The organism is Massilia sp. Root335, assembly GCF_001425685.1.
In the GTDB taxonomy this organism is placed as follows: Bacteria; Pseudomonadota; Gammaproteobacteria; order Burkholderiales; family Burkholderiaceae_D; genus Telluria; species Telluria luteola.
This window is the reverse complement of record NZ_LMCY01000002.1, coordinates 19141-76811: the sequence shown is the minus strand read 5'-3', so window position 1 is coordinate 76811 and position 57671 is coordinate 19141. Positions and strand designations below refer to the sequence as shown.

Below are 57671 nucleotides of genomic sequence, written 5' to 3'. Positions count from 1 at the left end.
CAAGCCGCAGGGCAGGTCGGTTTCGCCCCGCAATTCGCTTTCGAATCTGTCCAGCTCTTCGGACATGATGCGGGAATATTCGTAATAGCGGCGGCCGGCTTCGGACAGGCTGATGCCGCGCGTGTTGCGGTTGAGTAACTTGATGCCCAGATGTGCCTCCAGCATGCGGAGTTGGCGGCTGACCGTCGGCTGGCTGGTATTGAGCTGTTGCGCGGCACGGGAAAAACTGCCCGCGGAGACGATCTGGACGAAGGTGTTTATCAAGGCGAGTTGATTAGCTGATGTTTTGGTCATGTAATCTCATTCCCTGTCAAAGGGTGGTCATATTTCGAACACGGCCGCAGCAATCTTATGCGACATTCTCGGAATCGTAGTACGCCACCACTGTCGCGTTAGATAGTATTGCCACGAGATGGCGCCAACTGCAAAGTCGCGTGTGCGGACTGCAGCCGGGGAAATGATGCAGTCCTTTTGGTATCCCGCGTCGTGATACCGCGCCAACCTTCGAGATATGGAAATGCGTTCTCAAGGAGGATGGCGGTGCCGTAGGTGCTTGTCATTGCGTCATCCAATTCGCGCTCCTGAATTTCCCTTTATATCATATGATTCGCCGGTGAACCGGCATCAATATTATGTCTGATGCTGACTAAAAAAACTCTCGAAGTTTCACAATTTGTAAAATATTTATTTGAGTCTGTTGGTTTATTTCCTTTGCAAAATTAATATTTCTCGATATTTAATTTTTCTATTGACGAAAGAAATATTCGCACTTGTCTGCGGGGTTTGGTTGTTAGCGCTATAAATTCGGAATACCAAAAGGCGCCGGGTGGATAATGCCTGTTTTCGTAATATCGGTCATTTACTAACGCTTCATAGGCGAACCAGTTTTGATCAATGTCAATGATTGTGGTGAATTGCCATCGGCTTTTTTCTTGCGCGGGTGATTCGTCCGTCCGAGGGGGAGATCTATTACAGCTCAATTACAGTTGCGCGTAGCGGGCGCCGCGCCCCCGAGGGCAGCGGCTTCATGTGCGAACCAGGGAATCCTTGCGCTGGACCGGCTTGTTCCGCAGCGCATGGAACCGGTATGCGAATCATGGGCGTGGGCTCGAAGCCGACATGTTTTTATCGTAGTGTGCCGGTCGGGAGTGGTTCGCCATTTCGGTGAATCCTGCCCCCGGCGTTTAAATGCGCATGCACGTATCTCGATAGGACGAATGCCGCAGGCCATCGGTGAACAGATTACGCATCGATGCCGAACCCGGGCCCGGCCGAAGTATGTGTTGGTGTAATCGAGGAGCGCGGAATGCCGCGATCGAGTGGTTGGACCGCTCGATGGACTTTCAATGGTCTTTTGATTGCTGGCTTAGGCGATAAATCTTCCGTGAAGCATTCGTCTAGCGCCGCGTTGAAATCCGTTCATCGGCATTGCCGACGACATCGCCCGCTGACGCGGGGCAGGGGTATCACATACGCGATTGCCTGGCGATGTCGACTGCACTCGTCCGCCGGCAGGACGTTCTTCCCGTGAACACCGGCGTCCATATGCTTGAAACGGTACGGCGCCGATCAGCGTCGAACGTCTGTCAACCCGCCGCTTATTCGCGCTCTTCGGTGCGCGGCGCCATGGTCGCGTTCTCGTCGAACGGCCAGCCGCTGGGTGGCGGTACGTGGCGCTGGAATTCGTGCGGCATCACGATCGGCACTTGCAGGCAGACGCTCTGCGTCGGCAGCACTTCCATCCAGGCACGCACGAGTTCCTTGTAGGCGATGCCGACGGGCCGGATCTTGCGATCGAGGTCGAACAAGCCCAGTGCGTTGACGTTGCCGTTGTTCTCGCGCAAGGCCGTATCCCAGTCGACCTGGTCCGTCAGCGAATACCACGTGAAGCCGACGAGCGGCACGCCATTGTTGCGCACGCGCAGGACGTTGGCCCATTCCTTGCGCAGCCAGTGCACGGCCTCGTCGCCACGCGGTCCTTCGCACAGATTCGTTTCGGTGTGCATCACGGGGAGCCGGTATCGGTTGTAGTACTGGTGCGTGATGACGGCATAGCCGAAGATCTCACCCGCCGCGCGCGTCAATCCATCCGCCGACACGTAATGCTCGTTGGTCTGGTAATAATCGTTGCCCATGATGCAGTGGTGCTTCAGATTATTATTCAGGAAAAAGTGATACTCCTCGCGCGTCATCCCGTTGTCCATCATGTATTCATACATTTCGGAATCCACGCGACGGCCGTAATTCAAGTCCAGGGACAGGAAGCGGCGCGCGTTGTACAACTCGGCGGGGCCGATGGCGGACGGGCTTTCGGCATGAAAGTATTCGGTCGATTCGCTCTGGATGAACAAGGCATCCGGCCGCACCTGGAGGATCGCATGCATGGCCAGGATATTCGCCTTGACGAGGTTCTTTGTCGCGGTGACGTAGGCGCGGTCCGTCGTCATCTGCTCGTTCCACCAGCCGTACAAGGCGGAAAAAAGGGCGCAGATCGACATCTCGTTGATCGGCGTGTACAACTGCAGCCACGGATAGCGCCGCGCGAACGTGCCTGCATAATCGGCGAACAGTTCGGGAAAATCCGGATTCTGGAAGTTTCCGATCCAGTCGGGCACGCCGAAGTGGCACAGGTCGATGATCGAGGCGATGTTACGCTGGCGGAGGTCGTTGAGCGACAGGTCAGCGAATTCCCAATCATAGCGCTTGGGACCGAGCCAGGTCTTGTGCAGCGGCGGTCCGTAGCGCAGGACTTTCAGTCCGAGCTCCTGCACCAGATCGAAGTCCGTGCGCCAATGCGTGTAATGGCCGCACTTCTCCATCTCGTCCATTCGTACCCGACCGTTATCGATTGTCGGAATGCTGTTTTCGATACCCGTAGCGAAAATAAATCCTGGTGACATGCGAACCCCTGGCTGCTGACCCGTCGAAATCATTGTAGCCGGGATTACAAACAGCGTTCCGAACCGTGCGCGCCCCCATTTGTGCGCGCCCCCTTTACTGTCGCGTGTAAGCTGTGCTATCAATCAGGCAACATTCCGCCTTTATTCCCGACCCACACGACCCGCATGCCCAACGCCACCGCGGTACGATCCGCCTCGACCCTGGACGCATCCGCGCGCCGGCTGGCGATGGGCGTGCTGGTCTCCCTGCTGCTGCACGGCCTCGTATTGTCCTTGCAGTTCGGCATTCCCGGATTGCGGCCAGGGCCGGGCGGGCCGATCGCGATCCGGTTGACGCCTGCACCTGTCGTCGCCGCCGTGCCGTCCGCGCCGCCGCCCGTAATGCCGCCGGCACCGGTTGCGGCCGTGCCGGCACCGCAAGGGGGGCCGACGCCGTTGCCGTTGCCGCAGCCGCGGCCGGACGCGCTCCGGCGCGGATTCAGGCTGGTCGATCCGGTCGCGCCGGCGCCATCGCCAGCGGCGCCGGCGCCCACACCCGCGCCCCCGCCGCGGCGGGTCGCACAGCGCCGCCGCAAACCGCCGGCGACGCGCCTGGCCGACGGCCTGCACGCGCGCGTGATCGCGCTGGAAACGCATCAGGACAACACATTCGACGTGCCGCTGCCGGCCGTGGAACCCGATCCGATGCCGGACCCGCTGGCTCGCACCGAGCCGACGGCCGAGGCCGACAAGCCCGCGCTGGCCGATGCACAGGACGAGGACACCGCGCGGGCCGAGCGCGCCCGCCTGGCCGATGAACGCGAGCGCGAACGGGAGCGCCGGCGCGAAGCGGACGAAGCCCGTCTGCGCACCGAAGCCGAGGACAAGCTGCGCGCCGAGGCCGAGCTGCAGCGGCAGCGACTTGCGGACCAGTCCGCTCAATATGAAGCGGCGCTGGCCGATCAGCACGCGGCCGAGGCAGCGCAGGCCCGCGCACGGCAGGAGGAAGAACGGCGCCTGGCCGAGCAGCAACGCGCCGAGCAGGCGGAACAGGAACGTGCGCAACAGCTGGCCGAGCAACGCCGCGTCGAGCAGGCCGAGCAGGAGCGCGCGCAGCAGCTCGCTGAACAGCAACGGATGCGACAGGAGGAACAGGCGCGTGCGCAGCAGCTGGCCGAGCAGCGGCGTATCCGGCAGGCCGAGCAGGAACGGGCGCAGCAGTTGGCGGAGCAGATGCGCACGCAGCAGGCCGAGCAGGCGCGTGCGCAGCAGTTGGCCGATCAGCAGCGCGCGCAGGAAGCGGCCCGCCAGCAACTGGCGGAACAGGAGCGCGCCAGCCAGCTTGCGGACGAGCGGTTGCGCCAGGAGCGTGCGCAGCAAGCGGATCAGGCCGCACGCCGCCAAGCCGAAGAAAACGCCCGGCTCGCGCAGGAGCAGGCGCGCCGTGACCCTGCGCATGATCTGTCCGATGCCGGGGGCGCTGCCGCGTCGCCCGTGCCCGCTCCGGCACGCGCGGGCGCGGACGGCAGCGACGGCGCGGGGCGGGGCAACGGCACGCTCCCGCGCGCCGCACTGGGCAGCGACCTGGCCTCGCGTGCACGCGAAATGATGCGCGGCATCGATATATTGAAACCCGTGCCGCAGGCCGTGCGGCCGGCCGAGGATGCGGCGCGCACGGCGCGGCGCGCGCTCGCGGAGGCCGCGCGCCACGACATTCCGCTGCGCATGTACATCGACAGCGTGCGCCAGAAGATCGAGCGCAACGCGGTCCTGAGCGAAGCCCAGCTGTCGGCCGACGTGGTGCGCACCGACCCCATCGTCAGCGTGGCGATCCGCAGCGACGGCAGCGTCGAGGACGTGATCATCCTGCGCTCGAGCGGCCGCGCGGACATCGACGAATTCGTGCGCCGCGTCGTGCGGCTGAACGCGCGCTATTCGGCGTTTCCACCGAACGTCGCCGCGAACTACGACGTGATCGAACTGCGGCGCGTGTGGCGCTTCGCCGGCATCCTGCGGCTGCTGGAAGAGATGCGCTGACGGCCACACGCGCCCGCGGTTGACCTATGCGTGGTGCTTGACGTGCGCCAAAGTCCTGTCGGTTGAGCGGCTTACCCTGACTCTGATTGCCAGAGGTTGGCAGCTCATTTCGACAGGCAACCATGCATGCTTCCATTACGCAATTTCTAAGACGGGCCGCGGGCTTGCTTTCCGCCGTGGCCCTGCCATGGCTGTACGCCGGCCTGCTCGCCGGCTGCGCGTCGGGCATCCAGTTCCGCTCGCAGGACCATGCCGGCGCGGACGAGCCGGCGCCGCCCACCGAGATGATCACCGAACGGCTGATCTCGGCGGAACACCAGCAGCACCAGGTCCGGGCCAACGAAGACCTCGAACGCCTGCTGGTGCCGAACCCGCCGCCCTATGCGATCGGCAGCGGCGACATCCTGGCCATCGTCGTGTGGGACCACCCCGAGCTGACCGGCGGTCTCGTCACGGCGGCCAACGCCGATCCGGCCGCGACCGCCGCCGCGGCCGCGAACGCGAATGCGGCGCCGCAGGGCTTCGTCGTCGATCACCAGGGCCGCATCCAGTTTCCGCTGGCCGGCCTGTTGACCGTCCAGGGCCTCACCGAGGAACAGGCGCGCGCGCTGCTGACGACGCGCCTCGCCAAATACCTCGCCAATCCGAACGTGACGCTGCGCGTGCAGGCCTACCGCAGCAAGCGCGTGTACATCGACGGCGAGGTCAAGTCGCCCGGCCTGCAGGCCATCAACGACATCCCGATGACGCTCGTCGAAGCCATCAACCGCGCGGGCGGCCTGCTGCCCACGGCCGACCAGAGCCGCATCGAGCTGGAGCGCGGCAAGACGCATTACGCCATCAACCTGCGCGACCTGGTCCAGAAGAACATCAATCCGGGCCTGGTCATGCTCGCGCCGGGCGATGTGGTGCGGGTGCACTCGCGCGACGAAAGCAAGGTGTTCGTCTCGGGCGAAGTCGTGACGCCCAAGGCGCTGACCATGCACGACGGCCGGCTGACCCTCAACGAAGCGCTGGGCGAGAGCGGCGGCATCAGTCCCCTGAGCGGCGATGCGCGCCAGGTCTACGTGGTGCGCAAGACGCCGCAGCGCACGCGCGTGTTCCAGCTCGACGCACGCGTGGCCGGATCGCTGGCGATGGCCGAAGCCTTCGAACTGCAGCCGAAGGACATCGTGTACGTCGCCGCGACGCCGCTGGCCAACTGGAACCGCAACCTGAGCCTCCTGTTCCCGGGCGCGCTGAGCTCGGCGGTGAATGCGGCCAACCGGCCCTGATTCCGCATGCGCCCGCATATGCCGATCTACGGAGCAATCCCATGAGTACCACTGGTGAGTCGCATGCCCTGTCGCCCCTCGTTCCCCGTCCGCCGATCATCAGCGTGCCGTTCGATCCGCGTGCCGTCGACGCGCCGCGCGAGGACCCTGCGTTCGATCTCAAGGGTTACCTGAACACGCTGTACGACAGCCGCTGGCTGATCGGCGGCATCACCGCGTTCATCACCCTGATGGCCGTGTTGTACGCGCTCGTCGCCAAGCCCGTGTTCGAGGCCAACCTCATGATCCACGTCGAGGAAGAGAGCCCGAACGCGTCGAAGAACATCCTCTCCGAAGCGTCCTCGCTGTTCGAAACCAAGAAGGCGGCGATCGCCGAGATGGAGCTGCTGCGGTCGCGCATGGTCGTGTCGCGCGCGGTTGACAACCTGCAGCTGTACATCGACGTGCGGCCCAAGTACTTCCCCATCGCCGGGTTCTGGTTCGCCAACCAGAACGGCAACGCATTGTCGAAGCCGGGCCTGTTCGGCTACGGCGGCTATGTCTGGGGCAGCGAACGGGCCGAGGTGTCGCTGTTCGAAGTGCCGGAAGCCTGGCTGGGGCGCGAGTTCACGCTGACGGCGCTCGGCCAGGACCGCTACCGGTTTTCCGGCGGCGGCCAGCGCATCGTGTTCGAAGGCGAAGTCGGACTGCGCTACCGCGTGCCGACGCCGGAGGGCCTGATCGAGCTGAAGGTCGACCGCCTGTCGGCGGATCCCGGCGGCCGGTTTCGCCTGCGCCGCATGTCGCGCTTCGCGATGATCGAGGCGATCCAGAACGCGCTCGTGATCACCGAGCAGGGCAAGCAGTCGGGCATCATCGAGGTCAAGCTGCAGGGCGAGAATGCGCGCCGCACGTATGCCGTGCTGAGCGAGATCGGGCGCGAGTATATGCGGCAGAACCTCGCGCGCAAGACCGAGGAAGCGGAAAAGTCGCTGGCCTTCCTCAATCAGCAACTGCCCATCCTCAAGCGTCAGCTGGAGCAGGCGGAAGACCGCTACAACCAGTTCCGCAATGCCCACAGCACGGTCGACCTGCAGGAGGAAGCGCGCATGAGCCTTGCCCAGGCCGCCGCGGCCCGGGGGCGGCGCATGGACCTCATCCAGAAGAAGACGGAGCTGATGGCACGCTTCACGGAAGACCACCCGATCGTCGCCGCGATCAACCGCCAGCTCAAGGAAGTCGACACGGAGATCGACCAGGTCAATGCCCGCATCAAGGACTTGCCCGTGCTCGAACAGGATGAAGCGCGCCTGACGCGCGACATCAAGGTCAACACCGATCTCTACACGGCCCTGTCGAACACGGCTCAGCAGCTGCGCCTGATCTCCGTGGGGCGGGTCAGCAACGTGCGCATGGTCGATGCGCCGATCGCACCCGAAAAGCCGATCAAGCCGAACCGTCCGCTGATCGTGGCGCTGGCCGTCGTCACGGGGCTGTTCCTCGGCACCCTGATCGCATTTACGCGCAAGGCCATGATGGGCGGGATCGACGATCCGCAAGCCATCGAGCGCCTGCTGCGCGCGCGCGTCGTCTATGCGACGATCCCACACAGCAATAATCAGGACAAGCTGATGCGCAAGGCGAGGAGCGACGGCGGCGCGCTGCCGCTGCTGGCCCAGATCATTCCCGAAGATGCCGCCATCGAAAGCCTGCGCAGCTTCCGCGCCGCGCTGCAGTTTTCCATGCCTCACTTCCAGAGCAATATCGTGATGTTCGCCGGGCCCACGCGGGGCCTCGGCAAGTCGTTCGTGTCCGCGAACTTCGCCGCCGTGATGGCGGCCAGCGGCAAGCGCGTGCTGTTGATCGACTCCGACCTGCGCAACGGCCAGCTCCACCGTTATTTCGGCATGAGCCGCGAGCGCGGCCTCTCTCGCGCCATCCTGGGCCAGTCGTCGATCGACGAGGTGATCCACCACGACGTCGTCGAAAACCTCGACTTCATCCCGACGGGCGAACTGCCGCCGAATCGCTCCGAATTCCTGCTGCACCTGAATTTCGGCGGCCTGCTGCAACAGGTCGCGACCCACTACGACCTCGTTCTGCTCGACCCGCCGCCGCTGCTCGACGTGGCCGACGCCCTGATCATCGGCGGTCACGCCGGCGCCGTCTTCATCGTGGCCCGCTCGGGCCGTACGAACGAGTCCGAGATCAACGAATCGATCAAGCGCCTGAACCACGCGGGGATATCACCCCAGGGCGTGCTGTTCAACGACATGGCGCCGCGCCTGGGTGCTTACGGCGCCTATACCAAATTCACGGCGACGGGGCAGATCGGCTTCGCCGCAGGGTGAATGGAAGTGCCGCTTCTGCCTCGGCGTCTTCGCGATACGTTTGCCCGGCGCCGGGCGCCGGGCGCCGGGGCCGGACGACGCGGCGGAGAACACGTCCGCTGAACCTCTTGGCGTTGCGCACGCCGGCATCGACATACCGGCATCGACATACCGGCATCGACATACCGGCGCAGATGCACCGACATCGAGTCTGGTGAAGGCTTATCCCGTTAGCACGTCATAGCCCGGAGCCCGTCCGTTGAGGCGACCGTGTGCCGGCATTCCACGTCACGGACGGTGCGGCAGATCGCGCGCCACGGTCGGCATGTCGATCAAGGACAGATACAGCGGCCAGATGCCGGCCCCCCGGCGCGATCGCGGCGGGGCCCGATACGGCGTGTCACTTCATCGACGAGGACGCCATCGACGTGCGCTGTGGACGCGGCCGCAGGACATTCCTGACGGCGCGGCGCACGCGGAACGTATGGGATTCGAACAGGCGATACGACAGCCATGCCGTGGCCAGCAGGGTCAGGAGCATGCCCGCATAGACGGCGTACGCCAGCGGCGCGTCAGGGACGAGGCGATCGCGCCCGAACGTTTTCTGGCCGGCATACCGCAGCAATTTGATGACGGGGATGTGCGTCACGTACAGCGTGAACGAAAACTCGGACAAGGTGTGCGCGAGCCGTGCGACGGCCCGCATCGGGGACGACGTCGTGGCGAACGGCGCATGCAGCGTGGACAGGAAGGTCAGCAACGGCAGGCTGTACACGAGATCTTGCAGGAACGATTCAGGGTTGAGATCGTCGTTGCTGCCGCGCAGGCGGAAATAAATCGAACTGGCCACGACGATGGCGGCGAGACCCGCGCGCGCGCCGGTGCCGCAGTCGATGCGGATGCGCGAAAACGCGGCACCCAGCAGCCACAGCGCGAAATACAGGGTGATGGACAAGGGCAGCGACGTGCCCAGCACCAGGAGCACGGCCGCGGCGCAGCCCTGGCGCATCCGGCTGCGGCTCGTGAACATGATCAGCAGCAGGGGAAACTGGATGTAGTACCAGGTCTCGTTGGCCAGGCTCCACAGGGCGTAATTGCCCCCGAAATTGTCGACATCCACCGTCTGCAGGCCGACCAGGTTGCCGGCAAATGCCGCGGCCGAGTATGCATTGGCGGTGGAAAAATCGGCGCGGGCCGGGTCGACGACGTCCGTCATGACGCCGACGAGCAGCATGAGGCACAGGGCCGGAATCAGGACCGTCCACAAGCGGGTCAGGCGATCGATCGCATAGGCCCGCCACGGCGAGGCGCCGTCGGCGGCGCCGGTCGACGTATTCGCGCGCTCCAGTTTGTTGAGCAGGCTGCCGCCGACCAGCCAGCCGCTGATCAGGAAGAAGACGACGACCGCCTGGTGCGCAAAGCCGGTGCCGAAGGCCAGCAGTTGGTAATAGACGGATGGACTGGCGATGTCGCGCAGTCCAGGGAACATTTCGGCGCGCAGGTGCGCTGCCGCGACTTGCAGCGCTGCCAGGCCACGCATCAGGGAAATCAGGAGGGAACAGCCGGTTGTACTGTCGAGCTGACTCTTTCGCTGCCAATGGATAGCTGGAATATGCGTGCCGGACATGGTGCCTCCTGATAAAAAGTCTCGGGACGCTAGCTGCAGTTGTCCCAAGGGTAGGGATAGGGATTGCCGGACAGGGCCAGCGCGAGCCGGATCATCCAGTAACCTACGGAAACCGAATGCAGCGCCCATGCCGTCGCGCAGAATGCGGGCACGGCGCAGGCGATCGCCCGGCCCGGCGGGGGCGCAGATACGCCGCACGCCAGGTGGACGGTGCAGAGGAAGGCCGCGAGCCCGACGATCCAGCCGGCGATGGCTTCGACTGGCGTGTGTTCGCCGGCGTGGACGAGGGCCGCGGCGACCGCCACGCCGAGGCCGAGCGCGAGCAGCGCGACACCACGGCGCACCGGCGGCGCGCAGCGCTGCGACAGCAGCCAGCACAGCGTCGGGAAGGCTGCGGTGAAGCCGGCGGCGTGGCCGCTGACGGCCTTGTAGCCGAGCGTCGGCAGGCCCGTTTCCCAGCCCATGAAGGCGACCTTGGTCGCCGCGACGAGCGCCAGCGCCAGTCCGAACACGAGACTCCAGCCGAGGGCTGCACGCCAGGCCCGCGCAGCGAGGAGCCAGCCCGCGATCGCGCTGCCGGCCGGGAGCGTGAGGGACAGGTCGCCCAGGTGGAACAGCTTGGACCAGAGCATGGCGGTATCCGGCTCGTCAGCTGAGGATCGCGGCCAGCGTCCGGAAGATGATGCGCACATCGAGCCAGAACGACCGCTCGCGCACGTAGCGCTGGTAATACTCGAGCTTGACGGGCAGGATCGTCTCGATATACGCCCGCTCGGGATCCTGCGCGCGTCCGAGGATGTCGTTTTCGTCCTTGTAGAGGATGGCCGCGAGGTCAGTGATGCCCGGCGCCACCGAAAGAACGGTCTCGCGCACCGCGGGCGGATAACGGTCGACGTAGCGCGGCACTTCCGGACGCGGTCCGACGAGGCTCATCGTGCCCGCCAGCACGTTCAGCAACTGGGGCAGTTCGTCCAGCTTCGTGCGCCGCAGGAAGCGGCCCGCGCGGGTGATCCGCGGGTCCTGGCCGACCGTCAGCTGGCGGCCCCCGTCGGGACGGTCGGCCATGGTGCGGAATTTGTAGATGGCGAAGTGGCGGCCGTATCGTCCTACGCGGCGTTGGCGGAACAGCGCCGGTCCGGGCGAGTCGAGCCGGATCCACAGCGCGAGCGCGAGCAGCGCCGGCGCCAGCAGGACCAGGCCGCAACCGGCCGCCACCACGTCGAACAGGCGCTTGCTCATGCCAGCAGCTCGGCCAGGTGCCCGATGACGCGGTCCTGGTCGGCGTCGCTCATCTTCGTGTACAGCGGCAGCGTGAGCATGCCGTGGTAGCACGCTTCGGCCACGGGGAAGCGGGCGGGCGATAGGTCATAGGCGTCGCGCCAGTAGGGCTGGCGGTGCAGCGGGATGAAGTGCACGCTCGTGCCGATGCCGCGCCGGGCGAGCTCGGTTATCAACGCGTCGCGTCCGAGCCGCGCTTCCCCGGTCAGCCGGACCACGTACAAATGCCAGGCGTGCGTACTGTCGTCGTCCGGCAGGGCGGGGAGCCGCAGCGGCAGGCCCGCCAGGCCGTCGTGGTAGCGCCGTGCCAGGCAGGCCCGGCGCGCGGCGAAGCGGTCGATCTTGCGCAGCTGCTGGATGCCGATGGCCGAGGCGATGTCGGTCAGGTTGTACTTGAAGCCGGCCGCGACGACCTCGTAATACCAGGCCGGCTTGTGCGACACGTAGCGGTCGAACGCGTCCTGGCTGATGCCGTGCAGGCGCATCACGCGCACACGCTGTGCGAGGCCAGGGTCGCGCGTGACGATCATGCCGCCTTCGCCCGTGGTCATCGTCTTGTTCGCGTAAAAGCTGAAGACGGTGATGTCGCTGTCCAGCGTGCCGATCAGCCGGCCTTTGTAGCGGGTCGGGAAGGCGTGCGCGGCGTCCTCGACGACGCGCAGCCCGCGGCGCCGCGCCAGCGCCAGCAGGGCGTCCATGTCGCAGGCCAGCCCGGCATAGTGGACGGGGACGACGGCGCGCGTCTGCGGCGTGAGCGCCGCTTCGACGGCGTCCACCGACAGCGTCATCCGGTCCGGTTCGACGTCGACGAAGACGGGTCGCGCGCCCAGGTAGCGCACGACCTCGGCCGTGGCCGTGAACGTGAGCGTGGGCACGATGACGTCGTCGCCCGGGCCGATGCCCAGGCTTTCCAGCGCCAGGTGCAGGCCCGCGGTGGCGGAGTTCACGGCAATCGCCTGCAGGCCGCCGCCCAGGTAGGCGTTGAAATCCTGTTCGAATTGCCGGGTGGTCGGGCCCGTCGTGACCCAGCCTGAGCGCAGGCAGGCGACGACGGCGTCGATTTCCGCCTCGTCGATGTCGGGCAGGGCGAACGGCAGGAAAGGCGCGGCGGTAGCTTGGGTCAGGTCTTCAGGCATGGCGGCTGTCTCCAGCGAGTGCGGTTAAAAAGCGTTGTCCGAGGACGGCATAGGTGTGGTTGGCCAGCGCATGGGCGCGCCCGCGCCGGCCGAGCGCATCGCGCGTGGGCGCATCCAGCGCCTGCATGGCGAGCACGGCGTCGGCGATGGCCTGCGGGTCGTCCGGCGCGACCGTCAATCCGCAGCCGGCTTCCATGACGGGATCGTTGCCCGCCTCGACGGCATGGACGATGGGACGGCCCGCCATCATGTAGTCGATCAGCTTGTTGGGCGAGATGCCGAAGCGGTACAGGGCCTGGCGGCGCCAGCCGATGTAGGCGACGTCGAAGCGCTGCAGCAGGGCCGGCACCTGCGATTTCGGGATCGGGTCGAAGAAATGCACGCTGGCCAGGCCCAGTTCGGCGGCGCGCCGTTCGAGCGCAGGTTTTTCGGGACCGGACCCGACCAGAACGAAGGCGACGGGATGGCCACGCAGGCGGTGCGCGGCGTCGAGCAGCGTGCCCAGCGCGTTCGCGACGCCGTGCGTGCCGGCATAGCCGACGACGAACCGGCCCTGTTGGCGGAGCCCGTCGAGGACGATGTCGAGCCGGGCGGGCAAGGGCGCCGGGTCGGCTCGCCACTCGTCCGGGTCGACACCGTTAGGCACGAGATGCAGCTTGTGCGGCGCCATGCCGTGCGCCTCCAGGTGCGGGCGCACCTTGGGCAGGATCGAGACGATGGCGTCGGCGCGGCGGCAGGCGAAGTCTTCCGCCGCCTGCAGCAGCATGATGAAGGGATGGCGGCGCGAATAGCCGCCCAGTTCCATGGGCGACAGCGGCCACAGGTCGTGCACCTCGTACAGCAGGCGGGCCCCGGCGCGGCGCGCGATCCGGGCGGCCGGCCAGATGTCGAGCGGATACGTGCTGGATGCGATCACGGCGTCCGGCCGGAACGTCCGCACCAGCTGTTCGCCCGCCGCGCCCAGGCGCCACAGGAACGCGGCCATATTGCGCACCCGCGCCGCGCCGTTGCCGCGATACGACGGCGCCGCCAGCCAGACGTAGTCGATGCCGTCGATATTTTCTTCCAGTCGGGTGCGCCGGCCCATCTGCGGCGCCTGCGTGCGCACATGCGATGCCGACGCGGCGACGATGGTCACCCTGTGCCCTGCGCGCACCCACTCCCGCGCGAGATAGTAGGGGCGGTACTCCATGCCGTGGAGCACCGATCCCGCGTAATGGTTGATCAGGAGGATATTCATGTGTGCCACACCACTTCCTCGGCCAGGCGCACCACGTTGCAGCGGGTGTTCTCGAGCCAGTTCGTTTCCCATTGCACGGGATGGGTGAGAAAACAGACGCGCTCGTAGCGGTTCAGCGCGTCGAACGGTGACAGCGGGTAGTAGTACACGGGATGCGGACGGTCGCTGATGTACACGTCGAAGTGGCGCAGCAGGTCGGCGTCGTAGGATTCGCATTCGATGCCGCAGCGCCGGCGCAGTTCGGAGTCGCTCAGCAGTTCGTGGTTGATCACCTTCAGGCGACGGTTGGCGAAGTCGCCGTGGCTGGCGACCGTCGTCATCGGCGTGCCCAGGTGTTCGCCGATGCGCATGAAGTTGCGCACGAACAGTTCGCGGATCTCGGGAAAGCGTGCCCGCACCTCGTCGCCGCGGCGCATGCGGTGGCGCTTGGCATACGTCGCGACTTCCTCGTAGTGGTAGCTGGCCTCGCTGCCGGCCGCCTCGATGTCGCGCATGAAGCCGTAGTCCAGCGTACTGAGGCGGAAGTAATAGCTGGCCCTCACGCCATGTTTCGTTTCGAGCGCGAACATCTTGCGCGCCGTGCGCAAGTCGCTGTCGATGTCGTGGCGGTGCACCAGCACGCGGGTCGGCAGCGCCGCCTCCGGGCGGACCGCGTGGTGGAAATCGCGCACGGAGAGCTGCCGGTAGCCGCATTGGCCGGCCCGGACGAGAAGCGCCTCGTACTCGGGCAGGCGCGACGGCATCAGGTAGTCCGAGTAGAGCCGGTTGAGCAGCGTTTTCATCGCAGGCTGTACTTCACGCGATAGGGTTCGAAGCCGACGATGCGCTTGAAGTGCTGCAGCCCGGACTGCGCACCGAAGAACGTGTCGTACATGACGTAGCGCACGCGCTGGCGTTCGATGAGGCGGGCGATGATGTCGACGACGAGCAGGTGCATGATGCCGTCGTTGTTGCGCAGGCCGATCAGTTGCGAGAAGGCGCTGAAATTGCCGTAGCGTCCGATGTTCGCGTAGGCGACGAGCCGGCCGTCGTCGTTCAGCACGCCGAAATAGTCGAAATGGGGCTGGCGCTCGTAGCGCGCGACCTTGTCCAGGTATTTGCCGTCCATCGGCCGCCCCTGGCGCGTGTCGAGCGACGTGTTGATGGCGTGGATGGCGTCGACATGGTCGTTGCGTTCGATCTCCGTGCAGACGTAGCCGCGCGCACGGGCCCGCCTGGCGTGCCACGCACCCCGGTTCTTGCCCTGGATGGCGTCGAGGTAGGCCGCAGAGGCGGGATAGCGCGCAAGGTCGATCAGCGCGGCACCGACCGTCTTGTTGCCGATGAGTTTGTAGCGCGGATGCCGTTTCGTGTAATAGCGATAGGTGGCCGCAACGTCGTCCGGATGGATCCGGGCGTCGAAGCACAGGTCCGCCCGCGGCAGGCGCAGGACCTGGCGCAGCGTGTCGAAGTGATGCAGCAGGGTCGTCATGGTACGTGGGCTCGGCGGTACATGGTCGTTGGGAGCGGGCGTTCTTTCAGCGGCGGCCGTCATGGCCTAGGGACAGCCCGCGTGCACGCCGTTCCCGTGGCGCTGGCGGGACGGGGACGCCGGGTCCGGCAGCACCGCGTCGTAAAACGCGGCGAGCTTGTCGGCCTCGCTGCTCCAGTTGTAGCGGGTGTGGACGGCACGACGTCCGTTTTCGCCCATGCGCCGCGCGATGTGCGGGTGGCGGCAGAAGTGGTCGATCGCGGCGGCGATCGCGGCGGGATTGCCCGGATCGACGCAGACGCCGCACTGGTTGCCCTCGACGATGTCCTGCCACAGCGGAAAACGCGAGGCGATCACCGGCAGGCCGGCGGCCATGTACTCGAACATCTTGACGGGCAGTGCGTCGAGGTAGTTGACGACGGGATGCAAGGTCACCAGCCCGGCCATCGCACGCTGCATGACCTGGCGCACGCCGATGCGGTCGAGATGACCGTGCGCCTGCACGCGCGTCCAGCCCGGGAAGCGCGCGATCTCGCGTTCCAGCGCGGGCTCGGAGAACGTGCCGACGAGGGCCAGCCGGGCCGGCGAATGGAGCAGTTCGCAGGCGCGCACCAGTTCGCGGATGCCGCGGATCGCCGAGATGCTGCCCACGTAGCAGACTTCCGGCGCCTTGCGGTCCCAGTCGGGTGGCGCGTCGAATTCCTGCAGCAGCGGATAATTGTTGATGTCGACCGTGTGCGGGTGTAGCCGCGCCAGGCGTTCGCGAATGAAGGGCGTGGCCGCGATCAGGCCGTCGAAGCGGCGGCACGCGTAGTCCTCGTACAGGCGGAAGGCGCGGGACAGCGTCAGGCGCGACACCCTGCCGAGATACGGTTTGGCGAGGAGCTGCGTCGGCACGTCTTCGTGGGAATCGAAGATCACCCGCTTGCCGTTGCGCTTGAGGCGCAAGCCGGCCGGCAGCAGCTCGGGGTCGTGCAGCTGGTAGACATCCCCGTCGAGCCGCAGCGCCGCGCGCAGCACACGCCGCGTGGCGCGCAGGATCCGGTCGATGCGGCCGGCGGGCCGGCCGACGTCGACGATGCATACGCCGTCGATGGTTTCGTCGCCCAGGCCGTCGGCCACCACCAGCGTGACGTCATGCCCCCGTTCGTTCAGGCTGCGGCACTGCTTGATGAAGATCCGGGTGTCGTAGCGCGGATGGGCTGAGGTCAGGTGGACGATATTTGCCATGTTTTCTCTCGTACCGGTATTGCGAGTAAGCGCCGAGCGTGGCTCCGATCAGCATGTCGGTGAAGTAGTGGGACGAAATCAGGAGCAGGAGGGTCACGCAGGCCAGTGCGAACCCGTGGATGAATTCCGGTCGGCGCCGGCCGGCAAAATACTCCTTGAAGAACATCGGTACGGCAGGCAGCGCCGTGAGCGCGAGGAGATAGACGAAGCCGAACAGGCCCAGGTCCACCCAGGCCGAGAGCACGTTGTGCGAGTAATAGCCGAGGGTATAACTGGCGTAGTCGCCCAGCAGCGGATGGGCGGCGATGGTGTGTTCGGCGTACACCGTCAGGTGATGGCGCTTGTTGGCCGACGTCGATTGCGACAGGTCGAGCAGCTCGAGGATGCGGTTGTCGGGCAGCGCGGCGATGATCTCGTCCATGTGTGCGGAGATCAGCAACGTGGCGATGACGGCGAGGCCGAGGAAGACCAGCTTGTGGCGCGAAAAATAGAATTCGACGATGGGGATCGCGAACAGCAACGCCGCGAATTCGCTGCGTGCCGTGTTGACGAACAGCGTGGCGGCGCCGCTGGCGTACAGGACCAGGCGCAGCGGCAGCGAGCGCGTGTACGCCAGGACGGGCAGGATCGTCATCAGGTAGGAACGCGAGAAGCCCTGGTAGGTGGCGAGGGCGTCGGCGTCCTTCGCCATGCCGAGGGCGCCCAGGAAGAACACACCGTTGACGGAGAACGTGAACACGATCGCGCTCATGGCCGCGAGGCTGGCCAGGCCCATCAGGCGGAACTGCCGCTGGTCGAAGTCGATGAGCGCGAACAGGAAGAACGTGTTCACCATGAACAGGATGCCCGCGACGTGGTGCGCGACGATGGCCAGGGTGGCGCCGGCGGCCGCGTTCACGACGATCACCGCGATGAAGTAGGCATTGAACAGGCCGTAATGCATGTCGATCGACGACAGCCGGCATCGATCGCGACGCAGGCGCTTGTAATAGGCCACGGCCAGCGGCAGCATATAGACCAGCGACACCGGCGAGAAATAGCCGCCCAGGAAGGCTCCCGTCGTGCCCGTGCCCAGCAGCGTGTGGTAGTAGAAAAAGCCGGGGAACAGCAGGAAGAACGCGGAATTCAGCAGCAGCTGTTCGCGTGCGGAAGTGCCGGCGCTGTAGGTGGTCTTCATATCGAGGTCTTCATGCCGTGGCCAGGCGGTTCTGCGAGATCTGCCATGACATGTGCAGATACACCAGGTAGAGCACCGAATAGCCGATCGCGTACCACAGCACGTTCTCGTGCAGCGTCCCCGGTATGAGGAACGCGCCCAGCGTCGTGAAGAACAGCGCGATCTGCCACAGCAGGTCGACCTGCTGCTTGCCCGTGACGAAGAACACGTAGCTGAGCGGGCTCGCGATGAAATTCAGGAAGCACAGCGGTGCGAGGATCTGCGCCAGCTCGCCGGCGGGCCGCCAGGACGCGCCGAACACTTGTTCGAACAGGGCGGGCGAGAACAGCAGCAGGGCCAGGGCCGGTCCGGCGCCCAGCATCGACAAGGCCTTGAACGTATAGCGGTATGCGTGGCTGCAATGGCCGAGGGTCTGGAACTCGTGCACGGATTCGCGCTTGAACACTTCGAGCACGGAGGCCGCCAGCAGCGACACGGGTGCGGCCAGCACGCGCTGGGTGAGCGCGTACAGGCCGGCCGCCACGGCGCCGTGGCGCATCCCGATCAGGAACAGGGGCATCTGGCCGACGAGCGCATTGAGCAGGTTGGAGGGCAGCGAGAAGCGCCAGAATTTCTGGTGCCGGTGCAGGTAGGCGTGCGCGGCGCGGTCCAGGCGCAGCGCCAGGTGCGGACGCGGCGGATGCAGCAGCAGGGTCGCCGCGACGAGGCCGGCCGCGAGGCCGATCAGTTGGCCGATCAGCAGGCCCGCTTCGCCGGCGCCGGCGGCCAGCAGAAGCAGCTGGGTGAGCGCGATGGTGGCAGCACCCCAGACCTTGGCGCGCGCGGCCTTGCCGAAGGCCTTGTGCGACGTCGCGTAGGCCAGCGTCGTCTGGGTGTAGGCCGTGAGCCAGGTCCCGACGCCGACGAGGAGCAGCGCGCCCCACGACTGGCCGCCCAGCGCGGGCAGCCCGAGCGCATGGGCGAGCAGCGCGCACAGCGAGACGAGCAGGGCGGTCGTGGTGGCCGAATAGAACACGACGGAAAAGCAGACCCGCTGCTGCTCCGGCTCGTGGTCGAGGATCATGGCGGTTTCGAGACGCAGGGTGGCGGCGATGGCGGACACGGCGACGACGCCGAGCCACACCGCGAACGCGCCCATCTCGCTGGGCGTGCACATGCGCGTGATCAGCGGTGCAACCAGCAGGGGCAGGGCCTGGGCGCCGAGTGCGCCGCCCAGGACCGTTGCCACGTGTCTCCAGAAACCCGGCAGGCTCATACGGACATGGCCGCCATTGCCGACGTTGCGGCCGGCGCCGGGATATCGACGGCCTCGAGCAGGGCCGCGCACACGCGCCGGATGTCTTCATCGGGCAGGTACGGCCCCATCGGCAGGCTCATGACCCTGTCGGCCAGGGAGCGCGCCACTGGGCAGGTCGCGCCTCCGCTCAGGTGCGCATACGCCGGCTGCATGTGGATCGGTACCGGATAATGGACTGCCGTCGGGATGCCGGCTTCCTGCAGGGCGTGCTGGACGTCGTTGCGCCGCTCGACCAGCACCGTGTACTGGGCGAATGCGCTGGCGCGGTCGGTGCCGCGGCCGACGAGATCGACCTTGCCTTCCAGCAGCGCGTCATACGCGGCCGCCGCGCGCCGGCGCTGCGCGAGTTCCCAGTCGAACAGGCCGAGCTTGGCCAGCACGACGGCGCACTGCAGCGTGTCCATGCGGCCGCCGACGCCGACCCGGGTATGGACATAGCGCCGGCTCTGGCCGTGCACGCGGATTTCGCGCATGGCGCGCGCCAGGTCGTCGTCGCTCGTGAACAGCGCGCCGCCGTCGCCATAGCAGCCGAGCGGCTTGCTGGGAAAAAAGCTGGTACAGGCGATCGTGGACAGGCTGCAGCTCTTGCGGCCGCGGTAGTCGGCGCCGAAGCTCTGGGCCGCATCCTCGATCACGGCCAGGCCGTGGCGGGCCGCGAGGGCATTGATCTCGTCCATGTCGGCCGGCTGGCCATACAGCGAGACGGGCATGATGGCGCGCGTGCGCGCACCGATGCGCGCTTCGACGAGGGCCGGATCGAGGTTGCCGGTGCGGGCATCGACGTCGACGAACACGGGGACGGCACCCAGCAGCACGATCACTTCGGCCGTGGCGATGAAGGTGAACGGCGTAGTGACGATCTCGTCGCCCGGTCGGACGCCGAGCGCCATCAGGGCGATCAGCAGTGCCTCGGTGCCCGAGGCGACCGTGATGCAATGGCGTGCGCCCGTGTACGCGGCCAGGCGTTCCTCGAGTTCGGCCACTTCCGGCCCCATGATGTACTGGCCGTGGTCGAGGACCGCCTGGATGCGCCCGTTGATCAGGTCGCGTGAAGCCTGGTATTGGGACTTGAGGTCGATGAATTCCATGGTGGTCGGAGGGATCATGGTTGAGGGGAAGCCGGCAGCAGGATGCAGGTCCCGTCGCGCAGCAGGTAGACGTCGCCCGTGTGCGGGCACGCCGCTTCGCCATTGCCGGACAGTGGCAGCGCGAGGCGTTCGCCGAAGCGGCTGATCCAGCCGATCTGGCGCGCCGGCACGCCGGCCATCATGGCGAAGTCCGGCACGGAGCGCTTGACGACGGCGCCGGCGCCCACGAAGGCGAAGCGGCCGACCGTCACCCCGCAGACGATGGTGGCGTTGGCGCCGATGCTGGCGCCGCGCTTCACCACCGTACGGCGGTACTGGTCCTTGCGCACAATGCCGGCGCGCGGGTTGTAGACGTTCGTGAACACCATGCTGGGACCGCAGAACACGTCGTCCTCGAGCGTGACGGCGTCGTACACGGACACGTTGTTCTGGATCTTGACGCCGTTCCCGATCACGACGTCGTTGCCGACGAAGACGTTCTGGCCGAGCGAGCAGTCGGCGCCGATGCGGGCGCCGCCGCACACGTGGCTGAAGTGCCACACGCGGGTGCCCGGTCCGAGAACGGCGCCGGCGTCGACGATGGCGCTGGAATGGACGGCCTGGGTTTCATTGAGGTTCATGTCAGTACTCCAGGGGCAGGGCGACGCGTTTGCCGTCGCGCGCGGACATGTAGGCGGCCACGAGCACTTCCAGCGACTTGAGGCCCTCGCGGCCGTCCGTTTCCGGCTCGGCCTCGCCGCGCAGCACGCGGATCACGTTGTCGTAGTACAGCGGATGACCGAAGCCGTACACGGACGTCGTCTGGTAGCTGGCGTCCGTCACGAGCGCGTCGTCCGGGTCGGGCGTGGCGAATTCCCACTGCTGGATGTCGTTGACGGCGACGCCGCCGATGCGCACGGTCCCGTGCTCGCCCAGTACGGTGATCGACCCTTCCAGGTTGCGCGGGTAGGTGAGCATCGTGACGTTCATGGAGCCGAGGGCGCCGTTCCGCCAGCGCACGCTGAGCACGCCCGTGTCCTCCACTTCGATGTCGCGCGCCAGCGTGGCCGTATAGGCCTGCAGGCTCTCGACGGGGCCGACGATCCAGTCGATCAGGTCGACGTAATGGCTGGCCTGGTTCATGAAGGCGCCGCCGTCGAATTCCCACGTGCCGCGCCAGTCGGCGCTCCGGTAGTACTCGGGGGGACGCGTCCAGAACACGTTCAGGTTGACCATGTAGATGCGGCCGAAGCGCTTCTTGTCGACGGCGCGCTTGAGCAGCTGCAGCGTGGCGTTGCGGCGGTTCTGCTTGACGACGAACAGGCGCACGCCGGCCGCGTCGGCGGCCGCCACCATGCGCTTGCCGTCCTCCCAGCGCGTGGCCATCGGCTTTTCCGTGATGACGTGGCGGCCCGCCTGCGCGATGCGGATCGCCTGCTCGGGATGCAGGCCGGACGGCGTCGTGACGACGACGGCATCGGCCGCGCAATCGCGCAGCATCGTCTCCAGGCTCGTGTAGGCAGACGCGCCGGTGGCCCCGACGGCGCGGTCGAGGGCGCGCGGGTCGACGTCGCAGATGCCGACCAGTTGGGCACGGTCCTGATGCTGGCGCAGCGCCTCGAAGTGATTGGCGGCGATGCGGCCGCATCCGACGAGGGCGAAGCGGATCTTGCGGTCCGTGATGGGAGCGGGATACTGGCGCATGGTGGCTCCTCAGGCTTTGACGAGGTTCGGCAACGGGGACGCATAGACGCCGCGGGTATCGACGATCAGGCCGGCATACTGGCGCACCAGTTCGAAGTCGAAGGCGCTGTGCGCCGTGGCCACCAGCACGACGTCGTAGGACGCGATCCGCTGCGGGGTCAGCTCGACGCTCCTGAGGTCGAAGTGGTGCTCGCGCATGCGGGGGAACACGGGCACGTGCGGATCGGCGTAGTCGACGACGGCGCCCTTGTCGCGCAGGATTTCCATCAGCTCGACCGACGGCGATTCGCGCATGTCCTCGACGTCCTTCTTGTACGCGATGCCCAGCACCAGCACGCGGCTGCCCATCACGGCCTTGCCGCGCCGGTTCAGCGCGTCCGTGAGCTTGCCCACGACCCAGTGCGGCATGTCGCTGTTGATCTCGCCCGCGAGTTCGATGAAGCGCGTGTGCAGGCCGTATTCGCGCGCCTTCCACGTCAGGTAGAACGGGTCGATCGGGATGCAGTGCCCGCCCAGCCCGGGGCCGGGGTAGTAGGGCGTGAAGCCGAAGGGCTTCGTGGCGGCGGCGCGGATCACCTCGTGGATGTCGATCTGCATGCGGTCGGCGATGATCTTCATCTCGTTCACGAGGCCGATGTTGACGGCGCGGTGGATGTTTTCCAGCAGCTTGGTCAGTTCGGCCGCACGGGTCGAGCTCACCGGCACGACGCGGTCGATCGCCGGGCTGTACAGCGCGATCCCCGCTTCCAGGCAGGCCGGCGTGACGCCGCCGCATACTTTCGGGATCGTGCGGGTATGGAAGTCGGGGTTGCCCGGGTCTTCGCGCTCGGGCGAGAACACGAGGAAGACGTCCTGCCCGATCGTGAATCCGCGCGCTTCCAGGCGCGGCTTCAGCTCTTCGTCGGTCGTGCCCGGATAGGTGGTGCTTTCCAGCGACAGCACCTGGCCCGGCCGCATGAAGGGCACCAGGGCGTCCGTCGTGCCGAGGACGAAGGACAGGTCCGGTTCGCGGTAGGCATTGAGGGGCGTCGGCACGCAGATGATCAGCGCATCCGGTTCGCCGGCGCGGCTGAAGTCGGTGGTCGCTTCGAAGCCCCGGTCGCGCGCATGGACGATGTCGGCGGCGGCGATATGGTTGATGTAGCTTTCCCCGCGGTTGAGGCGTTCGACCTTGGCGCCGTCGATGTCGATGCCGAGCACGCGGAAACCCGCTTCGGCATAGCGCAGCGTCAGCGGCAGGCCGACGTAGCCCAGGCCGATGATGCCGATGACGGCGGTGCGCTCACTCAGCCGGGTGGTGAGCTGTTCGAGACAGGCCGGTTTGCTTTCGTCACGCATGTGTGTCCTCGCCAAACGGGTGGGTGGAAGGTGCCGCGCCGTCATCAAATCCGGAACGGCACGAATCTCTTGATCAGGCGCAGTCGCTGCGGCGGCGCCGCGAGCGGCGCGGCGGCGGTCGTCGCGGACGTGGCCGCCGCGGCGGGGGCCGCGGCCGGCTCCACCGTCGGTCGGTTGGGGCTGTATTCGGTGACGATGGCCTTGACCATCGCCTCGATCATGGCGCGCTCATGGGTCTCGCAGGCCATCATCAGGCACGTGATGAAGGTGTCGAGCACGCCCGGGCGCAGGGCGTTTTCCTTCATGCGCATGATGCGGGGGTGGTCGCTCGGGAAGACGACGCCGTCCGTCAGCAATTCCTCGTGCAGTTTCTCGCCGGGGAACAGGCCGACGTAGCGGATCTCGATCTCGCCGTCCGGATTCTGCGGCGACTTTTCCGTCAGGCCGGACAGGGCGATCAGGGTGCGCGCCAGGTCGACGATGCGGACCGGTTCGCCCATGTCGAGCACGAACACGTCGCCGCCCTTGGCCATGGCGCCCGCCTGGATCACCAGCTGGGCCGCCTCGGGGATCAGCATGAAGTAGCGCGACACGTCCGGATGCGTGATGGTGAGCGGGCCGCCGCGCGCGATCTGGCGCTGGAACAGGGGAATCACGGAGCCCGACGACCCGAGCACGTTGCCGAAGCGGACCATGCAGAACGTCGTGGGCGCGTGGTTGCCTGACCCGTGGCGCGCCGCCGCGGCCTGGAAGATCAGTTCCGCGATGCGTTTGCTGGCGCCCATGATGTTGGTCGGCCGCACCGCCTTGTCGCTCGAGATGAGCACGCAGGTCTCGACGCCGTGCCGGGCCGCCTGGCTGGCGACCACCTGGGCGCCCAGCACGTTGTTGCGCAGGCCTTCGACGATGTTCGTCTCGACGAGGGGGACGTGCTTGTACGCGGCCGCGTGGTAGATCGTGTCGACCGGACCCGCGCGCAGGATCCGTTCGACGAGGTCGGCGTTGCAGACGGAGCCCAGGTGCGCCTCCACGGGGATGTCGGGGAAGCGGATGGCGAGCTCCTGGCGAACCGTGTACAGCGCGAACTCCGAGTGGTCGAGCAGGTGCAGGCGGGTCGGCCCGAGGGTGACGATCTGGCGGCACAACTCGCTGCCGATGGAGCCGCCGGCGCCCGTGACGAGCACCGTCTTGCCGTGCACGCAGCGGGCGAACAGGTCGAGGCGCGGCGGCACGGGCGGCCGGCCGAGCAGGTCTTCGAACTTGAGGTCGCGGATGGTTTCGCGCGGCGTGGCCTTGTCGTCGGCGAGATCGACGAGGCGGCTCAGGATCTTGGTACTGATGCCGGCCTGCGCGAGCCGCTGCATGATGTCGCGCAGGCGCTCCGGCGACACGGACGGGATGGCGATCACGATCGAGCGGATGCACATGGCGCCCACGATCTCGACGAGGCGGTCCGTATGGAACACGCGCAGTCCGCCGATGTTGCGTTCGTTCAGCGCGTGCTTGTCGTCGAAGAAACAGACCGGGCGGTATTCGTCGCTGTTGCGCATCGCCTGCGCCAGCCGTGCGCCGGCCTCGCCGGCACCGTAGATGGCGACCACTTCGGTGGCGCTGCGCCGGTCGGCATGCTGGTTGCGCAGGAAATTACGCACGCCGAGCCGCGACGCGATGACATACGAAAATACGATGAACCAGTAAATGGCCAATGCACTGCGCGGGAAGTTTTCTTCCTTGATCGAGAACGTGACGGCATAGGCACATAAAATGGCGATGGCCAGTGCGATGCCGGTGACGCTCAATAAACGCTGGTCGATGAAACGAATGACGGCACGATATAAATCGGAAACGGAAAATGCGGCGATCGTGACGACCGCGACCAGAATATACGAGGCCGGCCCGAAATGGGATGCCAGTTTCAGATCGCCGCCGCGCAGCAGCATTGCGATCAGAAAGCAGAAGGGCAGTGCGATCAGATCAGCCGAGATCATCAGCGCGATTTTCGTCGTGCGATGCAGAGATACCATTCTGGAGCAAAATCGACTGATAAGCGCTTGATTTAGCTTGATCATGATTCTGGAACGCAGCGTGAGTTGGCGAAGATGAATATCCGTCGGTAAAAACAAACGGGTTATCGAGCGTGCGATTTTGTTTCCGGGGTGATCGATCGGTGGATGGAATGTGCCGCCAGTTAGATTAAATATTGCTGAGTAAGTTTATTATCCCGGCGTATATGAAATGCGGGTTTGACCATGCTCAACCGCCTAAACGGAATTTGTCGCGAATGACGCGAACATAAAAATAGGAAATTGAATTGAGGAATATATCTAGGCGTAATTCGTAATTGCGAACAACGAATTAGTTTTTGGAAATAGATTTAGAGAAAACGGGAAATACGGAATGGCCGGCGACCCACGACGGCGTGGTCATGCCGTCGCGGCGCAGGCGTCGGGAAGGGAGGCGGGGGATGTCCGTCCGGCGGGCGCGGGCCGCACGCCGGACGGGGAGGCTCAGGCGCCGGCCGGATGGCCCGGGCGCGGCTGCGGTGCCATCGGCGGCACCACGATGTCGTCGTTCAGGCGCAGGAACTTGAAGCCGGCCAGGACCTGGCCGTTCTTGCCCGCCTGGCGGTTGCGTTCTTCGCGGGCGGCGGCGCGCGCGATATACGATTCGAACGTTTCCTCGCGGACCTGCGGGTCGGACGAATGGATGAAGTGGCGCTGGCCGTCGGCACCCAGCACGACGAGGCCCACGTGCGATGCCCAGTACTGGCCGTCGCGCGTGGAGATCACGTTGACGAGATCGCCTTCGCGCAGCTGGCTCGCGATGGCGGCCACCCGCTCTTTCGGCACATAGGCCTGGCGGCTCGTTTCGACGGGGACGTTCACGTCCGTGTGGTGGCGCGTCTTCAGGAAGCGGGCACGGTCGATCGTCATCGTGTAGGCCGGACCGTCCTGGCCGGCCAGTTCGGCGCTGATGTCGGTGACGAGCCAGCGGTTGGCGACGTTCCAGTCCATTTCCGTGTAGTGGTTGCGCGTGGCCACGCCGATGATGCCGTCGCGGTAGCGGATGCGCTGCAGCATCCAGAAGAATTCTTCCCATGACTGCGACAGGGCCATCGCGTAGGTGTGTTCCGCGAATACGACGCAATCGCTGTGGTCAAGGCTGAACATCGGCAAATCGTCGTGCACCTGGTAAGGGAATTCGCCCAGCAGGTTCAGGCGGTAGGGCTGGCCGAGGTTCTTGCGGGCGATCGCGGCGATGCGCTTGCGCAGGTCGGGTTCGGCCTCGTGCACCCAGGCGATGTAACGGCCCGCCTCGACGGGATGCATGCGGTACAACGGCTTCGCCAGGATCGTTTCCAGCGGTTCCGTGGCCAAGGCCTGCGCCGTGGGAACGGCGTCGGCGGCGATCGTGGGCGGCGCGGCCGGCGGCGTCGCGCAACCGGCGCCCAGCAGGGCGATCAGGGTGGGGATCAACAGCGCGGACGGCGCGCGGGTACGACGCATGGCATTCCTTGGAGGGACAATAAACCGCTACGCTAACCCGGCCGAATGATGCTGTCAAAATGAAATTATTCATACGGGTATGACCCCGCGTGATCCGCACGGACGAGCATTCCTTTAAGTTATAGATTCTTCAACAGTAATCATTATCCAACCACTTTGTCATCGTCAATACTGAGCGCGCGACCGGGATACACCGGCCCTACGACGATAAATGGAGGAGAGAGAAATGTTGAAGCAGAAGCCGCTCGCGGCCGCTGTCTCGATGGCGTGGCTGGCCGTGGCGGGCACGCCCGCGCTGGCCCAGACCGACGCCGGCAGCGCCCCGATGCAGACAGTCGAAGTGACGGGCATCCGCGCGTCGATGGCCAGGTCGCTGGCCGTCAAGCGCGACGCCACCGCCAACGTCGAAGTGATCACGGCCGAGGACGTGGGCAAGATGCCGGACAAGAACCTGGCCGACTCGCTGCAGCGCCTGCCCGGCGTGGCCGTCCGCACCGACTACGACGAAGCGGAAAAGGTGGCGATGCGCGGCACCAATCCGGACATGTCCCTCATCGTCTTCAACGGCCACACGGTCAGCAGCGGCGACTGGTACATCGCCGACCAGGCGTCGAGCAGCCGGTCGACGAGCCTGTCGCTGATGCCCTCGTCGGTGCTGAACCAGGCCATCGTCTACAAGACGTCGCAAGCCGACATCGTCGACGGCGGCCTGGCCGGCACCATCAACGTCACGACGCGCAAACCCCTGGCGCAGAAGGAACGCCTGGCGGGCCTGGTCAGCGCGGGTGCCAGCTATGCCACGTTGCCGGGCAAGACGGCACCGGACCTGAACGCGTCCGTCAACTGGAAGAACGAGGCCGGCACGTTCGGCTTCATCGTCCAGGGTTTCGCGGAAAAGCGCTACATCCGCCGCGATTCCGCGTCGCGCCTCGCCTACGGCACGAGCAGCGGCTGGGACGTCATCAACACGGCCACGATGAAGGGCATCACGGACGCGTCGCTGGCCGGCAGCGGCTACAAGGCCGCGGACCTGAACGGCGTGCGCCTGCCCGGTTCGATGAGCACGGAGTTCGTCGAGGGCGTGCGCGACCGCAAGGGCGGCATGTTCTCGCTGGAGTTCAAGCCGAACCAGGACCTCGACGTCACCATGACGGGCTTTACGTCTACGCTGAAGGCGCCGAACTACGGCCGCCTCAAGGCCGGCGCCATGTACAGCATGCTGCTCGGTAAAGCCTCGCTGCCCGACGGCGCCACCGGTGCGTCGGCGCCGAACACGAACTCGAACGGCCAGCAGGTGTTCGCCTCGATCCGCAACCCCGTCATCGTGACCGAGACGACGATGTACGGCGACCAGCTGCGCGTACTGAAAAGCGCCGACATCATGTTCCCGGACGGGACGCCGCCCCAGTACATCGGCAACTCCGAAGGCTTTTATCGCCAGGGCGCGCGTGCCACCAGTTCCTTCCTCGACCTGGACGGCAAGTGGCGCGTCAACCCGGACCTGACCCTGAAGACGCTGCTGTCGACGACGCGCGGCGTCGGCAAGACCGACTTCGACCAGGGCCTGACCTACGCCAGTTTCGGCACGGGCGTGTCGTATGCGCTGGCCGGCGTCGACAACGCGCCGTACGTGAAGTACTACGGCACCGGCATCAAGCCGGACCAGCTCGTGGTGCGCACGATTTCCGGCCTGAAGACGACGGACCGCGAAACGAGCGGCCAGATCGACGGCGAGTACCGCGTCGCGAAGGGCTGGCTCCAGTCGGTCGCGGGCGGCCTGCGCTACGCCGACCACCACCGCGACAGCGCACGCCGCTATCCGGCCTTCCACAACCGTGACATCACGATCGGCGCGCCGACCAGCACGGTGCCGTGGCCATCCAACTTCGGCGCGGGCCTCGACGGTCCGGCCGGCTGGGACAACACGGGTTATACGTTCGATCCCGCCGTGCTGATGGCTTACTTCCAGGGCGCCACCAAGACGACCACCGACGACTACGAGCGCCGCATCGCGTCCGAGCTGCACATGCGCGAGCGCCAGAGCGCGGGCTATGTGATGGCGAATCTGGAAGGCGAGCGCTGGTCGGGCAACGTCGGCCTGCGCTTCGTGCAGACCCGCATCAACGCCGACATCCCGACGCCGATCCCGGCCGGCGTCTGCCTGCGCGCCGCGCCCGGCCAGCCGGCCATTCCGTGTGCGGCCTATCCGGACGCGATCACGAACTCGGGCGACCTGCAACCGTATTACGACAACGAGGCCTTCAAGAACAACACCGGCAACACCTATTACTTCATCAAGACCGACCGCCGCTTCGACAACTGGCTGCCCAGCATGAACCTGCGCTACGAGTTGACGAAGGAGCAGATCGTGCGCCTCGGCGCGAGCCGCACGGTGGGCCGCCAGAACTACAACCTGCTCGGCGCCGGCTTCGGTTCGCCCACGTGCGACGCGCAGGGTTGCCGCGTGACGGGGCCGAACCCGGACATCAAGCCGCTCACGGCGGACAACCTGGACGCGTCGTGGGCCTGGTACTTCGCACGCCGCTCGCTCGTCGCGGTGAACCTGTTCTACTCGCGCATCCAGGGCTATGCGAAGACCGGCACGTCCGGCGGCGCCACGATCGACCTGTGGGATTCGGCGGCGCAGGCGATGAAGACGTACGCCGTGCAGACGTCGCAGCAGCAGGGCGCCCACATCGCGGGCCTCGAACTGGCGTACGAGCAGCCGATCGGGACGACGGGCTTCGGCTTCACCAGCAACATCAGCCGCGCGCACACGAAGGTCGACGACGGCCGGCCGATGGTCGGCGCATCCGAATGGGCCGCGAACCTGGGCGGCTACTTCGAGAACGACAAGGTGTCGCTGCGCCTCGTGGCGAACTACCGCAGCGAATACGTGAACAGCTCCACGGCGCCGGCGCCGACGGCCAACAGCCAGGGCCTGTACAGCGTCAACGGCGTATTGATGCCCACCGCGCCGACGATGGCCGCGCCGGTGACGACGCTGGCCTTCAACGCCAGCTGGAACGTCACGCCCGATCTGGTGCTCGCGTTCGACGCGACGAACCTGACCGACGTGAAGCGCGCCTACTATCGTTACAGCGAGGAGGAACAGCAGAAGCTTGACGTCAGCGGCCGGCAGTTCTACCTCAAGCTGACATACCGGTTCTGAAGGCGTCGTGACGGCATGCAGAAGGGGCTTGCGGGCCCCTTTTTTTCATGCTCCGCGTTGTCGCGTAGGCGCAGTTGAAGGCGGTTTGTAGGACTGGAACTCAAGGGGGCGAACAGTGTGCGGCACCTAACGGTCGGCATCCCCGCCACCCGGCTACGATGGAGGCGTCGAGTGAGGCACCAGCGATCTTCCGCAGGCAGCCAACCACCTCGACAGGTCAGCCGGTCGCCTCGAGGATCGGCACCAGATTCCCACGCCGGCGCGGCGCCGCGGTCATCGAGCCGCGAACGCGCCGGCCTCACCGGAAGCGGAGGTTGCCATGTCTACGACTACGACGAACCATCCACCCAAGCATCTCGTGCGCGAATACCTCGAGCGCCGCTCGAAGGATACGAAGCCGCCGCCGACGCCGGAAGAAATCCGGCGCCAGCTGGGCTGGGGCATGCTGATGCCGGCGGATGACCGGATCGGCACCTCCCGTTCCTGAAAACGATTTGCAGTTTGACCGTCACCGAACAGGAGAAGCCCATGACCGCCAAGATCGGCAGCAAACACATCGCCCAGCACCGCGGCAAGAAAGAGCGCGAGGAAATCCACAAGATGAACATCGCGCGCGAAGCCCTCAAGATCGCCGCCGCCCGCGCCAGATACCGCAACCAGCAGAAGGGCCAGCGCGCGCCGGCCGCCGCGGCCGCGTGATCATGGCCTGATCCGCCCGCCGCATCACCCGCTTCCCGCAAGCCCGCCATGGCGACATGGCGGGCTTTTTTGCGCCGTTCACCGGCACCGCGCCGCCGTTGGCCGAAAAGCGCTTCCCCCGCCGGGCGCATCTCCGTTATCGTGTCGTCATTCGATTCGACGACAACCCGGAGGTAACATGAATAGCGAAGCTTCCTACCACCTGCGGCGCCAGGTGCTGTGGGGCCTGGTGCTGGTCGGGCTGGGCGTGGCCTTCCTGCTGGACCAGATGGATGTGTTCGACGTCCGCGCGCTGTGGCACTACGCGCCGCTGCTGCTGGTCGTGGTGGGCATCAACCAGACCATCGGCTACCCGAGTGCCCGCGAATTTTCCAACGGCCTGTGGACCGTGTTCATAGGCTTGTGGCTGTTCGCCGTGCTCGAAGGCCTGTGGGGCCTCACGTTCCGCAACAGCTGGCCGCTGTTCATCATCATCAGCGGCATCACGATGGCGATCCGGCCGATCGCCGAGCGCCGCTTCGGTGCCAAGGGAGGGAACGGCCATGGAAAATAATACGAACCGTGCGTCGAGCCAGGTCGTGCTGGGCCTGCTCGTGGTGGGCATGGGCGTCCTGTTCCTGCTCGATAACCTGGACATCCTGAATTTCCGCCACGCGATCGGCTTCTGGCCGCTCGTCTTCATCGTGGCCGGCTGCGCCGCGCTGTTCGGCAACGGGCCGCGCAGCGGCAATTACATGGGCGGCGTGCTGATCGCGGTCGGCGTGCTGATGATCCTCGGGCGCCTCGGGTTCTTCTACATCAGCTGGGGCACGCTGTGGCCGCTGGTGATGATCGCGCTGGGCGGCCTCGTGCTGTTCCGCTCGCTCGGCCCGGGACGGGTGGCGCGCTCCGCCGCCGTGGCCGGGGCCGGCCTGGACAACGTCGTCGACATCGTCGCGGTCCTGGGCGGCTTCGAGCGCCGCGTCAGCGCGCAGGATTTCCGCGGCGGCGAGATCACGGCCGTGATGGGCGGCTGCGCGCTCGACCTGCGCGAAGCGTCCATCGTCAAGGAAGCCGTGATCAACGTCTTCACGATCTGGGGCGGCATCAACATCAAGGTGCCCCCCGACTGGACCGTCGTCCTGAACGGCACCCCGCTGATGGGCGGCTTTTCGGAGAAGACCGTCAGGCCGCCCGACGGCAGCAAGCGTCTCGTCATCACGGGCTACGCCATCATGGGTGGCGTGGAAGTGCGCAACTAGAGGCGCCGCCGGTGCACGGGGTCTTCGCCAACTGGCGCGCGGCGCTGCTCTACCTGCTGGCCTGGCTGATGCTGGGCCTGCTGCTCGCGGCCATGCTGGCCGTCAGCGGCGCGGGCTGGGGCGCGAGCCTGGCGTTCGCCGTACCGCTGGCCCTCGTGTACGCGTACGCCACCGGCTTTTCCGCCTATTACGTGTGCCGCGCGTATCCGCTCGATCGGCGCCGGCCGCCCGCGATCGCCGCCGGCATCGGCATGACGGCGGCCTGCGCGGCGGCGCTGTGGTGCGCCATCGGCGCCGCGTGGAACAGCCTGTTGACCGCATTGGCGCCGGAGAGTTACCTGCCGGTCGCAAGCGCCCCGGTGCTCGCGTCGATGTTCGGCCTCGGCATCGTCCTGTACGGCCTGGCGGCCGCCGTGAACTATCTGCTCATCGAGTCCGAACGGGTGCGCCAGCTCGAAACGCAGCGCCTGCAGATGAAGCTGATGGCGCAGGATGCCGAGCTGCGCATGCTGCGCGCCCAGGTCGATCCGCACTTCCTGTTCAACAGCCTGAATTCCGTCAGTGCGCTGACGTCGCTCGATCCGGCGGCCGCGCGCGACATGACCGTGCAGCTGGCCGAGTTCTTCCGCCACACGCTGGGCCTGCGCGCCGACCGCAAGGTCACGCTCGACCACGAACTGCAGCTCGTGCGCCATTTCGTCGCCATCGAACAGGTGCGCTTCGGCGACCGGCTGCGCTTCGAGGCCGCCATCGATCCGGCCGCCGGCGCCTGCCTGCTGCCGCCGATGCTGTTGCAGCCGCTCGTGGAAAACGCCATCAAGCACGGCATCGGCCAGATGGTCGAGACGGGCCGCGTGCGCATCGAGGCGGCGCGCGCCGGATCGATCCTGCGCATCCGCGTGGAGAACGACGTCGATGCCGACGGCGCCGGCGGTGCGCGCGGCACGGGCCTGGGCCTCGTCAACGTGCGCCAGCGCCTGGCCGCGGCCCATGGCCACGAGGCCAGCGCGCACTGGGCGCGCCGCGACGGCCGCTTCGTCGTGGAGCTGGCGCTGCCGGCCGTCACGGCCGCCGAGCCGCACGCCGCAACCGATATGGAAGGGACCTGACGCATGCGCGTGATCATCGTGGACGACGAACCGCTGGCGCGCGCCGTGTTGCGCGAACACCTGGGCCCGCACGCCGACGTGGAGATCGTCGGCGAATGCGCCAACGGCTTCGAGGCCGTGAAGGCGATCGCGGAGCTGGCGCCCGATCTCGCGTTCCTCGACATCCAGATGCCCAAGCTGGACGGCTTCGAAGTCGTCGAGCTGGCCGGTGCGAAGACGCATTATGTGTTCGTCACGGCCTACGACGAGTTCGCGCTGCGCGCGTTCGACGTCCATGCGCTCGACTATCTCCTGAAACCGTTCACCCGCGAACGCCTCGCGCAGGCGCTGGCGCATGCGCGCGACCGGCTGGCCGCGCCGGCGTCCGCGATCCCGGGCGACGAGGCGATGCGTGCGCTGGTGAGCGATGCCCAGGCGCGCCACCAGCCGATCGAGCGGGTGCTGATCCGCGACGGTGCGCGCGTGCAGGTGATTCCCGTCGCGCGCATCGACTACGTCGAGGCCCAGGACGATTACGTCGCATTCTTCGCCGAAGGCCGCCAGTGGCTGAAGAACCAGCGCATGGCCGAACTGGAAAGCCAGCTGGATCCGCAGGCCTTCCTGCGCGTGCACCGTTCGTACATCGTCAGCCTGGCGGCCATCGCGCGCATCGAGCCGACGGGCAAGGACGGCCATTGCGCCGTGCTCAAGTCCGGCGCGCGCATCCCGATCAGCCGCAGCGGCTACCAGAAAGTCCGGGACCTGATGCGTTAAGCTGCCTGGCCGGCATGCCACCACGCGGGCAGCAGGGCCTGGACTTCCGGCCGCGCGAAGCGGTCGTCGATCAGCCACACGACGCCGCGGTCCTGCTCCGTGCGGATCACGCGGCCGGCCGCCTGCACCACCTTCTGCATGCCGGGATAGAGATAGGTGTAGTCGTAGCCGGCGCCGAACATCGCCTGCATGCGCCGGCGCAGCTGCTCGTTGACCGGGTTGACCTGGGGCAGGCCGAGGGTCGCGACGAACGCGCCGATGAGGCGCTCGCCCGGCAGGTCGACGCCTTCGCCGAACGAGCCGCCCAGCACCGCGAAGCCGATGCCGCAGCCGCCGGCGACGAAGCGCGCGAGGAACTCGGCCCGTTCCGGCTCGCTCATGCGGCGCGCCTGGCGCCACGCCGGGATGTCCGGATGCTCGCGTTCGAAGCGGTCCGCGGCCTGCTGCAGATAGTCGAAGCTGGAAAAGAACGCGAGATAGTTGCCGGGCCGGGCGCGGTACTGGTCCGCCATCAGCGTCGCGATCGGCGCGAGCGAGCCGGCGCGTTCCTGGTAACGCGTCGAGATGCCGTGCGCCACGTGCACGTCCAGCTGGCTCGCGCTGAACGGGGAATCGACGTCGACCCACGCCGTGTCCGCGGGCATGCCGAGCAGGTCGGCGAAATAATGCCAGGGGCTCAGCGTGGCCGAGAACAGTGTCGTCGAATGGGCGTACGCGAAGCGCGGGCCGAGGAACGGGGCGGGCACCACGTTGCGGATGCACAGCGTCGTATCGCGTTCATGTCCCGAAAAATTCGCGCGCGCGACGTCGAACAGCGAGTGGTCGCCGAACGATTCGGCGAGGCGCCCGAACTGCAGCGCGGCGAAATAAAAGTCCTGCAGCGCGGGATCGAGCGGCGCCGGGAACGCAGCCATGTGTTCCGTGATGGCGCTGGCGGCGCCCTGCAGCGCGTTCAGGAATTTGTCGGGCAGGCCGTCCAGCACCTGGTAGGGCACGGGCGCGGATTTGCCCACGTCCGTCCACGCGCGCTTGACCTTGTCGAGCGCCTTGTGCAGGGATGGCGGCGCGACGGCGCGGGCCGCACGCAGGTCGCCGCGTTGTATGGTCGCGGTGTACATCGAGCGCGCCCGGGACACGAGATTGTGCGCCTCGTCGGCCAGCACGCTGACCTTCCAGCCCCGTTCCAGCGCCAGCGCATACAGCATGGCGCCGCCGTCGAACCAGTAATTGTAGTCGCCCACGACGACGTCGCTCCAGCGCACCATTTCACTGCCCAGGTAGTACGGGCAGACGTCGTGCGCGAGGCCGATGTCGCGCAGGGCGGCGCGGTCGAGCATCGGCACGTGGGCGGCGGCCTCGCGCGCGGCCGGCAGGCGGTCGTAGAAGCCTTTGGCGAGCGGGCAGGATTCGCCGTGGCAGGCCTTGTCCGGATGCTCGCAGGCCTTGTCGCGCGCGCTCAGTTCGAGCACGCGCAGCGGGATCGTGGCGCCGGATGTCAGCGTGGCCGCGGCGTCCAGCGCCAGCTGGCGTCCCGGCGTCTTGGCGGCCAGGAAGAAGACCTTGTCGAGGCCGTGCGCGGGCGCCGCCTTCAGCACCGGAAACAGCGTGCCGACGGTCTTGCCGATGCCGGTCGGCGCCTGCGCGAGCAGGCTGCGTCCGTTCGCATTCGCGCGGAAGATCGCTTCCGCCAGCTGGCGCTGGCCGGGACGGAAGTCCGCATGCGGGAAGCGCAACGTCGTCAGGGCCGCGTCGCGCGCCGTGCGGTGCGCGAGTTCCTGGCCGGCCCACGCGACGAAGCGGCGGCATTGATCGTCGAACAGCGCCGCGAGTTCGGTGCGCGTGCGGGTCTCGCGCAGGACGGTCTCCTGCTGGCTGCCGATGTCGAAGTAGACCAGCGCCAGGTTGACCTCGTCCATGCCGAGCTGCCCGCACAGCAAATGGCCGTAGACGCGCAGCTGGGCCCATGCCAGGCGCTGGTGATTGTCGGGGATGCTCGCGAACTGGCCGCGGTACGTCTTGACTTCTTCGATCAGGTTCCGGTCCGGGTCGTAGCCGTCGGCCCGTCCGCGCACGTGCAGCGGGCCCCAGTCGCCCGCCAGCGTCACCTCGCTGCGGTATTGCTCGCCGCGCCGGGACGCCACGACGGCATGGCCGGCGATGCCTTCCTGCGCCGTGGGCGAGGGCGTGAAGCGCAGATCGAGGTCGCCCTGCTTGGCCGTGAATTCGCACAGGGCGCGCACGGCGACGACGTAGCGCGCGCCGCTGTCGTTTTCACTCATGCCGCGGCCTGCTCCCATTGCAGGTAACACACCGTGATCGGCATGCCGTGCGCGGCGCAGTAGTCGATCCAGCGCAGCTGGTTGTCCTGCAGGCGGTCGCCCGGGCCCTTCACTTCGATCATGTCGTAGCGCGCTTCGCCCGGCCAGAACTGGATCAGGTCGGGGAAGCCCGTGCGGTTTTCCTTCACGTCCTGCAGGATGCGGCGGAACCACAGCTTCAGGTGCGCGGCCGGAATGCAATCGAGGGCCAGTTCGATGAGGTCGCGCCCGAGCCAGTCCCACGCGACGAACGGCGATTGCAGGCCGGCCTTCTCGTCATATGTCGCGAGGATGGCGGCGCGGTGGCGGCCGTCGTCCAGCAGCGCGAGGCAGGCTTCGAAGTCGTCCTTGCGGCGCTGGTAGAAATCGGCCGCGAACAGGTCGGCCGGGCCGCGGTGGAACGGGTGGAAGAACGCGCCCGGAATGGCCGCGAAGACGGCGCGCCAGCACAGGAGGCCGAACAGCGTGTTGGCCAGCGTGTTCTCGACGTAGTAGACGGGCGCGTCGTCGCGCCACAGGTGCTCCAGCACGACGCCTTCGACACGCCATTCTCCGCCCGGCAGCGGCAGGCACAGGTCGAGCCGCGCGGCCGGCGTCGCGCGGCGCGCGGGGCGCGTCAGGTGCCCCAGCTTGCGCGCGAGGCGCGGACCGAGACGCAGCAGGTGCTGGCGTTCCGCTTCGCTTTCCGGGGCTTGCTGCGCCGTCTCGAACAACGCATGGGCCTCGTCGAATTTCCCGTGCTTTTCCAGCACGCGGATGGCGCGTCCGCGCGCCCCCGGATAGCGGCAGTCCGCGTACACGGCGTACGCGTTGTCCCAGTCCCTTTCCTTTTCGAGCAGTTGCCCGAGCTGGAACAACAGGCGCTCGCGGCGGCTGTCGAGCCAGTCGTTGCCGAAAGCGTGGCGCGGCACGTCCGCCAGCACATCCAGCGCCGGTTCGCCGCCGTAATAGCGTTCCTTGCAGGCGTGCAGTTGCAGGTAATGATCGATGTCCTGGCGCGCCCGGAACCCGCGCGAGGCCGGCGAGAATTCCACGCGCTCGTAGCGGAACAGGCCGAGGTCGGACAGCACGAACTCGGTCCAGTCCTGGGCGAGGTTGCCGAAGAAGACGAGGCGCAGCCGGTCGCACAGCGGTTGCACGAGCAGGCGCAGCGCGAGGTCGCCGCAGCCGGCATACCACTGCGAGAACGGGCGGTCCGCGGCATGGGCGGCGTCGGCGCGCAGCGCTTCGAGCTGGTCGGCCTTGCGCGCGCTCTTGCGTGCGCCCGTGAGCCCGAACGCCTCGGCCAGCTCCGGCTTGGCCAACAGGCCGAACAATTCGTCGAGCGTCAGGACCGGATCGGACTCGATCCATCCGCTGGGCAGCAGGGCGCGCGCGGCCTCGACCGGGCAGCCGATCTCGGCATAGTTGAGCTTGCTGGCCCGGAACAAGGTGCCCTTGCGCATCACCATCCGGACGAACAGCGCGCGCGCCGGCCGCGGCAGCCGGGGAAATGCTGCGATGAACGCGTGCTCGTCGTCGATGAGCAGGTCGGCGTAGCGCTCGGCGATCCAGTCCAGCACGCGCTGGAAGTTATCCAGATAATAAAACTCGTTTTCCAGCACTCTGATCATCGTCATACCGCGCCAACTGTACTTTTGTACAGTATAACGGTGGCGGCGACGATGGCCCAGCAGTTTTGGTGCCACGGCGGCGCGCGGCGTGGTTTTCCGCACCGGTGCGGCGGCGCCGCTACGGTTCTATTGTCGGGATGGCAAGCGCGGGTTGCAGGATTTGTCGGCACAGCCGGACGTTCCCGCGGCATCGGCGGCGCCGCTGTCGGCGCCGGCGTGCTGGAGGATGGCCGAGATCAGGGCGACGTCCGTATCGACCGCCGCTGGCGGCGGCCTCGTCCTGGATGCGGCCGCGGCCCGTTTCTGGCGCGGCGGCGCCGCCTCTCCATGCGCCAGCAACGGCGTCTGGGGCGGCACGGCGCGGTAACCCGGCTGCGGCCGTGCCGGCGGGATGGCCAGGGCCGTGGCCCGCGGCGGCGTGTGGCCCGCGGCGGCTGGCTGGGAGCGTGATGTCGCGCCGGCGGCGGCGTGCGCCGGTGCGGCCGCGGTTGCGGCCAATGTGGACGGAGGCGCTGCGTCCGCTGCAACATCGACGATGACGGCGCCGCGTGCGGTTGCCGGCACTGTTGTGTCCGGCGGCTCGGCTGTTTGCGGCGGTGCCGGCACGGACGCGGGCGCGGGCGTTTCCCCGGCCAGCGCCGCATGCATGCTCGGCAGGGTGACGTGGAGACCGTCGCCCGCCGCGTCGCGGGTGGTGGCGGCCGTGCCGGGGCGCGCCGTTTCCGGCCGCAGGGCGGCCTGCGCCGCGCCGGCCGCCTCCGCGTTCCGGGCCGGCGTCGCGCCGCGTACGAGCCACGCCAGCACGACGAGCAGCGAGCAGGCCAGTACGCCCGCGGCGCCGTACCAGAATACGGCCGGCAGGGCGCGGAGCCGCCGGCCGGGCGCCTGGCCGTCCAGCATGGCCAGGATATTGATTTCGCCGCCAGGCCGCCGCGACGACGACATCAGGTTGGGACGTCTGGAGCCGGATTGATTTTCATCTGTAGGGCGCACCGCGTTACTCCTAAGATTGGAAAACTAGTTCCAATTAGAAACAAACCGGAGAAGCCGATGCTGATCTTCGTCGCATTCTTGTACTTTTGCCTGGCCTGCAGCCTCATCTGGCTCGCCCTGTTCCCGGGCGGGAGGGCATCCGTGCTGCAGGTTCTTGGCATGTTGCAGCGCCGCCTGCAGTGGCGCGTGGGCGGCTGGCAGCGCAGCGGCAATGCGACGTTGCAGGCGTCCTGGTCGGGCGCGCGGGGCGTGTTGTACGACAGCCGCAAGATGTTGCGCCGGCACTGGGCCTGGCTCGCCGTCGGCGTGCCGCTCGTGCTGATTCCCACGCTGCTCGCGTTGCTGATGCGTCGGCCGGACATGCTGCCGGATTACGAGCCCGCCGACACCGTCGTCGACGCGCAGGTCGCCGCGCTGCTCAAGGGCGAGCAATTGGTGCCGCCGGCCGCGTTGCCGCCGCTCGCATTCGGCACGCGCGAAGTGGAACTGGTGCGTCCGATGCTGGTCGACGCCAGCCGCAACTGGGGTCTCATGCGGCCGGAGTACAGCCAGCGCCTGTTGTTGGTTTTCAAGATCATGAAAGAGAAATACGGTTATGAGATGGCCCTGCTGGAAGGCTACCGCAGCCCTGCGCGCCAGGACATTCTGGCGGGCATGGGCACGCAGGTGACGAACGCGCGCGCATTCCAGAGCTGGCACCAGTACGGCCTGGCGGCCGATTGCGCGTTCTGGCGGGACGGCAAGCTTGTGATCTCGGAAAAAGATCCCTGGGCCATGCGTGGATACCAGCTCTACGGCGAGGTCGCTGAATCGGTGGGCCTGACCTGGGGCGGACGCTGGACGATGATGGATTTCGGCCATACCGAGCTGCGGATGCGCGGTGTGATGCGTCATTGATCGCGGACGGGTTTCCGGAGCGTTGTCTCATCTCAAATTTTCGATTGGGAAATAGTGCCAGTATTGCCGATGGTATTCACCACTCTCCGAGCAAACATGATGGCCCGACTCTGGCAGTTCCTCACCGACCGACGTGTTTTGGCCGTAATCGGCATCGGCGTGCTCGCGGCGTTCCTGCTGCTGGGCGCGGAATCCCTCGACGTCGCCCTGATCTGGGCCGCGCTGCTCGGCCTGCTGTTGCTGGGCGCCGGCGGACTTGCGTGGCTCGTCCGCGTCTGGCTGCGCAAGCGCGCGGCCAGCCGGCTGGGCGATGCGATCCTCACCGGCACGGAAGGCGACGGCAAGGCCCAGGCGGCGCGCAACGATGCCGCCGTGTTGCGCAAAGGTATGCTGGAAGCGATCAGCACGATCAAGACGTCGAAACTGGGCCTGACGCGCGGCGCGGCGGCGCTGTACGAATTGCCGTGGTACATGATCATCGGGAATCCGGCGGCCGGGAAGAGCAGTGCGATCAAGCATTCCGGCCTGACCTTCCCGATCCCCGGCAGCAAAGCCGTGCAAGGCGTCGGCGGCACCCGCAACTGCGACTGGTTCTTTACCACCGACGGCATCCTGCTCGACACGGCGGGGCGTTATTCCGTCTTCGAAGCGGATCGCGCGGAGTGGTTCAGTTTTCTCGAACTCCTGCGCAAGCATCGTCCCCGTGCGCCGATCAACGGCATCCTGATCGCGGTCAGCGTCGCCGAGCTGGCCGGCGGCAGTCCCGAAGCCTCGATCGAGCTGGCCAAGAGCCTGCGCACACGCGTGCAGGAATTGACCGAGCGGCTGGGCGTCCATGCGCCGGTGTACGTGATCTTCACGAAGGCCGACCTGATCGCCGGCTTTGCCGACTTCTTCCATGACTGCGAATCGGCGGAGCGCGACCGCGTGTGGGGCGCGACCTTGCGCTACAACCGGCGCAGCACGCCGCAGGACGTCCTGTCGTTCTTCGAGCAGCATTTCGACGAATTGCACGACGGCCTCAAGGAGATGAGCCTGGCCAGCATGGCCGGCAACCGCAGCACCGCGCTGCGCTCCGGCGTGTTCACGTTCCCGCTCGAATTCGCGGCGCTCAAGCCGCAGCTGCGTGCCTTCCTCGCCACACTGTTCGAAGAAAATACGTGGCAGTTCAAGCCCGTGTTCCGCGGCTTTTATTTCACCAGCGCGCTGCAGGAAGGCAGCGTCGAGAACCTGTCGGCGCGGCGCGTCGCGGGACGGTTCGATTTGCAGCTGCGCCCGCTCGGCGACAAGGCGGCCGGCGACGACGCGGCGCAGGGAGCGGAGCAGTCGGGGTTCTTCCTGTTGCAGCTGTTCCGCAAGGTGATCTTCGCCGACCGCGACCTGGTCAAGCGCTATACCAGCCCGGCCGCCACGCGGATGAAGATCGGCGCGTTCTTCGCCGCCACGCTCCTGCTCGGCTGCGCACTGGGCGGCTGGAGCTGGTCATATATGGGGAACCGCCAGCTGGTCGCCAACGTCAAGGCCGACCTGGACAAGGTCATGAAGCTGCAGGCCGGACGAACCGACCTGCAGGCGCGGCTGGAGGGCCTCGATATCCTGCAGGACCGCATCGAACAGCTGGAGAAATACCGCCAGGATCGCCCGTGGGCGCTGGCGTTCGGCCTGTACCAGGGCGGCGCGCTCGAACGCAAGCTGCGCGACGAATATTTCGCGGGCGTGCGCGAAGTGATGGTGCAGCCGGTGGCGGGGGCGCTCGAGAACCTGCTGGCCGAGATGAATGCGAATGCCGCCCAGCTCGACCCGAATGTGCGGGCGACCCCGGCGGCCAAACCGGGCCAGCCATACCAGGACGTTTCCGCCACGAATGTTGGCGACGCCTACAACGCGCTCAAGACGTACCTGATGTTGGCGGACAAGACGCATGCCGAACCCGGGCACCTGAACGACCAGTTGACGCGGTTCTGGCGCGGCTGGCTGGAAGCGAACCGGGGCGCCATGCCGCGCGAGCAGATGATCCGCAGCGCCGAGCGCCAGCTGACCTTCGTGCTGGCGCACATCGACGACCAGGCGTGGCCCCAGATCACGCCCAAACTCAGCCTGCTGGACACGGCGCGCGAGAACCTGCGCCGCGTCGTGCGCGGCACGCCGGCGCGCGAGCGCGTGTATGCCGATATCCGCACCCGTGCCTCGACCCGTTTTCCCGGCGTGACGGTGGCGCGCATCGTCGGCGAGCAGGATCAGGCGCTGGTCGTGGGCAGTTACGCCGTCAGCGGCGCCTACACCCGCGACGCCTGGGAAAAATTCGTCCAGGGCGCGATCCGCGAAGCGTCGACCCACGAGCTGCAAAGCAGCGACTGGGTGCTCAAGAGCGTCGCCAAGGACGACCTCACGCTCGAGGGCAGTCCGGAGCAGATCCAGAAGGCGCTCGTCGAGATGTACAAGGCCGATTATGCGCGCGAATGGGGCAAGTTCGTGCAGGGCGTGACGATCGCCGACCTGAACGGCTTCGACGCCAGCGTGCAGGCGATGAACCGCCTCGGCGATCCGCTGACGTCGCCGCTGGCCAAGGTCCTCAAGACCGTCCACGAACAGACGTCCTGGGACGATCCCGCGCAGGCCCGGGTCGACAGCGTCAAGCTCAAGCGCGGCCTCACGGGCTGGTTCCGCGAGGTTGTGCTGAGGCAGGCGCCCGGCGAAGCGCGCCAGGTGGCCGACGCGATGGGACCGTTGCCCGTGGGCGGCGTGCAGGCGGCGGGTCCGGTCGGGCGCGAGTTCGCCGGCGTCGCGCGGCTCGTCGGCGTGAAGGAAAAGGACGCGTCGCTGATGACGGGCTACCTCGATGCCTTGTCGAAGCTGCGCAGCCGCCTGAACCAGCTCAAGAACCAGGGCGATCCCGGCCCCGGCGCCAAGCAGCTGATGCAGCAGACGCTGGAAGGCAACGGCTCCGAACTGGCCGACGCCCTGAAATACGTCGACGAACAGATGTTGACGGGCATGACGGATACGCAAAAGCAGATGCTGCGTCCGTTGCTCGTGCGCCCCCTCGTGCAGACCTTCGCCATGATCGTGTTGCCGTCGGAATCGGAAATCAACAAGACGTGGCAGGCCCAGGTCGTCGAGCCGTTCCAGAAGACGCTGGCGGCCAAGTATCCGTTCGCGGCGTCGGCCCAGATCCAGGCCACGCCGGCCGAGATCGGCCAGGTGTTCGGTCCGGACGGCGTCGTCGCAAAATTCGTGGGCACCACCATGGGGCCGCTGGTCGTGCGCCGCGGAGACGTCCTCAGCAGCCGCACGTGGGCCGACATCGGGATTACGCTCGTGCCGCAGGTCGTGAGCGGCTTCCCCGGCTGGGTCGCGCCGTTGTCGGCCAACGGGGTGGCGGCCGGCAACGGTCCGCAGACCGTGTTCCAGTTGCTGCCGCTGACCGCGCCCGGCGTCACGGAGTACACGATCGAGATCGACGGCCAACAACTGCGCTACCGCAACACGCCACCGGCGTGGGTCAACATGGTGCATCCCGGCCCGCAGGGCAGCAGCGGCGCGAAGATCGGCGCCGTCACGTTCGACGGCCGCACCGTCGAACTGTTCAACGAGCCGGGCCAGTTCGGCCTGCAGAAGATGATCGAGGCGGCGGCGAAAAAGCGCCTCGATGCGAGCACGTTCGAATTGCGCTGGAGCGCCGGCAACGTCTCGGTTGCGGTCAACCTCAAGCGCGTCAGCAGCACGGACACCACGACCGGCGACGCCCAGGCCAGCCAGGGCTTCCGCGGCCTGCACCTGCCGGACGCCGTCGTCGGCCGCGCGGCGGCCGGCGGCGGTCCCGCGCTGGCGGGAGCAACGCAGTGAATCGCACCGTGACCCGTACCTCGCAGCGCGTGCCTGCCGCGAGCCGGATCGGCTATTTCGGCAAGGTCCCGGCGCACAGCGACTTCATCAAGCTGGCCGACGACCAGCCGGTCATCGGCATGCTGGACGACTGGATCGCCCAGGTCATGACGCGGCTGCCGTCCGATGCGCGCTGGAAGCTGAATTACGACGCGATGGCGCCGGCCAGCTTCGCCTTCGTCGGGCCGCAGCGGCGCCACGCCGTGGCCGGCCACCTCATCGCCAGCCACGACCGTTCCGGGCGCAGGTTCCCGTTCCTGATGATGCGCACCGTCGACGTGCCCGACCCGGCCGCTTTCGCCACGCGCTGTCCGTTGGCCTTCGGGCCGTTGTGGGACTATCTCGAAGACATGGCGCCGCGCGTCCTGGGCAGCGGCGATCCGAGCGCCTACCTGCAGGCGATCGCGGACGCGCCGGTGGCGCTGGGTGAGCACGATTCCGCGCTGGACAGTTATCTCGCCCTGTCGACCGTGGGCGAACTGACGGCGCAGCTGGAACTGGCGACGAACCGCATGATCCTCGGGCTCGGCCTGCTGCTGCAGCCCGTGATGCACAGCCGTCCCGCGAGCCTGCACAAGAGCCTCGTGCTGCCGCTGCCGCGCGACGGCGCCAACCGGCACGCCGCCGCCGCCTTCTGGCTGGAACTGGTGCTGCCCTTCATCCGGCGCAGCGGTTTCGACCTCGCGCTGTTCCTCACCCGCGTGCGCGACCGTCCGGCCCTCGTCGTCGGCTTCGGCGGCGAGGCGGCCGGCACGCTCCATGCGCTGATCGATCCGCTCGTTGCCGCCGACCAGCAGGTGCACCTCGACGACAACGGCTGGATCGACGAGCAGCTCGGCCTGGACGTCGACGTGCGCACGCTGGCCAGCTACCTCGAACAGCCGGCGCTGCCTCTGCGTCTGGCGCGAGAATTGTTCCTGAACACCTTTATCGGAGCCGCGCCTTGAATCCGAAAACACTTGTCTTGTACGCGGCCGTCGCCGCCGCCTGCATGCCGGCCGCCGCCCTGGCGGACGCGGCCGCCCCAATCGTGGTCTCCGGCACGGTCGGCGACGACGCCAGCAAGGCCGCGTTGCTGGCCCGCCTGCGCGCCGTGTACGGCGCCGACCGGATCGTGGACCAGCTCGCGGTCGGCAGGGTCTCGATGCCGGCAAACTGGAACGACCATGTCGGCAAGCTGATCGGCCCGAACCTGAAACTGATCAGCCGCGGCCAGTTGCAGGTCGACGGCACCAGCGTCAGCCTGCGCGGCGACGTCGCCAGCGAAGCCCAGCGGACGCAGGTCGCCAGCGATATCGCACTGGCGCTCGACCCCGGCTACACGGTCAACAACGGGTTGCGCGTGGCGGCCTCGGAACAGGGCATGCTGGACGCGGCGCTGGCCAACCGCATCATCGAATTCGAATCCGGCCAGGCCACGCTGACGGATTCCGGCAAGGCGATCCTCGACCAGATGAGTGTGGCGCTGCTGCGACTCAAGGACAAGCGGGTCGAAGTCATCGGCCATACGGACAATGCCGGCTCGCGCGCCGGCAACCTGTCGCTCAGCCAGGCGCGTGCGGAGGCCGTCAAGACCTATGTGGTGGGACGCGGCATCAAGCCCGACATGGTCGCCGTGTCCGGCGAGGGCCCGGACCGTCCCGTGGCCGACAACCGCACGCCGGAAGGCCGGGCGCGCAACCGGCGGATCGAGTTCAAGGTCGTCCAGTAGCGCGTCCCGCAGCGGCGTCGTCCGGCATTCGCAAATGCCGGACGACGCCGTTTCAAGGCAGCGTGATCGTCACGTTGGCCGACCGCGGCGGCAGCTTGATGAGATCGTTGTAGCTGACGAGCGCACGGTCGGTCTCGTGGCCGAGCGCGCTGCGGTAGCCCAGATACGCACCGAGGCCGGCCAACGCGAAGACGCCGCACAACACCCACAGCGACGTGTCGCTGGAGAGCTTGTGGGCGATCTGGTCGGGCCGTTCCGCATGCGGCGCGAACGCGCGGCTCTTCCCGCGCATGCGCGCGATCTCGTCGCCCAGGCGCGCCGTCAGGTAGTTCAGCTTGTCACGGGCGTCCAGGGCGAAGCGGCCCTGGAAGCCCAGCAGCAGGCACAGGTGGTACACCTCGAGCGCCTGCAGATGGGCGCTGCCTTTGGCGCGCAAGTCTTCCAGGCGCTGGAAAAAATGTTCGCCGGCCAGCTGGTCGCCGAACAGGCGCAGTTGCAGCGGGCGGGTTTCCCACGCTTCGCGGATGGCGTAGTCGGAGCCCAGGATGATCTCGTCGACGGCCGCGCAGAACGCATATTTGGCGGCTGTCACGTCGTCGGCGGGGATGCCGAGCGTCCGGGCGCTGCGGTCGACTTCGCCGAGGAAGCCCGTCATGCGGTCGGCGAACCCGGCCTGGTCCTGCGGGCCGCAGCCGCATTTCAGGAGGAACAGGGCATAGAACCCTTCGACCATCAGGTCGACGAGGGAGGCGGTGCCGGCGGCGCCGCGTTGGGTGGGCGCGGCGCGCCGTTCGACGGGATGGTTCATGCTGCGATCGCAATCAGTTCGAGTTTGAGGTCACGGATACCGTTCGGCACGTAGATCGAGATGGCCTGCGCCTTGAGCATGCTGTCGTACAGCACCCCGCGGTTATCCAGTACGAAATACACCATGTCCGGCCGCACCGGCAGCGCACTCGGCACCTGGGCCGCGTGCGCCAGCTTCACGCCGGGCATGGCCGTCAGCACCAGCTTGTCGACGTCTTCGGGGGCGCCGATCTTGAAGCGCAGCGGGACGATGTCGACGAGCTGCAGCGCCGGCAGGTCGGCCGCCACGCCCAGGTACAGCGTCGTCTGGGTGTTGATCTTGCCGGAGTCGAGCGCGCCCAGGTGGTAGGACGGGCGCTCGTTCGACAGCGCGACCGCGAAGTAGCGCGACGAGATCACGGTGTCGAGCAGTTCGCGCAGGATGCCGTCCAGGCGGGCGAACGCCGGGCCCGGGTCCTGGTGCGCATAGGCCGGCAGGTCTTCCAGCCTGGCCGTGCGCGAAAACGTCATCAGGCCGCCGGCCAGCGCCAGCAGTTCCTGGAACAGGCGCTCGGGATGCAGCTCGCGGTGGGCCAGGTAATGGGTCAGCGCCGCGTAGCCGCTGCTGACCGTGTGCAGCAGCCAGAACGAGGCGACGTCACCGCCGCGCAGTTCGACGACGTGCCGGCCCGGCTCGCGGTAATGGCCGTACAGGGCGTTCACCTTGGCCAGCAGCTTTTCCATCAGGCGCACGAGGCGCGCATGCAGCCCCTGGGCCCCGGCGATCGACAGGCTGGGCGGCGTGAACGTCTGGTCGACTTCGAAGCCGCCCGTCGCCACGCGCTGCAGGCGCACGAGCGGGAAGCTGTCGTAGGCATCGAGCGATTCGAGCTCGGACACGAGGCGCACGGTGCGGGTCAGGTACGCCACCGGGGCCGGGGCGGCCTGGCTGAACAGGTCGAGCGTGTCGTGCTCGCGCTGGCCGAAGCGGGCGTCGGGCCGGGCGTCGCCGCGCCCCGCGCAGTTTTCGCCGTGCGGCTTCAGCACGGGCAGGGCGGCGTGGAACGTGATCGTCTGGACGTCGGGCGGCAGCTCGTCCAGGCGCGCCTGCGGCGGCAGCGGATCCTGGTCCGGAGCGCGCACGAGGTCGCCATCCGGGAAGATGAGCGACAGCTCGGTCACGCGCAGCGTGTCGGCCTTGAGGGCATCGGTATCGATGGCCAGCCGGCGCACGCCCCAGCAATACGGATGCAGGGCGTTGGCGGTCTCGTTCAGGCGCGCCTCGTGGTAGCGGTCCTGTTGCTGGAAGTGCTGGGGGCGCAGGAACAGGCCTTCGCCCCACAAGACTTTCGACGGAATGTTCATGAGCCTCCTTTGCACAAAACTCTAGATTGCTGGAAACGTTGTGGCGCTTATTGACAGTGGACAAGAGACAAAGGCTTGACGGCAGCGCCGGCCGGCGCGGCGCCCGTGCCGACCGTCAGCGCGCAGGCATGGAGGCCGACGGTGACGCCGGCCTGTTCGGCGTCGGCGGCAGCGAATGCCGCGCGCCAGCCGTGTTCGGCCGGTGCGTGGAACAGGGCGACGACGCCGAGCCAGGGCGTATCGCGCGCCAGTCGGTCGCTGACGTCGAGGCGCTGGCCCGGCACCAGCGTGACTTCCCTGACGTCGACGAGGTCGGCGCCGAGGGCGTCGCGTTCGGCCTGCGGCGACAGGAACGCGGCGTAGGGCGCCTGTTCGAACGCGCCGCGCTCGCGCAGCTTGTAGATGCGCACCAGCAGGGCCAGCGGCTGCCCGCGCGCGTCGACGTTCAGCCGCGGCGCGGCGTGCAGGTGCACGACGACGTTGCGCGGCGGCTGCTGGGATTCCGGCACGGGAGGCGGCGGCTTGCGCAATCCGATGGCTTCAAGCGGGCCGCCGCTGGCGCAGCCGCCGAGCATCCAGGCCAGGCAACATAATCCGATCCACGATCGCTTCATCTGCACTCCTTGCATTTGGTAAAGAGGACAGGAAGATTTAACGGGATTGTCCGCCATGCACCCTGAGCAGGCGCAACAGCCTTTTCGACAACGCACAATGCGGCGGCAAAGGTGCGTTGACGACACGCAATTCTCTCCGGAAATCGTTCACCAATAATGGCGTCTGATTTCAAACCGGGAGAGCCAGATGACATTCGAACGCCTGATGCCGCTTGCCGCGGTGCCCCTTACGTGTATCGCCTTGCTGTCGGCCTGTGCCAGCACGGCGCCGGTGGCCAGCCAGGCCGCGATCAAACCGGTGCCGACGATGGCGTCCGCGATGGCGGATGCCGACGCCGCGGTGCTGGCGGGCCAGAACGACAAGGCCTACACGATCCTCAAGCACGCCGGCAGCACGTTCCCGACCGATAAGACGCCCTGGGTGCGCATGGCCCAGATGCATTTCGACAGCACGAACTACGGAGAAGCGATCGTCGACGCGCTGGAAGCCCTCGAGCGCGATCCGGACGACACGCTGGCGAACAGCATCGTCGCGGTGAGCGGCCTGCGCGTGACGAGCAAGGCGCTGGCCGACCTGAGCCGGAAGAACAACCTGACCGGCAACGTCCGCACGGAGGCGCAGGACCTCGCCAAGCTGCTGCGCACGAGCCTGAACGAAGACGTGCTGGTGCCGAACAACCGTCCGGTTGCCTCGCGCGTGCGCGAGACGGCCCGGCGCGGCGCCGCCGCCGCGACGCATTCCACCGCATCGAACGATCCGTTCGGCGCGCTCAAATAACCCGACCACCGCACTGGAGACCCCATGGCCAAGAATGAAAGCGTGCAGAAACGCCTGCAGAAAGTGCGCGCGCCGCGCGTGCAGATGACGTACGACGTCGAGATCGGCGACGCGATCGAAAACAAGGAGTTGCCGTTCGTGGTCGGCGTGCTGGGCGACTTCGGCACCGATCCGGACGCAGCCAAGAAGCGCCTCAAGGACCGCAAATTCGTCAACGTCGACGCCGACAACTTCGACGAAGTGCTGGGCGGCGTGGCGCCGGCCACGAGTTTCCGCGTGCCGAACCACCTGTCGGCGGAAGGCGGCGAGTTCGCCGTGCAGCTCCAGTTCAAGCAGATGGACGACTTTCGTCCGGAAGCCGTCGTGCAGCAGGTGGCGCCGCTGAAGGGGTTGCTGGATGCGCGCGCCAAACTGGCCGACCTGCGCAACAAGCTGGCCGGCAACGACAAGCTGGAAGACCTGCTGAACGACGTGCTGACCAACACGGAAAAGCTGGACAGCCTGCGCAAGGGCGGCGGCAAGCCGGGCAAGGAGGAAGCATGAGCGCGATCCTCGATACCGCGAAGACGGCGTCGGCGCAGGCGGCCCACGCCGACCAGCTGGACGTGTCCCTGCTCGACCAGATCGTCGAGCAGAGCCGGGTGGCGAAATCGACCAGCGAACACGAACGGGCGCGCGACATCATCTCCGAGCTGGTGAGCCAGGTGATGGAAGGGACGATGGTCATGTCGACGAACCTGTCGGCCACGATCGATGCGCGCCTGGCGGAGCTGGACCGGATGATTTCCGACCAGCTGTCCGCGATCATGCACGCCTCCGAATTCCAGAAGCTGGAACGCAGCTGGACCGGCCTGCACTACCTCGTCAAGAACACGGCGACGAGCACCGGCCTGCAGGTGCGCATGCTCAACGCCAGCAAGCGCGAACTGGTGAAGGACTTCCAGTCGGCGCTGGAATTCGACCAGAGCACGCTGTTCAAGAAGGTCTACGAAGAGGAATTCGGCAGCTTCGGCGGCGCGCCGTACGGCACCCTGATCGGCGACTTCGAGATCACGCGCCAGCCCGAGGACATCTATTTTCTCGAGCAGATGTCGCACGTGGCGGCCGCCAGCCATGCGCCGTTCATCACGTCGGCCGGGCCGGAACTGTTCGGCGTCGAGAGCTTCGGCGACCTGGGCAAGCCGCGCGACCTGGCGAAGGTGTTCGATACGGTCGAATACGCGAAATGGAAGGCGTTCCGCGAATCGGAAGATGCGCGCTACGTCGGCCTCACCCTGCCGCGCTTCCTGGGCCGCCTGCCGTACAACCCGGCCGACGGCACGGCCACGGAAGGCTTCAATTTCGTCGAGGACGTGGACGGCACCGATCACCAGAAATACCTGTGGTGTAACGCGGCCTACGCGTTCGCGACCAAGCTGACGAAGGCGTTCGAGGACTATGGCTGGTGCGCGGCGATCCGCGGCGTCGAAGGCGGCGGCCTCGTCGAGAACCTGCCCACGCACACGTTCAAGACGGACGAAGGCGAGATCGCCCTGAAGTGCCCGACCGAGCTGGCGATCACGGACCGCCGCGAGAAAGAGCTGTCGGACCTCGGCTTCATCTCGCTCGTGCACTGCAAGAACACGTCGTACGCCGCGTTCTTCGGCGCGCAGTCGGCGCAGAAGGCGCGCAAGTACGCGAACGATGCGGCCAATGCGAACGCGCTGCTGTCGTCGCAGCTGCAATACATCTTTGCCGTGTCGCGCATCGCCCACTACATGAAGGCCATGATGCGCGACAAGATCGGCAGCTTCGCGGCCGCGTCCAACGTCGAGGATTACCTGAACCGCTGGCTGACGCAATACGTCCTTCTCGACGACAACGCCAGCCAGGAACAGAAGGCGCAATTCCCGCTGCGCGAAGCGAGCGTGCAGGTGGCCGAGGTGCCCGGCCGGCCCGGCGTGTATCGGGCCGTGTCGTTCCTGCGGCCCCATTTCCAGCTCGACGAATTGTCCGTTTCGCTCCGTTTGGTCGCGGAGTTGCCGCAATCGACCAAGAACTGATTCTTTCAATAACCTGAACTGGAGTAGAACATGGCAATTGACGTGTACCTGCAAATCGACGGCATCAAGGGCGAGTCGGCCGACGACAAGCACAAGGACTGGATCGAGTGCAAATCGGTCAACTGGGGCGTGACGCAGCCCAAGTCCGCGACGGCGTCGACGGGCGGCGGCCACACCGCCGAGCGCTGCGAGCACGACGAGATCGAGATCGCCAAGCTGGCCGACCTGTCTTCGCCGCTGCTGCTGCAGACCTGCTCGTCGGGCAAGACCATCCCCAAGGCGAAATTCGAATTCATGCGTGCCGACGGGCAGGGCGAACGTGTCAAGTACTTCGAGATCGAGATCGAGAACGTCTTGATCGGCACCGTCAAGCCCCAGGTCGCGGAAGGCGATTTCCTGCACGAGACGGTCGGCCTGAAATTCTCGAAGATCAAGTGGAAGTACACCCAGCAGAAGATCGGCGGCGGCGCCGGCGGCAACACGTCGGGCGGCTGGGATCTCGCGACCAACCGGGTCGTCTGACGCACGTTTTTCCTTCACGTTCCCCGCGTCTTCCGCGGCCGCAAGGCCGCGGTTTTTTTCCTGCGGCTTTGAAAGGAGCAGCGATGACAGCCTATCTTCCGGGCCTGCTCGACCGCCTGATGGGGCAGCAGGCCCACCCCGGCCGCGCCGGCGCCGACCAGCTCAAGGACAACGTCGCGCGCGACCTCGAAGCCCTGCTGAACGCCCGCGCCGGCATGCCGCCCGCCTCCTTCGACGCCTATCCGCTGGCGCGCGCCTCGATCCTGAACTACGGCCTGACCGATTTCGCCGCATATTGCCTGTCCAGCAGCGAGGACCGGGCCGCGATCTGCGCCTGCCTCGAGGACGCGATCGGGCGCCACGAGCCGCGCCTGAAGAACGTCAGCGCCGCGCTGGAAGGAGAGCAGGGCGGCGTGAACCGCCTCAGCTTCGTGATCAACGCGACGCTGCACGCCGGCCTTGGCGCGGAGCCGGTCAACTTCAACGCCGTGCTGCAGCCCTCTTCGCTGAATTATGTGATTACCAAGGCCGGCCGCCCCGCGCGTCCGTGACCGCCACCAAAGGACATCGACGATGGACATCAATCTCAAGACCCTGATCGCCAAGCTGAACGACGTCACGCGTACCGCCGCCACGCGCGCGGCCGGCATCTGCGTCGGGCTCGGCCAGTACGAAGTCGACATCGAGCACCTGTTCCTTGCGCTGCTGGAGCAGCCGGGGAGCGACTTCGTGGTGGTGGCGCGCGAGGCGGGCATCAGTCCCGCCAGCCTCGAATCGGACCTGCGCCGCGAAGTCGAGCGCCTGCCGGCGGGCAGCGCGCGCACGCCCGTGTTCTCGCGCCATCTGCCGGTGCTGTTCGAGCACGCCTGGCTGATCGCGTCGCTGGACGCCTCGGGTCAGACGCAGCGGATCCGCAGCGGCCACCTGCTGCTCGCGCTGCTGACGGAGCCGGGCCTCGCGCAACTGGCACAGCGCGCGTCGCGCCAGTTCGCCGGCTTTCCGCTCGACCGCCTGAAACACGATTTCGACAAGCTGACGCACGGTTCCGACGAAGCGCCGGCGCAGGTGCCCGGCGCGCCGGCGGCGTCCGCGGACCCGGTCACCGAACTGCAGGCCAACGCGCCCGGCAAGACGCCCGCGCTCGACCAGTACACGACCTGCCTCACGGCGCGCGCGCGCGAAGGCAGGCTCGATCCCGTGATCGGGCGCGACGCCGAGATCCGCCAGGTGATCGACATCCTGATGCGCCGGCGCCAGAACAATCCGATCCTGACGGGCGAGGCGGGCGTGGGCAAGACGGCCGTCGTCGAGGGCCTGGCGCTGCGCATCGCCCAAGGCGACGTGCCGGACGTCCTGCGCGGCGTGGAGATCCATGTGCTCGACCTGGGTCTGCTGCAGGCCGGCGCCAGCGTCAAGGGCGAGTTCGAGAACCGCCTGAAGAACGTGATCGACGAGGTGAAAAAAAGCCTGCATCCGATCATCCTGTTCATCGACGAGGCGCACACGATGATCGGCGCCGGCGGCGCGGCCGGCCAGAACGATGCCGCCAACCTGCTGAAGCCCGCGCTGGCGCGCGGCGAACTGCGCACCGTCGCCGCCACCACGTGGAGCGAATACAAGAAGTACTTCGAGAAGGATGCGGCGCTGGCGCGGCGGTTCCAGGTCGTGAAGGTCGAGGAACCGAACGAGGAGACGGCGTGCGCCATGCTGCGCGCGATGGCGCCCCTGATGGAGGCGCACTTCGGCGTGCGCATCTACGACGAGGCGATCGTGGAAGCCGTGCGCCTGTCGCACCGCTACATCAGCGGCCGCCAGTTGCCCGACAAGGCCGTCAGCGTGCTCGATACCGCGTGCGCCAAGGTCGCGCTGGGGCAGAAGGCGACGCCGGCCGTGCTGGAAGATTGCACGCGCAGCATGGAGCGCCTGGACGCCCGCATCCAGGCGCTCGTGCGCGAAGAAAGCGCGGGCGCGGACCATGCCGCCGCGCTGGCCGCGCTGCGTGCGGAACGGGCGCTGGCGCTGGAACAGCAGGAACGGCTGCGTGCGCGCTGGGATACCGAGCAGGCGCTGTGCGCGGAGATCCACGCGATGCGCGCGCGCCTGGAAGCGGGGCAGGGCGACAGTCCCGCGCTGCGCGCCAAGGTCGCGGAGCTGCACGCGCTGCAGGGCGAAACGCCGCTCGTGCCGGTGCAGGTCGACGGCCAGACGGTGGCCGCCATCGTCGCCGCGTGGACCGGGATTCCGCTCGGGCGCATGGTGAAGGACGAGATCCGCACCGTGATGAACCTGCAGGGTTTATTGGATGAACGGATACTCGGCCAGGGCCACGCCAGCGGCATCGTCGCCCAGCGCGTGCGCACGGCGCGCGCGAACCTCGAGGACCCGAACAAGCCCAAGGGCGTGTTCCTGTTCGTGGGCACGTCCGGCGTCGGCAAGACCGAGACCGCGCTGGCGCTGGCGGACCTGCTGTATGGCGGCGAACGCAAGCTGGTCACCATCAACATGAGCGAATACCAGGAAGCGCACAGCGTCTCCGGGCTGAAAGGCTCGCCGCCGGGCTATGTGGGTTATGGCGAAGGCGGCGTGCTGACGGAAGCCGTGCGGCGCAATCCGTACAGCGTCGTGCTGCTCGACGAGGTCGAGAAGGCGCACGCGGACGTGCTCGAACTGTTCTTCCAGGTGTTCGACAAGGGCGTGCTGGACGATGCCGAGGGGCGCCAGATCGACTTCCGCAACACGATCATCATCCTGACGTCGAACGCGGCGTCGAGCCAGATCATGCAGGCCTGCCTGAACAAGGTGCCGGCCGAGCGCCCGGCGCCGGACGCGCTGGCGGAACTGATCCGGCCAACCCTCATGAAGCATTTCAAGCCCGCGTTCCTGGGCCGGCTGACCGTCGTTCCGTTCTATCCGATCGACGACGCCGTCCTCGGCAACATCATCCGCCTGAAGCTGGACCGCATCAAGCAGCGCGTCGCCATCAACCACGGCGCGGGCTTCGAGTACGACGACGCGCTCGTCGCGGCCGTGCTGGCGCGCTGCACGGAGGTCGATTCCGGCGCGCGCAACGTCGACACGATCCTGGGCGGGACGCTGCTGCCCGAGATCGCGGATTCGGTGCTGGCGCGCATGGCGGAAGGCGGCGCGATCGGCAAGGTGAAAGTCGGCGCGACCAGGGCGGGCAAGATCAAGTACGCCATCGAGCCGGCGTGAGGAGACCATCATGCTGAACCTCGAACGGCTGCTCGCGCCGGTCAGCGCGGAGCGGCCTTGCGGCGAAGACCTCGCGTTTTCCAGCGAGATCGACGCCATCGTGCGTGCGCGCCAGGCCGACGATCCGTCGCTGCAGCAGGGCGCGTGGGTCACGGACCTCAAGGAAGCGGACTGGAAATTCGTCGGCCGCCAATGCGCCGAACTGATCGCGACGCGCAGCAAGGACTTGCAGCTGGCCGTGTGGCTGGCGGAAGCCTGCGTGCGCACGGCCGGCTTGCGCGCCTTCGGCGACAGCCTGCTGCTGACGGCCACGTTGTGCGAGCGGTACTGGGAAGGCCTGTATCCGCTGCCGGACGAGGACGGCGTCGAGCGGCGCATCGGCAACCTGGCCTGGCTGGCCGCGCGCATCGCGCCATGGCTGCACGGCGTGCCGTTGACGGAAGGCGCGGCCGGCCATGCGCTGCGCGATTTCGACGCCGTGCGCACGCAGGGTGGCGAAGCGCTGGCCAGGCTGGAAGCGGCGCGCCAGCGCACGTCGCAGGCGTTTTATACGAACCTGATGCGCGATTGCGAACACTGCGCGGCCGCGATCGACCGGCTGGAAAAGAGCGTCGACGCCGTGCTGGACGCGGATGGCCCCAGCTTCAGCGCCGCGCGCTCCGCGCTGGAGAGCCTCGTCATGTTCATCAAGCCGGCGCTCAAGGAGGCGTTGGCGGCGGCGCCGGCCGCGGGCGAGGTCGTGGTCGCCGCACCGGCGCCATCGTCATCGGCGGCGGCGGGCGGGCCGCTGCAATCGCGCGCCCAGGCGCTGGCCCAGTTGCGCGCGGTGGCCGACTACTTCCGCCGCACCGAGCCGCACAGCCCCGTCGCCTACCTGGCCGACAAGGCGGCGCATTGGGGCGAGCAGCCGTTGCACGTGTGGTTGCGGGCCGTGGTCAAGGACGACGCGGCCTTCGCCCACATCGAAGAGATGCTGGGCGTCGGCACGCGTCCGTCCTGAACGCCGGCCTCAGTGGGTGGCCGACGGCGGCGTCTGCGACTGGGCGGCCCTGAGCTGCTCGGTCGCGCGCGCGACCTGTTCCTCGACGCGGTGCATGGCGTCGCGCGTCGACTGCGTCACCTGCTCATAGCCCTTGAACGCGTTCTCGATCGCGGCCTTGATGATCTCCACCGCGTTTTCCTGGCCCGGCTTGACGTTCTGGGTGACGTCGTAGATCAGCGCGGACAAGGTGTTCTTCGCCTCGGCCAGATGGGTGTCGGCGGCCTGCTCGAATTCCTTCTTGATGTCGCCGATGATCTGCTTGAGCTGGTCGCCGTAGGCCGTCGCTTCCGTCACGCCCGGCTGCACGCGGGAGGACAGGGCATCGATGGCCGCCTTGGGATCCGGCGCCTGGCTGAACTGGCGGCCTGCCTCCAGGGTGTTTTCCATCGATTGCTTGGCGGTCGCCAGGTTCAGCGCCACCACCTGCTCGACGCCTTGCACGGCCTTGCTGGCCAGGGCATTGAAGGTCTGCATCTGCAGGTCGAACAGGGTCTTGGTGGCGGATGCGAATTGCTCGGGATTGTTGAACATCGATTTCTCCTCGGTTAGGAATCTACGGCGACCAGGTATTGCTCCTCTTCGTTTCGGACGATGTCGTGCGGACTTGCGCCGCCTCGTTGATGCTTTTCAATTATTTAGCAGGCAATGGTTTTTCGCAATGGGCGTCACGATAGGGCCCGTCGGCGCGGGCCCAGCCGGGGCCCAGCGGCGTCTGCGAACAGACGAGCACGCCGGTGCTCTTGCTGCGCCAGTGATACCACGGGGCCGGCGCCGCGTTCAGGACGATGGGACTGGCCAGGACGAGGCCCAGCACGATCAGGACAGTGTTCTTCATGGTTCGCCGAGCTTAACCGCTTCGTGCTGTAAGTCAAGCAGGCTTGAGCTTCCCATCGTGGGAAGGTGTATGCTGGCCACATTCGGCAAGGACGACACCATGAACGATTCGGCACGGGATACCTGGTTCAATATCGGCGAAGCGGCGCGCGCGTCCGGCGTGACGGCCAAGATGGTGCGCCATTACGAGTCGATCGGCCTGCTGCCGCCGGCGCGGCGCACGGAGGCCGGCTACCGGCTGTACGGCACGGACGACGTGCGCATGCTGCAATTCATCCACCGCGGCCGCGCGCTGGGCTTTTCGCTGGACCAGATCGGCGGCCTGCTGGCGCTGTGGCGCGACAAGCACCGCGCGAGCGCCGACGTGCGCCGGCTCGCGCTCGCCCATATCGACGAACTGGACCGCAAGATCGCGGAACTGGAAGCGATGAAGCGCACGCTGGCCGCGCTGGCCAGTTCCTGCCACGGCGATGCGCGCTCGGACTGCCCCATCCTGGACGACCTGGCCGCCCACTGAGCCGCTGGACCGCGGCGCGGCATTGCGGTCTAATGGCTGCCATGCCTTTCCGCCTGTCACTGTCCGCCTGCCTGATCGCGCTCGCCGTCGTCGCGCTGCTCGGGGCTGCCGTCGTCTGGGTGATCGGATCGATGCTGATCGCCGTCGAACCGCATCCGGTGACGCTGCCCGGACTCGATGCCGACGACGTGCTGCTGCGTCCGGCGCCAGACCAGCAGGTGGCCGGCTCCTTCCTGGCGGGCCGCGGCCGCGGCGCCGTGCTGCTGCTGCACGGGATCCACGGCGACCGCCGCGACATGGCCGCCCGTGCCCGATTTCTGCGCGCGCAGGGCTATGCCGTGCTGCTGATCGACCTGCCGGGCCAGGGCGCCAGTACGGCGTCCTCCGTGACGTTCGGCCTGCGCGAGGCGCTCGGGGTGCGGGCCGCGCTCGAGGAGTTGCGGCGCCGCGCGCCGGGACAGCGCATCGGCGTGATCGGCGTGTCGCTGGGAGCGGCGTCGCTCGTGCTGTGCCGCGACTGTCCGCCGGTCGACGCCGTGGTGCTGGAATCGATGTATCCGACGATCGAGGAAGCCGTCGCGAACCGCCTGCGCATGCGCCTGGGGCCAGTCGGCGGGCCGTTGTCCGCGCTGCTGCTGTGGCAGTTGCCGCTGCGCCTTAGCATCCGGCCCGACACGCTGCGCCCGATCGCGCGCATCGCGGACCTGAATGCGCCCGTGCTGGTCGCCGCCGGCGCTGCCGACCTGCACACGACCCTGCCCGAAACACGGCGCCTGTTCGCCGCGGCCATGGAGCCCAAGGATTTGTGGGTGGTGGAGGGCGCCGCGCACGTGGACCTGCACGCGTACGCGCCCGCGGAGTACGAACGGCGCATCGGCGCGTTCCTGGCGCACCATCTCGATCCGGTGCCGGTTGCCGCCGGACGCTGAAACGAAAAACGCCGCAATCCTTGTGCAAAGATTGCGGCGTTTTGCGCCAGAACTCTGGTGGTCCTGCG

49 protein-coding genes (1 of these 49 running past the window's edge) are annotated in these 57671 nt (G+C 67.1%); 23 read left to right on the top strand and 26 right to left on the bottom strand.

Translation table 11 applies throughout. From position 1 onward, the window contains the following. Positions 1-294: the 5' portion of a LysR family transcriptional regulator gene (locus ASC93_RS00450; RefSeq protein WP_056435338.1), read on the bottom strand. The gene continues 687 nt to the left of window position 1, outside the view; only the first 294 of its 981 coding nucleotides appear in the window; the start codon lies at positions 292-294; its stop codon lies beyond the left edge, outside the window. A gap of 1304 nt (positions 295-1598) precedes the next feature. Next, a complete protein-coding gene (locus ASC93_RS00445; RefSeq protein WP_229412488.1) occupies positions 1599-2828 on the bottom strand; it encodes a family 1 glycosylhydrolase in 1230 nt (409 codons plus the stop codon). A gap of 237 nt (positions 2829-3065) precedes the next feature. Here ASC93_RS00445 and ASC93_RS00440 point away from each other — a divergent pair, with 237 nt between their 5' ends. The 3 genes from ASC93_RS00440 (at position 3066) to ASC93_RS00430 (ending at position 8520) form a co-directional block, all read left to right on the top strand. Continuing rightward, positions 3066-4916, top strand: a complete 1851-nt coding sequence (locus tag ASC93_RS00440) for a TonB C-terminal domain-containing protein (protein WP_056435334.1) — start codon at positions 3066-3068, stop codon at positions 4914-4916. Positions 4917-5092: 176 nt separating this feature from the next. Then, the gene (locus ASC93_RS00435) at positions 5093-6190 is read left to right on the top strand and encodes a polysaccharide biosynthesis/export family protein (protein WP_229412486.1); all 1098 of its coding nucleotides are present in this window, start codon (positions 5093-5095) and stop codon (positions 6188-6190) included. A gap of 41 nt (positions 6191-6231) precedes the next feature. Next, a complete protein-coding gene (locus ASC93_RS00430; RefSeq protein ID WP_056435328.1) occupies positions 6232-8520 on the top strand; it encodes a polysaccharide biosynthesis tyrosine autokinase in 2289 nt (762 codons plus the stop codon). 379 nt (positions 8521-8899) lie between these two features. Here ASC93_RS00430 and ASC93_RS00425 read toward each other — a convergent pair whose 3' ends face one another. The 16 genes from ASC93_RS00425 to ASC93_RS00350 form a co-directional block, all read right to left on the bottom strand. Further along, entirely contained in the window at positions 8900-10039 is a 1140-nt protein-coding gene (locus tag ASC93_RS00425) for an acyltransferase (protein WP_056435325.1), read from the bottom strand. Between the two features lie 116 nt (positions 10040-10155). Next, a complete protein-coding gene (locus ASC93_RS00420; RefSeq protein ID WP_056435322.1) occupies positions 10156-10758 on the bottom strand; it encodes a phosphatase PAP2 family protein in 603 nt (200 codons plus the stop codon). 16 nt (positions 10759-10774) lie between these two features. Beyond that, entirely contained in the window at positions 10775-11365 is a 591-nt protein-coding gene (locus ASC93_RS00415; protein WP_056435320.1) for a sugar transferase, read from the bottom strand. Beyond that, complete coding sequence (locus tag ASC93_RS00410; RefSeq protein ID WP_056435317.1) at positions 11362-12540, bottom strand: DegT/DnrJ/EryC1/StrS aminotransferase family protein; 1179 nt, start codon at positions 12538-12540, stop codon at positions 11362-11364. The genes ASC93_RS00415 and ASC93_RS00410 overlap by 4 nt, the downstream gene beginning before the upstream one ends. Further along, complete coding sequence (locus ASC93_RS00405; RefSeq protein WP_056435314.1) at positions 12533-13780, bottom strand: glycosyltransferase family 4 protein; 1248 nt, start codon at positions 13778-13780, stop codon at positions 12533-12535. Before ASC93_RS00405 ends, ASC93_RS00410 begins: the two co-directional genes overlap by 8 nt. Further along, a complete protein-coding gene (locus ASC93_RS00400; RefSeq protein WP_056435311.1) occupies positions 13777-14562 on the bottom strand; it encodes a hypothetical protein in 786 nt (261 codons plus the stop codon). Before ASC93_RS00400 ends, ASC93_RS00405 begins: the two co-directional genes overlap by 4 nt. Then, complete coding sequence (locus ASC93_RS00395) at positions 14559-15251, bottom strand: hypothetical protein (protein WP_056435308.1); 693 nt, start codon at positions 15249-15251, stop codon at positions 14559-14561. Before ASC93_RS00395 ends, ASC93_RS00400 begins: the two co-directional genes overlap by 4 nt. A gap of 66 nt (positions 15252-15317) precedes the next feature. Continuing rightward, positions 15318-16481 (bottom strand): glycosyltransferase family 4 protein, encoded by a 1164-nt coding sequence (locus tag ASC93_RS00390; protein WP_082547660.1) that lies wholly within the window; start codon positions 16479-16481, stop codon positions 15318-15320. Then, positions 16387-17658 carry a hypothetical protein gene (locus tag ASC93_RS30290; RefSeq protein ID WP_157201687.1) on the bottom strand — a complete coding sequence of 424 codons (1272 nt, stop codon included), beginning with the start codon at positions 17656-17658 and terminating at the stop codon, positions 16387-16389. Before ASC93_RS30290 ends, ASC93_RS00390 begins: the two co-directional genes overlap by 95 nt. Before the next feature lie 10 nt (positions 17659-17668). After that, positions 17669-18886 carry a lipopolysaccharide biosynthesis protein gene (locus ASC93_RS00380; RefSeq protein WP_229412485.1) on the bottom strand — a complete coding sequence of 406 codons (1218 nt, stop codon included), beginning with the start codon at positions 18884-18886 and terminating at the stop codon, positions 17669-17671. 23 nt (positions 18887-18909) lie between these two features. Further along, complete coding sequence (locus ASC93_RS00375) at positions 18910-20043, bottom strand: DegT/DnrJ/EryC1/StrS aminotransferase family protein (protein WP_056435300.1); 1134 nt, start codon at positions 20041-20043, stop codon at positions 18910-18912. A 14-nt stretch (positions 20044-20057) separates the two neighbouring features. After that, positions 20058-20663 (bottom strand): acyltransferase, encoded by a 606-nt coding sequence (locus ASC93_RS00370; protein ID WP_056435297.1) that lies wholly within the window; start codon positions 20661-20663, stop codon positions 20058-20060. Position 20664: 1 nt separating this feature from the next. Further along, positions 20665-21726, bottom strand: coding sequence for a Gfo/Idh/MocA family protein (locus tag ASC93_RS00365; RefSeq protein WP_056435294.1), 1062 nt, complete (start codon positions 21724-21726; stop codon positions 20665-20667). A gap of 9 nt (positions 21727-21735) precedes the next feature. Beyond that, positions 21736-23064, bottom strand: coding sequence for a nucleotide sugar dehydrogenase (locus ASC93_RS00360; RefSeq protein WP_056435291.1), 1329 nt, complete (start codon positions 23062-23064; stop codon positions 21736-21738). A 44-nt stretch (positions 23065-23108) separates the two neighbouring features. Continuing rightward, complete coding sequence (locus ASC93_RS00355) at positions 23109-25088, bottom strand: nucleoside-diphosphate sugar epimerase/dehydratase (RefSeq protein ID WP_082547659.1); 1980 nt, start codon at positions 25086-25088, stop codon at positions 23109-23111. 483 nt (positions 25089-25571) lie between these two features. After that, positions 25572-26570 (bottom strand): N-acetylmuramoyl-L-alanine amidase-like domain-containing protein, encoded by a 999-nt coding sequence (locus ASC93_RS00350; protein ID WP_082547658.1) that lies wholly within the window; start codon positions 26568-26570, stop codon positions 25572-25574. Positions 26571-26796: 226 nt separating this feature from the next. On the opposite strand from ASC93_RS00350, the gene ASC93_RS00345 reads away from it, so the two are divergent. From ASC93_RS00345 to ASC93_RS00320, 7 genes are all read left to right on the top strand, one after another. Continuing rightward, positions 26797-29742, top strand: a complete 2946-nt coding sequence (locus ASC93_RS00345) for a TonB-dependent receptor (protein WP_056435288.1) — start codon at positions 26797-26799, stop codon at positions 29740-29742. 319 nt (positions 29743-30061) lie between these two features. After that, a complete protein-coding gene (locus ASC93_RS31565) occupies positions 30062-30229 on the top strand; it encodes a hypothetical protein (RefSeq protein WP_200958235.1) in 168 nt (55 codons plus the stop codon). A gap of 41 nt (positions 30230-30270) precedes the next feature. Further along, positions 30271-30441: a hypothetical protein gene (locus tag ASC93_RS31560; RefSeq protein WP_200958234.1), complete on the top strand. Its 171-nt coding sequence runs from the start codon at positions 30271-30273 to the stop codon at positions 30439-30441. Positions 30442-30619: 178 nt separating this feature from the next. Next, positions 30620-30994 (top strand): DUF5668 domain-containing protein, encoded by a 375-nt coding sequence (locus ASC93_RS00335; RefSeq protein ID WP_056435281.1) that lies wholly within the window; start codon positions 30620-30622, stop codon positions 30992-30994. Beyond that, positions 30984-31682: a DUF5668 domain-containing protein gene (locus tag ASC93_RS00330; RefSeq protein ID WP_056435278.1), complete on the top strand. Its 699-nt coding sequence runs from the start codon at positions 30984-30986 to the stop codon at positions 31680-31682. The genes ASC93_RS00335 and ASC93_RS00330 overlap by 11 nt, the downstream gene beginning before the upstream one ends. Positions 31683-31693: 11 nt before the next feature. After that, a complete protein-coding gene (locus tag ASC93_RS00325; RefSeq protein WP_229412484.1) occupies positions 31694-32791 on the top strand; it encodes a sensor histidine kinase in 1098 nt (365 codons plus the stop codon). A gap of 3 nt (positions 32792-32794) precedes the next feature. Continuing rightward, positions 32795-33544, top strand: coding sequence for a LytTR family DNA-binding domain-containing protein (locus tag ASC93_RS00320; protein ID WP_056435275.1), 750 nt, complete (start codon positions 32795-32797; stop codon positions 33542-33544). Here the strand turns inward: ASC93_RS00320 and ASC93_RS00315 are convergent. The 3 genes from ASC93_RS00315 to ASC93_RS00305 form a co-directional block, all read right to left on the bottom strand. After that, complete coding sequence (locus tag ASC93_RS00315) at positions 33541-35823, bottom strand: ATP-dependent DNA helicase (protein ID WP_082547657.1); 2283 nt, start codon at positions 35821-35823, stop codon at positions 33541-33543. The genes ASC93_RS00320 and ASC93_RS00315 overlap by 4 nt on opposite strands. Next, on the bottom strand, positions 35820-37475 hold the full coding sequence (locus ASC93_RS00310; protein WP_056435417.1) for a VRR-NUC domain-containing protein: 1656 nt from the start codon (positions 37473-37475) through the stop codon (positions 35820-35822). The genes ASC93_RS00315 and ASC93_RS00310 overlap by 4 nt, the downstream gene beginning before the upstream one ends. Before the next feature lie 126 nt (positions 37476-37601). Then, positions 37602-38468 (bottom strand): hypothetical protein, encoded by an 867-nt coding sequence (locus ASC93_RS00305; RefSeq protein WP_157201686.1) that lies wholly within the window; start codon positions 38466-38468, stop codon positions 37602-37604. Between the two features lie 57 nt (positions 38469-38525). Between ASC93_RS00305 and ASC93_RS00300 the strand changes: the two genes are divergently transcribed. The 4 genes from ASC93_RS00300 to ASC93_RS00285 all read left to right on the top strand — a co-directional run bounded on the left by ASC93_RS00300 (position 38526) and on the right by ASC93_RS00285 (position 44961). After that, positions 38526-39365, top strand: a complete 840-nt coding sequence (locus tag ASC93_RS00300; RefSeq protein WP_056435266.1) for a M15 family metallopeptidase — start codon at positions 38526-38528, stop codon at positions 39363-39365. 99 nt (positions 39366-39464) lie between these two features. After that, the gene (gene tssM / locus ASC93_RS00295) at positions 39465-43211 is read left to right on the top strand and encodes a type VI secretion system membrane subunit TssM (RefSeq protein WP_056435414.1); all 3747 of its coding nucleotides are present in this window, start codon (positions 39465-39467) and stop codon (positions 43209-43211) included. Positions 43212-43219: 8 nt separating this feature from the next. Next, the gene (gene tagF / locus ASC93_RS00290; RefSeq protein WP_229412483.1) at positions 43220-44197 is read left to right on the top strand and encodes a type VI secretion system-associated protein TagF; all 978 of its coding nucleotides are present in this window, start codon (positions 43220-43222) and stop codon (positions 44195-44197) included. Positions 44198-44241: 44 nt separating this feature from the next. Further along, complete coding sequence (locus ASC93_RS00285; protein ID WP_056435408.1) at positions 44242-44961, top strand: OmpA family protein; 720 nt, start codon at positions 44242-44244, stop codon at positions 44959-44961. A 52-nt stretch (positions 44962-45013) separates the two neighbouring features. Here ASC93_RS00285 and icmH read toward each other — a convergent pair whose 3' ends face one another. Genes icmH through tssJ form a run of 3 tightly spaced genes read right to left on the bottom strand, consistent with a single transcriptional unit; the run spans position 45014 to position 47726 of the window. Continuing rightward, complete coding sequence (gene icmH / locus ASC93_RS00280) at positions 45014-45769, bottom strand: type IVB secretion system protein IcmH/DotU (RefSeq protein WP_056435262.1); 756 nt, start codon at positions 45767-45769, stop codon at positions 45014-45016. After that, the gene (tssK, locus tag ASC93_RS00275) at positions 45766-47112 is read right to left on the bottom strand and encodes a type VI secretion system baseplate subunit TssK (RefSeq protein ID WP_056435259.1); all 1347 of its coding nucleotides are present in this window, start codon (positions 47110-47112) and stop codon (positions 45766-45768) included. Before tssK ends, icmH begins: the two co-directional genes overlap by 4 nt. A 47-nt stretch (positions 47113-47159) precedes the next feature. Then, entirely contained in the window at positions 47160-47726 is a 567-nt protein-coding gene (tssJ, locus tag ASC93_RS00270; protein WP_157201685.1) for a type VI secretion system lipoprotein TssJ, read from the bottom strand. A gap of 187 nt (positions 47727-47913) precedes the next feature. Here tssJ and ASC93_RS00265 point away from each other — a divergent pair, with 187 nt between their 5' ends. The 7 genes from ASC93_RS00265 to tssA all read left to right on the top strand — a co-directional run bounded on the left by ASC93_RS00265 (position 47914) and on the right by tssA (position 55281). Then, positions 47914-48504 carry a M48 family metallopeptidase gene (locus ASC93_RS00265; RefSeq protein ID WP_056435253.1) on the top strand — a complete coding sequence of 197 codons (591 nt, stop codon included), beginning with the start codon at positions 47914-47916 and terminating at the stop codon, positions 48502-48504. Between the two features lie 24 nt (positions 48505-48528). Continuing rightward, the gene (tssB, locus tag ASC93_RS00260; RefSeq protein WP_056435250.1) at positions 48529-49047 is read left to right on the top strand and encodes a type VI secretion system contractile sheath small subunit; all 519 of its coding nucleotides are present in this window, start codon (positions 48529-48531) and stop codon (positions 49045-49047) included. Then, positions 49044-50546, top strand: coding sequence for a type VI secretion system contractile sheath large subunit (tssC, locus tag ASC93_RS00255; protein ID WP_056435247.1), 1503 nt, complete (start codon positions 49044-49046; stop codon positions 50544-50546). Before tssB ends, tssC begins: the two co-directional genes overlap by 4 nt. Before the next feature lie 30 nt (positions 50547-50576). Beyond that, positions 50577-51068, top strand: coding sequence for a type VI secretion system tube protein Hcp (locus tag ASC93_RS00250; RefSeq protein WP_056435243.1), 492 nt, complete (start codon positions 50577-50579; stop codon positions 51066-51068). A gap of 83 nt (positions 51069-51151) precedes the next feature. Continuing rightward, positions 51152-51619, top strand: a complete 468-nt coding sequence (tssE, locus tag ASC93_RS00245) for a type VI secretion system baseplate subunit TssE (protein ID WP_056435240.1) — start codon at positions 51152-51154, stop codon at positions 51617-51619. Positions 51620-51641: 22 nt separating this feature from the next. Beyond that, entirely contained in the window at positions 51642-54281 is a 2640-nt protein-coding gene (tssH, locus tag ASC93_RS00240; RefSeq protein WP_056435237.1) for a type VI secretion system ATPase TssH, read from the top strand. Between the two features lie 10 nt (positions 54282-54291). After that, positions 54292-55281, top strand: coding sequence for a type VI secretion system protein TssA (gene tssA / locus ASC93_RS00235; RefSeq protein WP_056435234.1), 990 nt, complete (start codon positions 54292-54294; stop codon positions 55279-55281). A gap of 9 nt (positions 55282-55290) precedes the next feature. Here the strand turns inward: tssA and ASC93_RS00230 are convergent, their stop codons facing one another. Together ASC93_RS00230 and ASC93_RS00225 are read right to left on the bottom strand one after the other, a co-directional pair. Further along, positions 55291-55854, bottom strand: a complete 564-nt coding sequence (locus tag ASC93_RS00230; protein ID WP_056435231.1) for a phasin family protein — start codon at positions 55852-55854, stop codon at positions 55291-55293. Between the two features lie 100 nt (positions 55855-55954). Further along, positions 55955-56158, bottom strand: a complete 204-nt coding sequence (locus ASC93_RS00225; RefSeq protein ID WP_056435228.1) for a hypothetical protein — start codon at positions 56156-56158, stop codon at positions 55955-55957. A 69-nt stretch (positions 56159-56227) separates the two neighbouring features. On the opposite strand from ASC93_RS00225, the gene cueR reads away from it, so the two are divergent. Both cueR and ASC93_RS00215 read left to right on the top strand, forming a co-directional pair. Beyond that, positions 56228-56674: a Cu(I)-responsive transcriptional regulator gene (cueR, locus tag ASC93_RS00220; protein ID WP_229412482.1), complete on the top strand. Its 447-nt coding sequence runs from the start codon at positions 56228-56230 to the stop codon at positions 56672-56674. Positions 56675-56715: 41 nt separating this feature from the next. Next, positions 56716-57603, top strand: coding sequence for an alpha/beta hydrolase (locus ASC93_RS00215; protein ID WP_056435404.1), 888 nt, complete (start codon positions 56716-56718; stop codon positions 57601-57603). Positions 57604-57671: the final 68 nt, after the last annotated feature.

Excerpts from the sequence above, each read along its gene's own strand:
- ASC93_RS00445 (WP_229412488.1), bottom strand. The coding sequence starts at position 2,828 with ATGGACGAGATGGAGAAGTGCGGCCATTACACGCATTGGCGCACGGAC.
- ASC93_RS00440 (WP_056435334.1), top strand. The coding sequence starts at position 3,066 with ATGCCCAACGCCACCGCGGTACGATCCGCCTCGACCCTGGACGCATCC.
- ASC93_RS00430 (WP_056435328.1), top strand. The coding sequence starts at position 6,232 with ATGAGTACCACTGGTGAGTCGCATGCCCTGTCGCCCCTCGTTCCCCGT.
- ASC93_RS00425 (WP_056435325.1), bottom strand. The coding sequence starts at position 10,039 with ATGCGTGGCCTGGCAGCGCTGCAAGTCGCGGCAGCGCACCTGCGCGCC.
- ASC93_RS00420 (WP_056435322.1), bottom strand. The coding sequence starts at position 10,758 with ATGCTCTGGTCCAAGCTGTTCCACCTGGGCGACCTGTCCCTCACGCTC.
- ASC93_RS00415 (WP_056435320.1), bottom strand. The coding sequence starts at position 11,365 with ATGAGCAAGCGCCTGTTCGACGTGGTGGCGGCCGGTTGCGGCCTGGTC.
- ASC93_RS00410 (WP_056435317.1), bottom strand. The coding sequence starts at position 12,540 with ATGCCTGAAGACCTGACCCAAGCTACCGCCGCGCCTTTCCTGCCGTTC.
- ASC93_RS00405 (WP_056435314.1), bottom strand. The coding sequence starts at position 13,780 with ATGAATATCCTCCTGATCAACCATTACGCGGGATCGGTGCTCCACGGC.
- ASC93_RS00400 (WP_056435311.1), bottom strand. The coding sequence starts at position 14,562 with ATGAAAACGCTGCTCAACCGGCTCTACTCGGACTACCTGATGCCGTCG.
- ASC93_RS00395 (WP_056435308.1), bottom strand. The coding sequence starts at position 15,251 with ATGACGACCCTGCTGCATCACTTCGACACGCTGCGCCAGGTCCTGCGC.
- ASC93_RS00390 (WP_082547660.1), bottom strand. The coding sequence starts at position 16,481 with ATGGCAAATATCGTCCACCTGACCTCAGCCCATCCGCGCTACGACACC.
- ASC93_RS30290 (WP_157201687.1), bottom strand. The coding sequence starts at position 17,658 with ATGAAGACCACCTACAGCGCCGGCACTTCCGCACGCGAACAGCTGCTG.
- ASC93_RS00375 (WP_056435300.1), bottom strand. The coding sequence starts at position 20,043 with ATGGAATTCATCGACCTCAAGTCCCAATACCAGGCTTCACGCGACCTG.
- ASC93_RS00370 (WP_056435297.1), bottom strand. The coding sequence starts at position 20,663 with ATGAACCTCAATGAAACCCAGGCCGTCCATTCCAGCGCCATCGTCGAC.
- ASC93_RS00365 (WP_056435294.1), bottom strand. The coding sequence starts at position 21,726 with ATGCGCCAGTATCCCGCTCCCATCACGGACCGCAAGATCCGCTTCGCC.
- ASC93_RS00360 (WP_056435291.1), bottom strand. The coding sequence starts at position 23,064 with ATGCGTGACGAAAGCAAACCGGCCTGTCTCGAACAGCTCACCACCCGG.
- ASC93_RS00355 (WP_082547659.1), bottom strand. The coding sequence starts at position 25,088 with ATGGTATCTCTGCATCGCACGACGAAAATCGCGCTGATGATCTCGGCT.
- ASC93_RS00350 (WP_082547658.1), bottom strand. The coding sequence starts at position 26,570 with ATGCGTCGTACCCGCGCGCCGTCCGCGCTGTTGATCCCCACCCTGATC.
- ASC93_RS00345 (WP_056435288.1), top strand. The coding sequence starts at position 26,797 with ATGTTGAAGCAGAAGCCGCTCGCGGCCGCTGTCTCGATGGCGTGGCTG.
- ASC93_RS31565 (WP_200958235.1), top strand. The coding sequence starts at position 30,062 with ATGTCTACGACTACGACGAACCATCCACCCAAGCATCTCGTGCGCGAA.
- ASC93_RS31560 (WP_200958234.1), top strand. The coding sequence starts at position 30,271 with ATGACCGCCAAGATCGGCAGCAAACACATCGCCCAGCACCGCGGCAAG.
- ASC93_RS00335 (WP_056435281.1), top strand. The coding sequence starts at position 30,620 with ATGAATAGCGAAGCTTCCTACCACCTGCGGCGCCAGGTGCTGTGGGGC.
- ASC93_RS00330 (WP_056435278.1), top strand. The coding sequence starts at position 30,984 with ATGGAAAATAATACGAACCGTGCGTCGAGCCAGGTCGTGCTGGGCCTG.
- ASC93_RS00320 (WP_056435275.1), top strand. The coding sequence starts at position 32,795 with ATGCGCGTGATCATCGTGGACGACGAACCGCTGGCGCGCGCCGTGTTG.
- ASC93_RS00315 (WP_082547657.1), bottom strand. The coding sequence starts at position 35,823 with ATGAGTGAAAACGACAGCGGCGCGCGCTACGTCGTCGCCGTGCGCGCC.
- ASC93_RS00310 (WP_056435417.1), bottom strand. The coding sequence starts at position 37,475 with ATGATCAGAGTGCTGGAAAACGAGTTTTATTATCTGGATAACTTCCAG.
- ASC93_RS00300 (WP_056435266.1), top strand. The coding sequence starts at position 38,526 with ATGCTGATCTTCGTCGCATTCTTGTACTTTTGCCTGGCCTGCAGCCTC.
- tssM (WP_056435414.1), top strand. The coding sequence starts at position 39,465 with ATGGCCCGACTCTGGCAGTTCCTCACCGACCGACGTGTTTTGGCCGTA.
- ASC93_RS00285 (WP_056435408.1), top strand. The coding sequence starts at position 44,242 with ATGCCGGCCGCCGCCCTGGCGGACGCGGCCGCCCCAATCGTGGTCTCC.
- icmH (WP_056435262.1), bottom strand. The coding sequence starts at position 45,769 with ATGAACCATCCCGTCGAACGGCGCGCCGCGCCCACCCAACGCGGCGCC.
- tssK (WP_056435259.1), bottom strand. The coding sequence starts at position 47,112 with ATGAACATTCCGTCGAAAGTCTTGTGGGGCGAAGGCCTGTTCCTGCGC.
- tssJ (WP_157201685.1), bottom strand. The coding sequence starts at position 47,726 with ATGAAGCGATCGTGGATCGGATTATGTTGCCTGGCCTGGATGCTCGGC.
- ASC93_RS00265 (WP_056435253.1), top strand. The coding sequence starts at position 47,914 with ATGACATTCGAACGCCTGATGCCGCTTGCCGCGGTGCCCCTTACGTGT.
- tssB (WP_056435250.1), top strand. The coding sequence starts at position 48,529 with ATGGCCAAGAATGAAAGCGTGCAGAAACGCCTGCAGAAAGTGCGCGCG.
- tssC (WP_056435247.1), top strand. The coding sequence starts at position 49,044 with ATGAGCGCGATCCTCGATACCGCGAAGACGGCGTCGGCGCAGGCGGCC.
- ASC93_RS00250 (WP_056435243.1), top strand. The coding sequence starts at position 50,577 with ATGGCAATTGACGTGTACCTGCAAATCGACGGCATCAAGGGCGAGTCG.
- tssE (WP_056435240.1), top strand. The coding sequence starts at position 51,152 with ATGACAGCCTATCTTCCGGGCCTGCTCGACCGCCTGATGGGGCAGCAG.
- tssH (WP_056435237.1), top strand. The coding sequence starts at position 51,642 with ATGGACATCAATCTCAAGACCCTGATCGCCAAGCTGAACGACGTCACG.
- tssA (WP_056435234.1), top strand. The coding sequence starts at position 54,292 with ATGCTGAACCTCGAACGGCTGCTCGCGCCGGTCAGCGCGGAGCGGCCT.
- ASC93_RS00230 (WP_056435231.1), bottom strand. The coding sequence starts at position 55,854 with ATGTTCAACAATCCCGAGCAATTCGCATCCGCCACCAAGACCCTGTTC.
- ASC93_RS00225 (WP_056435228.1), bottom strand. The coding sequence starts at position 56,158 with ATGAAGAACACTGTCCTGATCGTGCTGGGCCTCGTCCTGGCCAGTCCC.
- cueR (WP_229412482.1), top strand. The coding sequence starts at position 56,228 with ATGCTGGCCACATTCGGCAAGGACGACACCATGAACGATTCGGCACGG.
- ASC93_RS00215 (WP_056435404.1), top strand. The coding sequence starts at position 56,716 with ATGCCTTTCCGCCTGTCACTGTCCGCCTGCCTGATCGCGCTCGCCGTC.